Here is a 54,892-nt window from a genome sequence, read left to right as displayed (position 1 = left end):
CCTAGAGTGGGCCGCATGATCCTGCTGCACACCTCGGACTGGCATCTGGGCCGGTCGTTCCACGGCACCGGGCTGCTCGAGGCCCAGGAGGAGGTCCTGGACGCCCTGGTCGCGACCGTGACGGAGCGCGGCGTGGACGCCGTCCTGCTGGCAGGGGACGTGTACGACCGCGCGCTGCCGCCGACGGACGCCGTCCGGCTGCTGGACCGGACGCTCTCCCGGCTGCACGCGGCCGGCGCCCAGGTGGTGCTCACGAGCGGCAACCACGACTCGGCGGTGCGCCTCGGCTTCGGCGGCGGACTCCTGGCGGCCGCGGGCGTGCACGTGCGCGCGGACGCCGCGGACCTGGACCGCCCGGTGCTGCTCACCGAGCCCGGGATCGACGGCGGCGCAGGCCAGACCGTGGCCGTCTACGGCATCCCCTACCTCGAACCGCGTCACCAGGGACCTGCCTGGGGCGTGGCGCCCCACCACACGGCCGTGCTGACGGAGGCGGTCCGCCGTGTCCACGCCGATCTGGCCGCCCGCCGCGCCGAGGCGCCGGAGCCGGTGGCCGGCGTCGTGCTGGCCCACCTGTTCGCGGCCGGGGGCCACGGCTCCGAGTCCGAACGGGACATCGGCGAGGGGGAGCACGTCGAGCCGGACGCCCCGCCCGAGATGCTGGTGGGCACGCTGGGGCAGGTGCCGGTCTCCGTGTTCGACGGGCTCGACTACGCGGCCCTGGGCCACCTGCACGGCCGGCAGCGGCTGGCCGAGCACGTGCGGTACTCCGGCTCTCCGCTGCCGTACTCCTTCGCCGAGGCGGGCCACCGCAAGGGCGGCTGGCTCGTCCACGTCACGGGCGGGACCGTCACCGACGTCGAGGCCGTGGACTGGGGCGCCGGGCGGCGCCTGGCGGTGCTGTCCGGGCCGATCGAGGACCTGCTGGAGTCCCCGGAGTTCGCGTGGGCGGAGCAGTGCTGGGTGCAGGTCACCGTCACCGACGACGAACGCCCCGAGCGGGCCCTGGAGCGCCTGAAGACCCGGTTCCCCTCCGTGCTCGTCTTCCGCCACGAACCGGCCGGCGGGAGGCGGGCCCGGGAGCGGACCTACGCCCAGGTCCTGCGGCAGGCGCCCTCGGACCACGCGCTCGCGGTCGGTTTCGTGGACCACGTCCGGCAGCGGCCGGCCAGCGAGGCCGAGCGGGACCTGCTGCGGGAGGCCCTCGAGGCCGCCCGCGCGGCGGAGGTGCGCGCATGAGGATCCACCGGATGCGCCTGGAGGGGCTTGGGCCCTACGCCCAGGCGCAGGACGTCGACTTCGACCGGCTCAACGCGTCCGGCCTGTTCCTGCTGGACGGGCCCACCGGCGCGGGCAAGTCCACGGTGCTGGCCGCGCTGTGCTTCGCCCTCTACGGGACCGTGCCGGGCGGACGGTCGGCCGAGTCGCTCGTGACCACGCTGCGCGAGCCCGGCGCGGTGATCCCCGAGGTGCAGGTCGAGTTCACCGTGCAGGGCCGGCGCTTCGAGGTGGTCCGCTCGCCCAAGCACGAGCGGCCCCGCCGGAGACGCAGCGCGGCGGGCGGCGCCACCGTCACCACGCCGGCCACGGTCTCCCTGCGGGAACGCGTGGACGGGGAATGGACGGCGCCGCTCACCCGGGCGGACGAGGTCGGCCAGCAGATCGCGGCCGTCCTGCACCTGGACGCCGAGCAGTTCATGCAGGTGGTCCTGCTGCCCCAGGGACAGTTCGCCCAGTTCCTCACCGCGAAGTCGGATGAGCGCCGCGTCCTGCTGCGGCGGCTCTTCGGCACGCAGCGCTTCGACGGCGTCGAGGAGCACCTGCGCGTCGAGACGGCCCGGCTGGACACCGCGGTGGCCGTGGACGCGGACGTGGCCCGGACCGCGCGGGCACAGCTGGCCGAGGCGCTCCACGAGGCGCTCGGCCCGGACTGGCATGCGCCGGAGCCGTCACCGGACACGGACGAGCGGCTGCTCGCCCTCGCCGCTGAGCGCGCGGGTCGCGCGCACGAGGACGCACGGGCCGGCCTCGCCACGGCCCGCGCCGCCGAGCAGCAGGCTCGGGTGACGGCGCGTGAGCTGGAGACCCGCGGGCGGGACCTGGCCGCGGCCGAGGCGTGGGGGCGCCGTCGACGCGACCACGACGCCGAGGCTGAGACCGCCGCCGCGCGGCGCCGCGCCGTCGACGCCCATGAGCGCGCCGGGCGGGTGCTCACCGCCGCGCAGCGGGCCACCGCGGCGGCGGACGCCGCCGGCACCGCGTCGGAGGCGGTGACGCAGGCCCTGGCGCACGTCGAGGACGAGCCGACCGCGGCGGCGTGGCTCGCCGCCGCCCGGGCGGACGGGGCCGCCGACACGCCCGCCTCCCGCCAGGCGCTGGGGGAGGCCGAGCGCGCCGCGGAGGCGGTGGCGCGCGCGGTTCGGGACCGTGACCGGATGCGCGAGCTGGAGCAGGAGGCGGCCGCCGCGGCGGAGCGGCGGGCCGAGATCGACCGCGACCGTGCCGCCCTGGTCGAGTCCCGCCCCGAGCGTGAGGCGGCCGTCGCGGCACACCGCGCGGCCGTCGAACGCGGCACCGAGCGTCTCGGCGCCCGGGAGGCCGTGGACCGCGCCGTGTCCGAGGCCGCCGCGCGCCGCACGGCCGCCGAGGCCGCGGCCGCCCGCGCCGTCGAGGTCGAGACCGCGGCCCGGGCCCACCGGGAGGCACAGGAGCGGCGACGCGAGGCCGCCGAACGGCACGTCGGTCTGCTGCGTGCCCGGTACGAGCAGGCCGCCTCCGAACTGGCGGAGCGGCTCGTGCCCGGCGAGCCGTGCGCCGTGTGCGGCTCGCCCGAGCACCCGGCCCCGGCCGCCACCGCGGACACCGCGGTGACCGAGGCGGACGTGCGGGACGCCGAGCAGGCCCGGACCGCGGCCGACCGGGCCGCGACCGACGCCGAGACCGCCCTGCGCGCCGCCGAGCAGACCCTCCGCACGGCGCGCGAGGCCGCCGCTGGGCTCGCACCCGAGGCCGCGCGAGAGGCGCTCGAGCGCGCCGAGGCCGAACGGGCCGCGCTGGACCAAGCGGCGAAGGACCTCGCCGCGGACCGCCGCCGGCTGACCGCCGCCGAGAAGACGCTCGCCGGGGCCGACGAGACCGCCGCCGCGCTCGCGGCCGAGGACGGTCGGCTCGCCGAGGCCGCCGCCCACCGTGCCGCCCGGCTGACCGAGCTGCGGGACGCCGTCGAGGCCGCCCGCGGTGACGCCGAGACCCTCGACACCCGCCGCGACCAGGTCACCGCCGCACGCCGGGTCCTGGCCGCCCTCGCTGCGGCGCAGGACGAGGACGCGCGCGCCCGGGCGGTCGCCGACGAGACCGGCCAGGCGCTCACCGCCGCGCTGGCCGAACAGCGCTTCGACGACGTCGACGCGGCGCGCGCGGCCCGCCTCGAGGAGACGGAGGCCGCCGCGCGCACGGCCGCCGTGCAGGAGTGGGACGCCGAACGGGCCCGCCTCGCCGAGCTCGAGGCGAGCGAGCCCGTCCGCCGGGGCCGCGCCCTCGCCGAGGCGGGCGTCGAGCCGCCGACCGAGGAGCAGACCCGCGCCGCCGCCGAGGCGCTCGCCGCGGCCGAGGCCGCGAGCTCGTCCCGGGCGACGGCGGTCGGGCGACTCGATTCACTCGTCGCCACGGTGCGCCGCCAGTCGGCCGCCCTGACCGAGGTCCTGGAGCGGTCCGCCGGGCTCATCGCCGAGCACACGCGGGTGCGGGGGCTGCTCGACCTCGTCCGCGGCGGCGGGGAGAACCTGCTCAAGATGCCGCTGACGAGCTACGTCCTCGCCGGGCGGCTCGAGGAGGTCGCCGCCGCGGCCACCGAGCGTCTGCTCGCCATGACGGACCAGCGGTATTCGATCGAGTACTCCGACGCCGTGGGCGGGCGCGGGAACAAGGGCCTCGAACTCGTCATCCGGGACCACTACGTGGACGAGACGCGCCACCCGGCCACGCTCTCGGGCGGCGAGACCTTCATGGCCTCCCTCGCCCTCGCCCTGGGGCTCGCGGACACCGTGCAGGCCGAAGCCGGCGGCATCGAACTGGACACGCTCTTCGTGGACGAGGGCTTCGGCTCGCTCGACGCGGACACCCTCGACGACGTCCTGGACGTCGTGGACACCCTGCGGACCGGTGGCCGGACCGTGGGCCTCGTCTCCCACGTCGAACGGATGAGGCAGGAGATCGGCGTGCGCCTCGAGGTGCGCAAGGACCGGCGCGGCTCGAGCCTCGCGGTGCACGACGGCGCCTGAGCGGCGGGGGTGCGCCCCGCCGCCCCGGCCCGCGCCACGCGTGAGCGGTCAGGCCCGGCGCCACCGCCGGCGGAGGCGCTGCCGGAGTCGGCCGAGGCGTCCGGCGTCGAGCTCGGACGGGGCCGCGCTTCCCTGCTCGGCCCGGCGCTCCTGCTTGGCCGCCCGCTCGGCCGCGACGCGCTGCGCCTCCCATGCGGCCGCGACACGGCGCTCCTCCTGCAGGCGGCGCTCCCCGCGGACCTCGGTGAGCCGGTACAGCACGGGCACGAGCACGAGGGTGAGCAGGGTGGAGGAGACCAGGCCGCCCACCACGGCCACCGCGAGGGGCTGGGAGATGAACCCCGCGTGCCCCGTGACGCCCAGGGCCATCGGGGTCATGGCCAGGACGGTGGCCAGGGCCGTCATCACCACCGGGCGCACGCGGTTGAGCGCGCCCACCTCGATGGCCTCGTCCAAGGGCATTCCGCGGTCGCGTCGGTACTGGTTGATCAGGTCGATCAGCACGATCGCGTTCGTCACCACGATGCCCACCAGCATGAGCAGCCCGATCATCGTGGACAGTCCCAGGGGCGTGCCGGTGGCCAGCAGCGCCAGGAACACGCCCGTGGCGGCGAAGGGGATCGACACGAGCAGCACGAGCGGCTGGCGCAGCGAGTTGAACGTCGCCACCAGCACGACGTACACGGTCGCCACGGCGGCCAGCAACGCCAGCCCGAGGTCCCGGAACGTCTGCGCCTGCTGCTCCGCCGCGCCGCCCACGGCCGCGGTGACGCCCTCGGGCAGGTCCAGCTCCGCCACGGCCTGCGTGACCCGGCGTGAGACGGCCCCGAGGTCCTCGTCGTCCGGGGTCACCGTGACGACGGCGGTCCGCTCGCCGTTCGAGGACGTCACCCGGGCGGGCACGGACACGCGCGAGACCTCGGCGAGGTCGGCCAGCGGCACGGGTCCCTCCGCCGTCTCCACAGGCACCTGGCGCAGGGCGTCGAGGGACTCGACCGGCTCCGGGTCACCCAGCTGCACCGCGAAGCTCTCGAACCCGAAGCGGACCTCGCCCACGGGCACGGCCTGCAGGGCGGCGGCGGCCTGGCCGGCCACCGCCTCCTCGGTCAGGCCGAGCCGGGCGGCGGCGACGGTGTCCACGTCCACCTGGAACGTCGGGCGCAGGTCCGAGGCCGGCGTCGTCACCTCGCGGGCACCCTCGACGGGCTGCAGCGCCTGGGCGACCTGGCTGGCGGCCGCGGTGAGGGTCTGCGGGTCGGGGGCGGAGACGGACACCTCGATGTCCTGGCCGCCGCTCGGCCCCTGCTGCGTGGAGACGGACACGTCGCCCACGCCGTCGAGACCCGTGAGCTCGGCGCGCACCCCGTCCTGAAGGGCCACCTGATCCGCATCCGGGTCGGTCACCACCGTGAACCGCGCCCGTTCCGCCGAGGAGCCGCCGAAGGCCCCCATCGGACCGGCGGCGGTGCCGGCCGTCCACTGGACCGTCTCGACGCCGTCGGTGTCCAGCAGCACCCGCTCGATGCGCTCGGCGGCGGCGGCCGTCGTCTCCAGCGACGCCCCCGGCTCCTGCTCCGCCGTGACGACGAACGAGTTCTGTCCCGAGTCGCCCAGGAGGTTCGTGGGGATCAGCGGGACCAGCGCGGCCGTACCGGCCAGCAGCGCCAGGGCGGCGGCGAGTGTGACCACGGTGTGCCGCTGCGTCCAGCGCAGCACCGGGCGGTAGGCCCGCGTGAGCCATCCGCCGGCCGCCACGGGCCGGTCGCCGGCGACGGCGGGCGCGGCCGCGGTCTCGGCCCCGCGCCGTGGGGCGCGCAGGAACCACCAGCACAGCACCGGCACGATCGTCAGGGCGACGACGAGGGAGGCCAGCAGGGCGACCGTGGCGGTCACGGCGAAGGGCCGGAACAGCTCACCGGCCAGGCCGCCCACGAAGGCGATGGGCAGGAACACGGCCACGGAGACCAGGGTGGAGGCGGTGATCGCGGTGGCGACCTCGCGCGTGCCGTCCAGGATCGCGGTGCGCCGGTCGGCGCCCAGGCTGAGGTGCCGGCGGATGTTCTCCACCACCACGATCGCGTCGTCCACGACCCGGCCGATCGAGATCGTCAGCGCCCCGAGCGTCAGCGTGTTGAGGGAGTAGCCGAAGGCCGCCACCCCGATGAGGGCGGCCAGCAGGGACAGCGGAATGGACACGGCGGTGACGAGGGTGGAGCGCACCGAGAGCAGGAACACGGCGATCACCAGCACGGCGAACGCCAGGCCCAGCAGGCCCTCCTGGAACAGCGTGTCGATGGACTGCTGGATGAACGGGGCCTGGTCGAACACCACGATCAGGTCCGCGCCGCCGCCCACCAGGGACGCCAGCTCCGGCAGGGCGTCGCGCACGGCCTGCGAGACCGCCACGAGGTCGGCGTCCGGGGTCGCGGTCACGGAGACGGACAGCGTCGGCACCCCGTTGGTGCGGGTCAGGGACGTGGGGGCCGCGGCCACGAGGGAGACGTCGGCGACCTCGTCCAGGGTGCGCGGTTCGCCGTCCCCGGAGGGAGCGACGACGATCCCGCGCAGGCCCTCGAGGTCCTCGACGGCGGAGCCCGCCTGGACGGGATAGGTGGTCGCGCCCTCGGTGACCTGGCCGACGGGGAAGAGGCCGGTGTTCTCCTCGAGTGCGTCGGTGATGTCGGAGGTGGTCAGCCCGGCGGCGGCGAGCGCGGCCGGGTCCGGGACCACGGAGACGTTCTCGTCCGTGCCGCCGAGGACGTCGGCGCCGCGGACGCCGTCGATCTTCTGCAGCCGCGGGGCCAGGACGTCCTCGGCGCGGCGGCGCAGGGTGTTGAGGTCCTCGTCCCCGGACAGGGCGAGGAAGACCACGGGGAAGTCGGAGACGGAGCCCGCGAAGGACGAGGTCTCCGCCTCCTCCGGCAGCTGCGGCCCCAGGTTGGCGACCACCCGGTCCACCTGGGACCGGGCCCGGTTCAGGTCGGTGCCGTAGGCGAACTCCAGCTGGACCGCGTTGAAGTCGGACTGCGACGTGGACCGCGAGGATTCGAGGCCCTCCACGGCCTGCAGGGCCGTCTCGAGGGGTTCGCCCACCTGCGCGTCCACGACCTCGGGGGACGCCCCCGGGTAGAGCGTCGAGACGGAGATGACGGGCAGCTCGAGCGGGGGGATCAGCTCCCGCTTGAGCTGCCCGGCGGAGAGGACGCCGAACACCGCGATGAACACGGTGACGAGCGCCACGAGCGCCCGCCGGCCGAGTGAGAACCGTGCGAGCGCTCCCATCGGGGCGTCAGGCCAGCTTCAGTGCGGCGTCCGTGACGGTGCGGACCTCGTCCAGCAGCGCCGGGTCGTCGTTGAGCGTGTGGCCCAGCGACGGGATGAGCTCCTTGAGCGTGCCGTCCCAGCCGGCCATCTTCGCGGGGAAGCAGTGCTCGAGCAGCTTCACCATGATGGGGGCCGCGGTGGAGGCGCCCGGCGAGGCGCCGAGCAGGCCGCCGAGCGAGCCGTCCGCGTGGGTGACGACCTCGGTGCCAAACTGCAGGACGCCGCCGAAGCGGCCCTTGCGCTTCATCACCTGCACGCGCTGGCCCGCGGTGATCAGCTCCCACTCGCCGCCGTCGGCCTCCGGGTAGAACTCGTGCAGCGCGTCGATCTTCTTGTCCCGGGACTTCAGCACCTCGGTCACGAGGTACTTGGTCAGGTCCACGTTGTCCTTGGCCACGTCCAGCATCGTGGTGAGGTTGTGCGGGCGCACGGACAGCGGCAGGTCCAGGTAGGAGCCGGTCTTGAGGAAGTTCGTGGAGAACCCGGCGTAGGGGCCGAACAGCAGGGAGCGCTTGCCGTTGACGAACCGGGTGTCCAGGTGGGGCACGGACATCGGGGGGGCGCCGACGGCGGCCTGGCCGTACACCTTGGCCATGTGCTGGTTGACCACGGACTCGTCCGTGCAGCGCAGGAACTGGCCGGAGACCGGGAAGCCGCCGAAGCCCTTGATCTCGGGGATGCCGGACTTCTGCAGCAGGGGCAGGGCGCCGCCGCCGGCACCGACGAAGACGAAGCGGGCGCGGTCCACGACCTCGGAGCCGGCGGCCTTGTTCTTGACCTTGACCTCCCAGCGGCCGTCCGTGCCGCGGGTGAGTCCGGTGACCTTGTGACCGAAGCGCACCTCGGCGCCGGCGCCGGCCATGGCCGTGACGAGCTGGCGGGTGAGGGAGCCGAAGTCCACATCGGTGCCGCCCGTGTTGCGGGACGCCGCCAGGCGCTGGCCCGACTCACGGCCCTCGATCAGCAGTGGGGCCCAGGCGCGGATCTGCTCCGGGTCCTCGCTGTGCTCCATGCCGGCGAACACCGGCTGGGCGGACATGGCCTCGTAGCGGGCGCGGAGGTAGTCGGCGTGGTCGTCGCCCCACACGAAGGACATGTGCGGCAGCGGGTTGATGAAGGACTTGGGGTCCTTGAGCGTGCCGTCCGCCACCAGGGAGGACCAGAACTGGCGGGTGATCCAGAACTGCTCGTTGATGCCCAGCGCCTTGGTGACGTCCACCCGGCCGTTCTTGTCCATGGGCGAGTAGTTCAGCTCGCAGAGGGCGGCGTGGCCGGTGCCCGCGTTGTTCCACGGGTCAGAGGACTCCAGACCGGCCTGGTCGAGGTTCTCGTACAGGGCGATGGACCAGGTGGGCTCGAGCTTCTGCAGCAGCACGCCCAGGGTGGCGCTCATGATGCCGCCGCCGATCAGGACGACGTCGTGGGTGGCGGTGGACGAGGTGGTGGGCACGGTCAACTCCTGAAGCAGAACGACGGCGGGTGGGCGCAGTGCGACCAGGCCGAGCAGAGGCGGTCGGGCCGGGCGCCGTGATCCCCCACTGTACTACCGGTGCGTTCAGCCTTCGGTCAGCCTGACGCGCGAGAACTGCTCGTCCAGCTGCGGCGACGTCGGGTAGGAGGCCACGCGTGGGCCGGTGGCCAGGGCCGAGATCGGGTAGACCAGCGGCAGCGCCGGCAGGTCGAGGGCCATGGCCCGGACGACGCGGCGGAACAGGGCGCGGCGCGCGTCGTCGTCGTTCTCGGCCGCCGCCGCGTCCACGTCCTCGACGACGCGCGGGTTGCGGTAGCCGGTCTCGGCGCGGCCCGAGCGCGCGAAGGGCTCGAGGAACGCGTGCGGGTCGCGATAGTCGCCGGTGCGGCCCATCAGGTGCAGGGCTCGGGTGGGCCGGGAGACGACGGCGTGCAGGTAGTCCTGGTCCTCCGGCACGGGCACGGGCACGATGTGCATCCCCACCGCGCCGAGGTCGTGGGCGACCATCGCGTAGACCCGCTCCGGCTCGGGCAGGGAGGGGCGGGCCGTGCCGGCCGGGTAGAGGAACTCCAACGGCTCCCCGTCGTATCCCGCCAGGCGGAGGAACTCGCGGGCCCGGCCCGGGTTGACGTCGTAGCGCCGCGCCTCCTCGTCGCCGACGCCGAGGGACGGGGGGACGAGGTCGTGGGCCAGGCGGGTGCCCTCGAGGAAGACGTCGCTGCCGGCGATGCGCGGGCGGTCCACCGCGTACGCGATCGCCTGGCGCAGGTACTGCGCGCGCACGCGCGGGTGGTCCAGGTTCATGCCCACGTAGAGCACGCCCAGGGGGTCCCGGGGCAGCACCTGGGTGCCGGCCTCGACGAGGGGGCGCAGCTGGCCGGGGGCGACGACGTCGATCACGTCCGCCGTGCCGCGCCGCAGCTCCCGCAGGCGCACGGAGGCCCGACCCCACGCCTGCACGGCCACCGGGTACGCCGCCGGATCGGAGCCGCGGTGGCGGGCGCTGGGGACCAGGATCGTCGCGCCCGAGGCGCCCGGGTGGGCGCGCGTGAGCTCGGCGGTCTCCGCGGCGTCGGCCCAGCGGTAGGGGCCGGTGCCGGCGGGGGTGGTGACCTCGGAGCCGTCCACGTCGACCGTGCGGTCCCACGAGGCCGGCGAGGAGATCGCGAAGGCCGGCGAGGCCAGCGCGGCCGCGAGGTGACGGCGCGGGGAGTGCAGGCGCAGCCGCACCTCGAGCTCTCCGTGCGCCTCGACGCCGGCGAAGGCGGAGTCCGCGTCCCCGGCGTATCCGCCGAAGGCCGAGACGAACGAGGAGGGCGGGGAGACGGTCCCGTCCACGGGCGCAGGTGCGGCGGCCCACCGCTCGATGTTCGCGACCACGGCGGCGGCGTCGCACGGCTCGCCGTCGTCGAACACCACCCCGGAGACCAGGTGGAACGTGTGGAGGCGGCCACCGTCGGACTCCTCGTGCCGCTCGGCGAGGCGGGGCGTGGGGGCGCCGGTGTCCGGGTCCACACCGAGCAGCGTCTCGAAGACCTGGCGGATCAGACGGAAGGACTCGACGTCCAGCGCGCGGGCCGGATCCCGCGTCAGCGCCCGCGCCGGGGCACCGACCACGAGCAGCCGGCCCGGTCCCGAGGAGATCGGGGCGGCGGTGGACGGCGCCGCGGGCGACGTCGTGCAGCCGGCCACGCCCAGGCCGAGCAGGCCCAGGCCCCCGCCGAGGAAGGCGCGGCGAGTGGGCTGCATGGCGGCCTCCTCTGGCAGGTGACGTCGGGATCGGGCGGGCCCGGGGAGTGCGGGCGGGGGGACTCGAACCCCCACGTCCAGGACACTGGAACCTAAATCCAGCGCGTCTACCAGTTCCGCCACGCCCGCGCACACCCCGCGCACGGGGCGAGGCCCGATCCTACCGTGCGGTGCCCGGGTGCGGCGGGCGCGGATCAGGCCTCGTCGAGGCCGAGGGTGCGGCGCAGTCGGGCCACGTGGCCGGTCGCCTTCACGTTGTACTGCGCGTGGGTGACCTTCCCGTCCGGGCCGACGACGATCGTGGAGCGGATCAGACCCTCGAAGGTCCGCCCGTAGTTCTTCTTCTCGCCCCAGGCGCCGTAGGCCTCGGCCACCGCGTGGTCCTCATCCGAGAGCAGGGGGAACGTCAGGCCCTCCTGCTCGGCGAATCGGATGATCTTGCCGATCGGGTCGGGGGAGATCCCCAGGACGACGTAGCCGGCCGCGGTGAGGGAGGCGAGGCTGTCCCGGAAGTCGCAGGCCTGCGTGGTGCAGCCGGGCGTGGACGCGGCCGGGTAGAAGTAGACGATCGTGTGCTTGCCCGCGCTGTCGCGCAGCGAGACGGGCCGGCCCTCCTGGTCCTGGAGGGTGAACGCAGGTGCCGTGTCGCCGGGCTGGAGGCGGTGCTGGGTCGTGTCGGTCATGGGCCCCAGCCTACGGTGGGCCCGGGCGGGGAGCGGGGACGACGAAGGCCCCGTCTCCGTGGAGACGGGGCCTTCGCTCCGGTGGGTGCACCCCCCGGGACTCGAACCCGGAACCTGCTGATTAAGAGTCAGATGCTCTACCGGTTGAGCTAGAGGTGCAGGTGCCGCACCGCCTCTCGGATCTCTCCGGTGCGCCGTGCAACGAGGTGAAACCCTACCAGGGGTTTCAGACGCCGTGCAAATCGGGGGGCGTGACGTCCGTCGCGTCCGTCTCCGGGGTCGCGTAGAGGCGGTCCAGCTCGTCCATGAAGGCGGTCATGAAGGCGTGGAAGTCGGTGGCGTCCTCGGCCTGGTCGAGCTCCGCGGTGCCGTCCTCCGTGAGGTCGCCCACCGGCACCCGCGTGTGCTCCGGGACGTCGAACCACGTCCGGAAGCCCGTGACGGTCTCCACCTGATAGCCGCTGCCCGTGTCCGCCACGGTGGCCACGTTGGCCAGCCCCACCTCGACGACGTCGGCGCGGTCCGCGGAGGCCTCGGTCACCGGGCCGTGCGGATCGTCCTCGGCCACGCCCGGCGCGCGGCGGTCGTGGTCGTCCGGGGTGGAGGTGGGGTCGAACGGGCACAGCAGCATCTCGAGCGGCTGGTGGCGGTAGCCGATCACGAGGGGGGAGGAGGAGCCCGAGGGCTGGCCGTAGACGACGTTGTAGTCGCCATGGTTGAACACGCGCGCATCGAAGACGCGGCGCAGCCGTCTGTGCAGGGTGGGCGTGTCCATGGGCCCAACGTACGCGGACCCGTCCGCGCGTGTCATGCTGCGGCACCCGTCACACGGGGACGTCGCGTCGGCCCGGTGGCGCCGTGCTCACTAGACTCCGCGGCATGGACTCCGCCGCGTCGACTCCCAGCACCCCGTCCGCCGCCCCCGACATCAAGCCGCGCTCGCGCGACGTCACCGACGGGATGGAGCGCACCGCCGCCCGCGGCATGCTCCGCGCGGTCGGCATGGGGGACGAGGACTTCGGCAAGCCGCAGATCGGCATCGCCTCGTCCTGGAACGAGATCACCCCCTGCAACCTCTCCCTGGACCGCCTCGCCCAGGCCTCGAAGGACGGCGTCCACGCCGCCGGTGGATATCCGCTGGAGTTCGGCACGGTCTCCGTCTCGGACGGCATCTCCATGGGCCACGAGGGCATGCACTTCTCCCTCGTCTCCCGCGAGGTGATCGCCGACTCGGTGGAGACCGTGATGATGGCCGAGCGCCTGGACGGCTCCGTCCTGCTCGCCGGCTGCGACAAGTCGCTGCCGGGCATGCTCATGGCCGCCGCCCGCCTGGACCTGGCGTCCGTGTTCGTCTACGCAGGCTCGATCATGCCGGGCGTGGCCCGCCTGACCGACGGCACCGAGAGGCAGGTGACCATCATCGACGCCTTCGAGGCGGTCGGCGCCTGCGCCCGCGGTCTCATGTCCGAGGAGGACCTGCTCCGCATCGAGAAGTCCATCGCCCCGGGCGAGGGCGCCTGCGGCGGCATGTACACCGCCAACACCATGGCCTCCATCGGTGAGGCCCTCGGCATGTCCCTGCCCGGTTCCGCCGCCGCCCCCTCCGCGGACCGTCGCCGTGACGCCTTCGCGCGCCGCTCCGGCGAGGCCGTGGTGAACATGCTTCGCCAGGGCATCACGGCCCGGGACATCATGACCAAGCCCGCGTTCGAGAACGCGATCGCCGTGACCATGGCCTTCGGCGGCTCCACCAACGCCGTGCTGCACCTGCTCGCCATCGCCCGGGAGGCGGGCGTGGACCTGCAGCTGTCCGACTTCAACCGCATCGCTGACCGCACCCCGCACATCGCCGACCTCAAGCCGTTCGGCCAGTACGTCATGACGGACGTGGACCGCATCGGCGGCGTCCCGGTGGTCATGAAGGCCCTGCTGGACGAGGGCCTGCTGCACGGGGACACCCTCACCGTCACCGGCAAGACGCTCGCCGAGAACCTGGCCGCGCTCGATCCGGACCCGGTGGACGGCAAGGTCATCCGCACCATGGACGACGCGATGCACCCCAACGGCGGCATCGCGATCCTCCACGGCTCGCTGGCCCCGGAGGGCGCCGTCGTGAAGTCCGCCGGCTTCGATGCGGACGTCTTCGAGGGCACCGCGCGCGTCTTCGACCGTGAGCGCGCCGCCATGGACGCCCTCGAGGACGGGACCATCGCCGCCGGCGACGTCGTGGTCATCCGCTATGAGGGCCCGAAGGGCGGCCCGGGCATGCGCGAGATGCTCGCGATCACCGGCGCCATCAAGGGGGCGGGCCTGGGCAAGGACGTCCTGTTGATCACCGACGGGCGCTTCTCCGGCGGCACCACCGGCCTGTGCATCGGCCACATCGCTCCCGAGGCCGCCGAGGGAGGGCCGATCGGCCTGGTGCAGGACGGCGACCGCATCCGCGTGGACATCGCCGGACGCACCATGGACCTGCTCGTGGACGAGGCCGAGCTCGCCGCCCGCCGCGAGTCCTGGAAGCCGGTGGAGCCGAAGTTCACCACGGGCGTGCTGGGCAAGTACGCCAAGCTGGTGCACTCGGCCGCCGAGGGCGCCTACCTGGGCTGAGGGCCGGTCGGCCCGCACGCCGAGACGAGCAGAGGATGAGCATGCACGAGACCGACGCCCGGGCCGGGGGAACCCCGCCGCGTCCCGGGCGGGAGGCGCGCTGATGGAGGTCGTCATCCTGCCCGACGCCGCCGCCCTGGGCCGGCACGGCGCGGACGCGGTGGCCGCCCACGTGGCGGCCCGTCCCGAGGCCGTCCTGGGGCTGGCCACCGGTTCCTCGCCCCTGCCCGTCTACGACGAGCTCGCCCGCCGGGTCCGGGACGGGGAGCTGTCCCTGCGCTCCTGCCGCGCGTTCCTGCTGGACGAGTACGTCGGCCTGCCCGCGGGACACCCCGAGTCCTACCGCACCGTGATCGAGCGGGAGTTCGTCGCGCGCACGGACATCGCCCCGGAGGCCGTGCACGGTCCGGACGGCGGGGCGGCGGACGTCCCGGGCGCCTGCGCCGCCTACGAGGAGGCGCTGCGTGAGGCCGGCGGCGTGGACGTGCAGCTGCTCGGCGTGGGCACGGACGGGCACATCGCGTTCAACGAGCCCGGCTCCTCCCTCGCCTCCCGCACGCGCATCAAGGTGCTCGCCGAGCAGACCCGGCGGGACAACGCCCGCTTCTTCGACGGCGACCTCGACCAGGTGCCTACCCACTGCCTCACCCAGGGCGTCGGCACGATCCTCGACGCCCGGCACCTGGTCCTGCTGGCCCGGGGCGAGGGCAAGGCCGAGGCGGTGCGGCAGCTCGTGGAGGGCCCCGTGAGCGCGCGCTGGCCGGTCACGGCCCTGCAGCTGCACCCGCATGTGACCGTCCTCGTGGACGAGGCCGCCGCCGGGCGACTCGAGCTCGCGGGGGAGTACCGCCACATGTGGGAGGCCAAGCCGTCCTGGCAGGGCCTCTGAGCGCCCCTCGTCCATCGACCCGCCCACCCCGGAAGGTGCATCCGTGCCCGCCTCGGTCCCTCACCGGCCGCGCGCCGAGCAGGCGTCGCCGGCCGCCGCGTCCCCGTCGGTGCTGTGCGCGGACCGCGTCCATGACGGTGAGCGCCTCGGCGGCCCCGGCTGGATCGCCCTGGCCGAGGGCCGGGTGGTGGCCGTCGGGGGCGGGGACCCGCCGCGCACCCACGGCCCCGTACACGACCTCGGCGACGCCCTCCTCGCTCCCGGCTGCGTGGACGTGCACTGCCACGGCGGCGGCGGACACGCCTTCGAGTCCGGCGCGGCCGCGGCACGCGCGGCGGCCGCGGCCCACGCCCGTGCGGGCACGACCACGGTGGTGGCCTCCATCGTCACGGACGAGGTCGACGCGCTCGCGGCGCAGCTGACGGCCCTGACGCCCCTGTGCGCGGAGGGGGTGCTGGCCGGCGTGCACCTCGAGGGTCCCTGGCTCTCGCCCCTGCACCGCGGCGCACACCGGGCCGCGTCGCTGCGGGCTCCGGAGCCCGAGGACGTCGCTCGCCTCGTCGAGGTCGGCGCGGGCCACCTGGCGATGGTCACGCTGGCCCCCGAGCTGCCCGGGGCCCTCGACGCGGTGGGCCGGCTGGCGGAGGCGGGCGTCGTCGTCGCGATCGGCCACACGGACGCCTCCTACGAGACCACGCGCGCGGCGATCGAGGCGGGCGCGCGGATGGCCACGCACCTGCACAACGCGTGCCGGCCCGCCCACCACCGCGAGCCCGGGCCGGCCGTCGCCCTGCTGGAGGACCCGCGCGTGGGGATCGAGACCATCGTGGACGGCGTCCACCTGCACGCGGCCACGGTGCGGCGGGTCGCCCGGGAGGCCGGGGAGCGGTGGATCCTCGTCTCGGACGCGATGGCCGCCGCCGGCTGCGGCGACGGCGAGTTCCCCCTCGGGCCGCTGCGGGTCCGGGTCCACGACGGCGTCGCGCGGGTGGTCGGCGCAGACGGGGCCGCCGGGGCCATCGCCGGGTCCACGGCCACGGTCGCCGGCTCGGTGCGCTCCGCCGTCGCCGCCGGGGTCGACCTCGACGCCGCGCTGCGGGCGGCGACGGCCGCGCCCGCGGACGCCCTGGGGCTCCCCGACGTCGGCCGGCTCCGAGTCGGGAGCCGAGCGGACGCCGTCGTCCTCGGCCCGGAGCTCGAGGTGCGCGGGGTGCTCCGTCACGGAACGTGGGTGAAGGCGGCCGCCACCGCGGCGGCTGACTAGGGTGGGCTCAGGCCCGGGATTCGACCCCGACCGCCCGGTCGTCTCACGATGTGACGCTTTATCTCACATTGCGAGACAGGCGGGTGGTCGATGGCGGACGGGGCGCACGGCTGTCGATACTGATACCACCCCGAAGGACCCGGCGGCCCGTGTCCCCACCTCAGACTCCGCCACGCCGGCCCGATCCGTCATCGACGCGGCCACGGTCCCCGACGCCCGACGGATCCGAACGACGACCGTCCGACGCCCCCGCGACGGACACGCAGCGACGAACGCAGTGAGGTGACCCCATGAGCACGACCCCCCGCGACGCCCGCGCGGCGGTCCCGCAGGTCCCGACGCCGGCCTCCCACCCGACGGAGACCGCCCGGGTCCAGGAGCGCCGTCCGGCCCCCCGGCCCGAGATCGTCGAGCCGCGGGTGCCCGGCGAGGGCTCCCGCGTCGAGCCGACCCGGATGACCGGCTCCGAGGGCATCATCCGCTCCCTGGAGGAGCTGGGGGTCACGGACGTGTTCGGGCTGCCCGGCGGCGCCATCCTGCCGACCTACGACCCGCTCATGGACTCCGATCGGATCCGCCACATCCTGGTGCGCCACGAGCAGGGTGCCGGTCACGCGGCGCAGGGCTACCACCTGGCCACCGGCAAGGTCGGCGTGGCCATCGCCACCTCCGGTCCCGGCGCCACCAACCTGGTGACCGCCATCGCGGACGCCCACATGGACTCCCAGGCGGTCGTGTTCATCACCGGCCAGGTCTCCTCCGCCGCGATCGGCACGGATGCCTTCCAGGAGGCGGACATCGTGGGCATCACGATGCCCATCACCAAGCACTCCCGGCTCGTGACCCGGCCCGAGGACGTCCCCCAGGCCCTCGCCGAGGCGTTCCACATCGCCGCCACGGGCCGGCCCGGGCCCGTGCTCGTGGACGTCACCAAGGACGCCCAGCAGGGCGAGTTCGAGTTCGCGTGGCCGCCCCGGATCGACCTGCCCGGCTACCGCCCCGTCCTGCGCGGCCACCCCCGGCAGATCCGCGAGGCCGCCCGGCTGATCCGCGAGGCCCGGCGCCCCGTGCTGTACGTGGGCGGCGGCGTGGCCCGCGGCGAGGCCCACGAGGAGCTGCGCGCCCTCGCCGAGCTCACGGGCGCCCCGGTGGTCACCACCCTCACCGCCCGCGGCGTCTTCCCCGACTCGCACCCCCAGCACCTGGGCATGCCGGGCATGCACGGCGGCGTCCCCGCCGTGGCCGCGCTCCAGCAGGCCGACCTGCTGATCACGCTCGGCGCCCGCTTCGACGACCGCGTGACCGGTCACCTGCCCTCGTTCGCCCCCGGCGCCCGCGTGATCCACGCGGACATCGACCCGGCCGAGATCTCCAAGAACCGCACCGCGGACGTGCCGATCGTCGGCCACGTCAAGGAGATCATCCCGGACCTGGTGGCCGAGCTCGCGACGGACACCGAGGCGCTGCCCGACCTCGCCGACTGGTGGGCGGTGCTGCGGCGCCTGCAGGAGACCTACCCGATGGGCTGGACCGAGACCGAGGACGGCCTCCTCGCGCCCCAGGAGGTGATCTCGCGTCTGTCGGCCCTGTCCGGCCCCGAGGCCACCTACGTGGCCGGCGTCGGCCAGCACCAGATGTGGGCCAGCCAGTTCGTCGCCTACGAGCGCCCGCGCCAGTGGCTCAACTCGGCCGGCCTCGGGACGATGGGCTTCGCCGTCCCCGCCGCGATGGGGGCGCAGGTGGGCGAGCCCGACCGCGTGGTCTGGGCCATCGACGGCGACGGCTGCTTCCAGATGACCAACCAGGAGCTCGCCACGTGCGTGATCAACCGCATCCCCATCAAGATCGCGGTGATCAACAACTCCTCGCTGGGCATGGTGCGCCAGTGGCAGACCCTCTTCTACGACGGGCGCTACTCGAACACGGACCTGAACACGGGCCACGACACCGCCCGGGTGCCGGACTTCGTCAAGCTCGCCGACGCCTACGGCGCCGCGGGCCTGCGCTGCGACCGCCGGGAGGACCTGGACGACACCATCCGCCAGGCCCTCGCCATCGACGACCGCCCCGTGATCGTGGACTTCGTGGTCTCCCGTGACGCCATGGTCTGGCCGATGGTCCCCGCGGGGGTCAGCAACGACGCGATCCAGGTGGCCCGGGACATGACGCCCGACTGGGACCAGGAAGACTGAGGAGGGCAACCGATGGAACGCCACACCCTGTCCGTGCTCGTCGAGGACGTGCCCGGCACCCTGACCCGCGTGGCCGGCCTCTTCGCCCGGCGCGCGTTCAACATCCACTCGCTGGCCGTGGGCGTCACGGAGGTCGAGGGCCTGTCCCGGATCACCGTGGTCGTCGACGCCGACACGGACCTGCTCGAGCAGGTCACCAAGCAGCTGAACAAGCTGATCAACGTGATCAAGGTCGTCGAGCTCACGCCCGACTCCTCCGTTCAGCGCGACCACCTGCTCGTGAAGGTGCGCGCCGATGCGGCCACCCGCGGCCAGGTCGTCCAGGCGGCCGACCTGTTCCGCGCCCACGTCGTCGACGTGGCCCCGGAGTCCCTGACCCTCGAGGCCACCGGCACCCGTGACAAGCTCGAGGCCTTCCTCGAGATGATGGAGCCCTACGGTGTGCGCGAGCTCGTCCGCTCGGGCACCCTCGCCCTCGCCCGGGGGCCGCGGTCCATGACCGACCGCGCCCTGGCCCGCTGACCGTCCCGATCCACCCATCCCGTGAGGAGAACAGCATGACCGTGAAGAAGTTCTACGACGACGACGCCGACCTGTCGATCATCCAGGGCCGCACCGTGGCCGTCATCGGCTACGGCTCCCAGGGCCACGCCCACGCCCTGTCGCTGCGCGACTCCGGCGTGGACGTGCGCATCGGCCTCGCCGAGGGCTCCAAGTCCCGCGCCAAGGCCGAGGCCGAGGGCCTGCGCGTCGTCGACGTCGCCACCGCCGCCGCCGAGGCCGACCTGATCATGATCCTCACCCCGGACCAGGTCCAGGCCGACGTGTACGACCAGCACATCGCCGGCAACCTGCAGGAGGGTGACGCCCTCTTCTTCGCGCACGGCTTCAACGTGCGCTTCGGCTACATCCAGGCCCCCGAGGGCGTCGACGTCGCCCTGGTCGCCCCCAAGGGCCCGGGCCACGTGGTGCGCCGCGAGTTCGAGGCCGGCCGCGGCGTGCCCGCGCTGATCGCCGTCGAGAAGGACGCCTCCGGCCAGGCCCACGCCCTCGCCCTGTCCTACGCCAAGGCCGTGGGCGGCACCCGCGCCGGCGTCATCGAGACGACCTTCACCGAGGAGACCGAGACCGACCTGTTCGGCGAGCAGGCCGTGCTCTGCGGCGGCGCCTCCCAGCTCGTGCAGTACGGCTTCGAGACCCTCACCGAGGCCGGCTACCAGCCCGAGATCGCCTACTTCGAGGTGCTGCACGAGCTGAAGCTCATCGTCGACCTCATGGTCGAGGGCGGCATCGCCAAGCAGCGCTGGTCCATCTCCGACACCGCGGAGTACGGCGACTACGTCTCCGGCCCCCGCGTCATCACCCCCGACGTGAAGGAGAACATGAAGGCGGTCCTCGCCGACATCCAGTCCGGCGCCTTCGCGCAGCGCTTCATGGACGACCAGAAGGCCGGTGCGCCCGAGTTCAAGGAGCTCCGCGCCCGGGGCGAGGCCCACCCGATCGAGAAGACCGGCCGCGAGCTGCGCCAGATGTTCTCCTGGCTCAAGGACGCGGACGACGACTACACCGAGGGCACGGCGGCCCGCTGAGCCGCCCGAGCCCCCGACGCCGGCCCCGGGCATCGCGCTCCGGGGCCGGCGTCGCATTCCGGCCACGGTCCGGTCACGCGTCTAGGCTCGAACCGGAGCGCGGGCCGGCCCGCCTCCCATCCCACCGCACCACACCTCCAGGAGCACCCGTGAGCGCAGCCCAGCCCGTCGTCCTGATCGCCGAGGAACTCTCGCCCGCCACCGTCGAGGCCCTCGGCCCCGACTTCGAGATCCGCCGCACGGACGGCGCCGACCGCGCCCGACTCCTCGAGGACCTGCGCGACGTCGACGCGGTGCTGATCCGCTCGGCCACCCAGATGGACGCCGAGGCGATCGCCGCCGCGCCGCAGCTGAAGGTCATCGCGCGCGCCGGCGTCGGGCTGGACAACGTGGACGTGCCCGCCGCCACCGAGGCCGGCGTCATGGTCGTCAACGCGCCGACGTCGAACATCATCTCCGCCGCCGAGCTCACCTGCGGCCACATCCTGGCCGCCGCCCGCAACATCGCGGCCGCCCACGGCTCGCTGAAGGCGGGGGAGTGGAAGCGTTCGAAGTACACGGGCGTCGAGCTCTACGGCAAGCGGCTGGGCGTGATCGGCCTGGGCCGCATCGGCGCGCTCGTGGCCGAGCGCATGAAGGCGTTCGGCATGGAGATCCTCGCCTACGACCCCTACGTGACCACCGCCCGCGCGCAGCAGCTCGGCGCGAGCCTCGTCGAGCTGGACGAGCTGCTCGAGCGCGCCGACGTGGTGACGATCCACATGCCCAAGACCCCCGAGACGGTCGGCATGATCGGCGATGAGCAGTTCGCCCGCATGAAGGACACCGCGATCATCGTGAACGTGGCCCGCGGCGGCCTCGTGGACGAGGACGCCCTCGCCCGCGCGCTCGAGGCCGGGACCATCGGGGGCGCCGGCATCGACGTCTTCAGCTCCGAGCCGGCCACGGACCTGGCGTTCTTCGCGCACGACTCCGCCGTCGTCACCCCCCACCTGGGCGCCTCGACCGCCGAGGCCCAGGAGAAGGCGGGCGTCGCCGTCGCCGGCTCCGTGCGCCTGGCCCTCTCCGGCGAGCTCGTGCCGGACGCCGTGAACGTGGCCGGCGGCGCGATCCACGAGGACGTGCGCCCCGGTCTGCCGCTGGCCGAGAAGCTGGGCCGCGTGCTCACCGCGCTGGTGGGCGAGCAGTCCATCACGGCCGTCGAGGTGGAGATCGCCGGTGAGATCGCCGAGCACGACGTCTCCGCGATGCGCCTGGCCGCCCTGAAGGGCGTGTTCACGGACATCGTCTCGGACCAGGTCTCCTACGTGAACGCCCCCGTGCTGGCCGAGCAGCGCGGCGTCGAGTGCCGCCTCACCACCACCGCGGTGTCCGAGTCCTACCGCAACACCGTCACGGTGCGCGCCGCGACCGCGCAGGGCACCCAGACCGCCGTCACCGGAACGCTCACCGGCCCGCGCCAGGTGCAGAAGCTCGTCGGTGTGGACCGGCACGAGCTCGAGGTGCCGCTGGCCGACCACCTGCTCGTGTTCGCCTACCAGGACCGCCCGGGCGTGATCGGCGTCCTGGGCCAGGCCCTCGGGGTGCAGGGCGTGAACATCGCCGGCATGGACGTCTCGCGCGACGACGAGGGCGCCGCCCTGGCCGTGCTGACCCTGGACGGGGCGCTGTCCGGAGACACCGCGGCCACGCTGGCCGCGGCCATCGGCGCCGCCCGTGCGGCCGAGGTGGACCTCTCCGCCTGACCCGTCGACGCCCGGGCGGGCATCGCGGGGCCGGCGCGCGTCGCCCTGTGTTGAGATGGTGTCCATGTCGCGTCCACCCGAGCCCCGCCCCGCACCCGCCCCGACCGCGCGCGCTGCAGCGGCCCGCCCCGCCACGCCTCCGGGTGTGCAGGGCCGCTGGGCCCGGCGCGCGGCGGGCGGGCTGATCGGCGTCAGCGTCCTGCTCGCCGCCTGGTCGTTCGCCCTCCCCTTCGTGTTCGGGCTGGGCCCGCGGCAGGTGCCGTGGTGGCGCGAGGTCTTCGACGTGAACCACGAGGCCAACCTCACGGCGTGGTGGAGCTCGGGCCTGCTCCTGCTGGGGGCCGCGGGCTTCACCACGGTGGGTCTCGTGCGTCGCGCGCTGGGGGCGGACCGGCGGCGGAGCCTGCTCGCGTGGTTGACCCCCGCGGCCCTGCTGGCGGCCATGAGCCTGGACGAATCGACGCAGATCCACGAGCAGGCCGGCCAGCTGTGGGAGGTCCTGCCGTTCGCGGGGGAGAACCCGCTGCCCGCGTTCCAGTGGCTGATCCTCGGCGCGCCGGCCGCGATCGTCGTCCTCGGGCTGCTCGCGCTGTGCACCGTCGCCCTGCCCCGCCGGACCCGAGCGCTGACGGTGGCGGGCGGCGCGGTGTTCTTCGTCGGCGCGATCGTCCTCGAGGCGGTGCCGCTCGTCTTCGGGATCGGGCGCAGCACCCTGGCCTACCACGTGGCGACGCACGCGGAGGAGCTGACCGAGATGATCGGGGCGTCCGTGCTCGTGGTGGCCCCGTGGGCCCACCTCCACCTGCGGCCTGCGCCGGGCCATCTGCAGGTCACCGCCGACGGCGTCCCGGACGCCGGCGCGGACGACGTCGTCCTCGGCGCGGGCCCCGGCCCCGCCGCTAGACTCGACGACTGTGACTGACGCCCGCGCCCCGTACTACCTGACCACGGCCATCTCCTACCCGAACGGCGAGCCGCACATCGGCCACGCCTACGAGTACATCGCCTCGGACGCGATGGCCCGCTTCCAGCGGCTCGACGGGCGGGACGTGCGCTTCCTGACCGGCACGGACGAGCACGGCCAGAAGATGGAGCAGACGGCGCAGCAGCAGGGCCTGAGCGCCCTCGAGCTGGCCACGCGCAACGCCGCCGTCTTCAAGGAGATGGACGACGACGTCCTGGACATCTCCTACGACCGCTTCATCCGCACCACGGACACGGACCACGCCGAGGCCGTCCGCGAGATCTGGCGGCGGATGGAGGCCAACGGGGACATCTACCTCGGCTCCTACGCCGGCTGGTACTCCGTGCGGGACGAACGCTACTTCGGCGAGGACGAGACCGAGGTGGATCAGGACGGGGTGCGCCGCGCCGTCGAGACCGGCACCGAGGTGACGTGGACGGAGGAGGAGTCCTATTTCTTCCGCCTGTCCAAGTACCAGCAGCCGCTGCTGGACCACTACCGCGAGCACCCGGACTTCGCCGCCCCCCGGTACCGCTTCAACGAGGTCATCCGCTTCGTGGAGGCCGGGCTCGAGGACCTGTCCATCTCCCGGACCTCCTTCCAGTGGGGCATCGACCTGCCGGCGCCCGCGGACCCCGAGGCCGCCGACGCCGACCGGCGCGCCGACCACGTCACCTACGTCTGGGTCGACGCGTTGACGAACTACCTCACCGGCGCGGGCTGGCCGGCGGAGGACCCGGAGGCGTTCGCGCGCTACTGGCCCGCGGACCTGCACGTGATCGGCAAGGACATCTCCCGGTTCCACTGCATCTTCTGGCCCGCGTTCCTCATGTCGGCCGGCCTCGAGCTGCCGCGCCGCGTCATGATCCACGGCTTCCTGAACAACAACGGGGCCAAGATGTCCAAGTCCCTGGGCAACGTGGTGCACCCGCGGGAATGGGTGGCCCGGTACGGCCTGGACGCCATCCGCTTCTTCCTGCTGCGCGAGTTCCCGTTCGGCGCGGACGGCTCCTACAGCCACGAGGCCGTGGTGAGCCGCAAGAACGCGGACCTGGCCAACAACCTCGGCAACCTCGCCCAGCGCTCGCTGTCCATGGTGGCCAAGAACTGCGGCGCCGCCGTGCCCGAGCCGGGCGAGTTCACCGAGGCGGACCGCGCCGTCCTGGCCCAGGTCGACGCCCTGCTGGAGCGCTCCCGGTCCGCGTACGCGGTGCAGGACTTCCACGACGCGCTCGAGGAGACCTGGCGCGTGCTCGGCGAGGTCAACGCCTACTTCGCGGACCAGGCCCCGTGGGTGCTGCGCAAGACGGACGAGCCGCGCATGCGCACGGTGCTGTACGTGACGTTGCAGGCCGTGCGCCGGGTGGCCCTGCTCGCGCAGCCGGTGATGCCCGGCTCGGCCTCGCGGCTGCTGGACCTGCTCGGCGTCCCCGCCGAGGGCGACGCAGGCCGCACCGGCGCGTCCGGCACCGGCCCGCGGTCCTTCGCCGCGTTCCACGAGGACCTGGTCCCCGGCACGCCGCTGCCCGCCCCGCAGCCGGTCTTCCCGCGCCACGAGGAGCCCGCCGAGGACTGAGTCGGTCCGGAGGGTGAGACCGGGTGTCACACGATGTGGTCCTCACGCGTGCCCCGCGTAGCCTGAGGGCCATGACCGAGACCACACGCAGCTCCGCAGACCCCTTGGACATCGCCGTCATCGGCGGCGACGGCATCGGTCCCGAGGTCACCGACCAGGCCGCCGCCGTCCTGCAGGCGGCGCTGCGTGCCGAGGGACGCCCGGAGGCCCGGCTCACCCCCTATCCGCTGGGTGCAGAGCACTGGCTCGAGACCGGCGAGGCGCTCACGGACGAGGTCCTTCAGTCCCTGCGCCGCCACGACGCGATCCTGTTCGGGGCCGTGGGCGCCGCGCCCGGGGACGAGCGCATCCCGTCCGGGCTGATCGAGCGCGGCATGCTGCTCACGCTGCGCTTCGCGCTGGACCACGGCGTGAACCTGCGCCCGGCCACCCTGCTGCCCGGCGCCGTCAGCCCCCTGGCCGCGCCCGGCGAGATCGACTTCACCGTGGTGCGCGAGGGCACGGAGGGGCCGTACGTGGGCAACGGCGGTGCGATCCGCGTGGACACCCCGCACGAGATCGCCACAGAGGTCTCCGTGAACACGGCGTTCGGCGTGCGCCGCGTCGTCGAGGACGCCTTCCGTCGCGCCGACGCGGGCGAGCGCAAGCGCCTCACGCTCGTGCACAAGCACAACGTGCTGGTCCACGCCGGCCACCTGTGGCGCCGCACCGTGGAGTCCGTGGCGGCCGACTTCCCCGCGGTCACCTGGGACTACATGCATGTCGACGCCGCCACGATCTTCCTGGCGACGGACCCGGCCCGCTTCGACGTGATCGTGACGGACAACCTGTTCGGGGACATCATCACGGACCTCGCCGCCGCCGTGACCGGCGGCATCGGGCTCGCCGCCTCCGGCAACATCAACGTCGAGGGCACGGCGCCGTCGATGTTCGAGCCGGTCCACGGCTCCGCCCCGGACATCGCGGGCCAGGGGGTCGCCGACCCCGTGGCCGCCATCCTCTCCGCCGCCCTGCTGCTCGAGCACGTGGGCGAGGCCGGCGCGGCGTCGCGCGTGCGCACCGCCGTGTGGGCGCACCTGAAGGACCGGGTGGACGGCGCGCGGGGCACCACCGCCGAGGTGGGCGCCGACGTCGTCGCGCGGGTCTGACGCGCGGGCCCGGCGCGTCGACGCCGGGTCTAGGATGGGGCGACGGCCTGTGGCGTGTGCCACGCCCGGCGCCGTGGCCCCCGCGCGTCGTGCCCGGCACCGGAGCCGTCCCATCCGCCACCCGTCACGAGGAGTGATCCCACCGTGTCCGAGACCGTGTTCACGCGGCAACCGCATCTGTCCCCGATGTCCGATCAACAGCGCGTCGAGATCCTCCAGGACCCCGGTTTCGGCAACGTCTTCACGGACCACATGGTCTCGATCGACTGGACCTGGGACGAGGACGGGGGCGCGTGGCACGACGCCCGCGTGGAGCCCTACGGACCGCTGTCCCTGGACCCCTCGGCCGCGGTGCTGCACTACGGCCAGGAGATCTTCGAGGGCCTGAAGGCCTACCGGCACGAGGACGGGTCGGTGTGGACGTTCCGCCCCGAGGCCAACGCGGCCCGCCTGAACCGCTCCGCCCGCCGCCTGGCCCTGCCGGAGCTGCCCGAGGAGCTGTTCCTCGGCTCGCTGCGGGCCCAGCTCGAGGCGGACCGGGCCTGGGTGCCCACCGGCCCGGGCCAGTCCCTCTACCTGCGCCCCTTCATGTTCGCCTCCGAGGCGTTCCTCGGCGTCCGCCCGGCCCGGCAGGTGCGGTACATGGTGATCGCCTCCCCGGCCGGCAACTACTTCGGCGGCGAGCTCAAGCCGGTGACCATCTGGGTCTCGCGCGACTACGCCCGCGCCGGCAAGGGCGGCACGGGCGCGGCCAAGACCGGCGGCAACTACGCCGCCTCGCTGCTGCCCCAGCTGCAGGCCGCGGCCAAGGGCGCCGACCAGGTCGTGTTCCTCGACCAGTACCACGACGACGCGATCGAGGAGCTCGGCGGCATGAACGTGTTCTTCGTGCACGCCGACGGCCGGCTCGTCACCCCGGCGCTCACCGGCACGATCCTCGAGGGCGTCACCCGCTCCTCGATCCTTCAGCTCGGCCGGGACATGGGCCTGGCCGTCGAGGAGCGTCGCGTCACCCTCGCCGAGTGGGCCGAGGGCGTCCGCTCGGGCGCGATCACCGAGGTCTTCGCGTGCGGCACCGCCGCCGTCGTGACCCCGATCGGCCGCCTGCTCGACGGCGACGACGTGATCGAGTCGGCCGGCGGGACCGACGTGACCCTCAAGATCCGCGCCGAGCTCGAGGGCATCCAGACCGGGCGCGTCGAGGACCGCCACGGCTGGCTGCACCGCCTCGTCTGACCCCACCCCACGAACGGAGACTCCCGTGAGCTCGCACCGCTCCTCCGCGCCCGCCGAGGGCGCCCCACGCCCGGCCACGACGCCGGAAGACCTCCCGCCCACCGAGGCCGCCGGCCGGCCCCGCTGGACGCCCGTGAAGATCGCCGTCTGGGTGGCCGTCGCGCTGCTCGGCGGCGTCGCCTGGGCCATGCTCGCCCTGCACCGCGGCGAGACGATCAACGCGATCTGGTTCGTGTTCGCCGCCGTGGCGACGTTCGCGATCGGCTACCGCTTCTACTCGAAGTACGTCGAGCGCATGATCGTCCACCCGGACGACACCCGTGCCACCCCGGCCGAGTACCGGGCCGACGGCCGGGACTACGTGGCCACCGACCGCCGCGTGCTCTACGGCCACCACTTCGCGGCCATCGCCGGCGCCGGTCCGCTCGTGGGCCCCGTGCTCGCCGCGCAGATGGGCTACCTGCCCGGCACCATCTGGATCATCGTCGGCGTGATCCTGGCCGGCGCGGTCCAGGACTACCTCGTCCTGTTCTTCTCGATGCGCCGCGGCGGCCGCTCGCTCGGCCAGATGGCCCGGGACGAGCTGGGCCGCGTCGGGGGCACCGCCGCGATCGTGGCCACCCTGCTGATCATGGTGATCATCACCGCGATCCTCGCGCTCGTGGTGGTCAACGCCCTCGGCGAGTCCCCGTGGGGCGTGTTCTCCGTGGCCCTGACCATCCCGATCGCGATCTTCATGGGCCTGTACCTGCGCTACCTGCGCCCGGGCCGGATCACCGAGGTCTCGATCATCGGCTTCGTGCTGCTCATGGCCGCCATCATCGGCGGCGGCTGGGTCGCCGAGACCGACTGGGGCGTGGCCCTGTTCACCCTGGACCGCGTGACCATCGCGTGGGGCATCATCATCTACGGCTTCGTGGCCGCCGTGCTGCCCGTGTGGCTGCTGCTCGCGCCCCGCGACTACCTCTCCACCTTCATGAAGATCGGCGTGATCGCCGGCCTCGCCGTGGCCATCGTGATCGTGCAGCCGCAGATCACCGCCCCGGCGATCTCCGAGTTCGCCTCGGGCCAGACCGGTCCGGTGTGGCCGGGCTCCCTGTTCCCGTTCCTGTTCGTGACCATCGCGTGCGGCGCCCTGTCCGGCTTCCACGCGCTGATCGCCTCGGGCACCACCCCGAAGATGGTGGAGAAGGAGCGCCAGACCCGCTTCATCGGCTACGGCGGCATGCTCATGGAGGCCTTCGTGGCCATCATGGCGCTCGTGGCCGCGGTCTCGCTCGACCGCGGCATCTACTTCGCCATGAACTCCCCGGCCGCCCTCACCGGCGGCACCCCGGAGACCGCCGTCGACTTCGTCATGGGCCTCGGCCTGGCCGGGGTGAACCTCGTCCCTGAGGACCTGACCCACCTGGCCGACCTCGTGGGTGAGGAGACCGTGGTCTCCCGCACCGGCGGCGCCCCCACCCTCGCGGTCGGCCTGGCGCACATCATGGGCCAGCTCGTGGGCGGCGACGCGCTCATGGGCTTCTGGTACCACTTCGCGATCATGTTCGAGGCGCTGTTCATCCTCACCGCCGTCGACGCCGGCACCCGCGTGGCCCGGTTCATGCTGCAGGACTCCCTGGGCAACGTGGTCCCGCGCTTCAAGGACACCGGCTGGCGCGTGGGCGCCTGGGTGTGCACCGGCATCATGGTGGCCGCGTGGGGCGCCGTGCTGATCATGGGCGTGACCGACCCGCTGGGCGGCATCAACACGCTGTTCCCGCTGTTCGGCATCGCCAACCAGCTGCTGGCGGCCATCGCGCTCGCGGTGGTCCTGGCGATCGTGGCCGGCCGCCGGCACTTCCGGGGCCTGTGGATCGTGGCGCTGCCGCTGGCGTTCATCACCGTGGTCACCACCGTGGCGTCGTTCCAGAAGATCTTCTCCTCCATCCCGGCGGTGGGCTACTGGGCTCAGCATCGCGCGTTCCAGGACGCGCTGGCGGCGGGGAAGACGAGCTTCGGCGCCGCGAAGTCCGTGCCGGCCATGGAGGCCGTGGTCCGCAACACCTTCATCCAGGGCACGCTCTCCGTCGTCTTCCTGGTGTTGGCGCTGATCGTCATCACGACGTCGGTGCTCGCCACGGTGCGCGCCTTCCGCGGCACCGAGGTCATCGACCACCAGGACCCGTACGTGCCCTCGCAGCGCTTCGCCCCGGCCGGGCTGTTCGCCACGGCCGAGGAGAAGGAGCTGCAGCGGCAGTGGGACGCCCTGCCGGCGGACCGGCAGCCGGTGCGGGGTCACTGACGTGGCCGATCCGCGCGCGAAGCCGGCCGGGCCCTCCACCGCGGAGGGCTCGGCCGGCCCGTCACGGCCCGGGGTGTGGGCCCGGGCGCGCTGGTGGGTCCGCCAGCTCTCCGGTGAGGGGAAGTACGACGCCTACGTGGCCCATCACCGGGCCCACCACCCGGGGCGGGCACCGATGACCGAGCGGGAATTCTGGCGGGCCGAATACGCCCGCCAGCAGGCGAACCCCGGCAGCCGCTGCTGCTGAGCGGTCTCGACCCGCTCCGCCCGGCACCCCGCGCCGCACCCCGCTGAGCCAGACGAATCCGCCCGCGAGCCAGACGAATCGGTCGCCCCGGGCCGTCCGCCGCGGCCGAATCGTCTGGCTCGCGGCGTCAGCGGGGTCGGCATCGGGTGGGGTGTCCAGCGACTGCGCCCGCTGCTCACCCACTAGGCTGGCGGCCATGCGCATCGCCCGTTTCGTGGACCAGGCCGAACCGACCTACGGCATCGTGGAGGGCCCGGCGGACGCCGACCTCTCCGAGCTGAGCATCACCGCCCTGCAGGGGGACCCGTTCTTCCATGGGATCCAGCCGACCGGCACGACCCACCGCCTCGAGGACGTGCGGCTGGTCGCGCCGATCATCCCGCGCTCCAAGATCGTGGGCGTGGGCCGCAACTGGGCGGACCACGCCAAGGAGCTCGGCAACGAGGTGCCCACGTCCCCGCAGTTCTTCCTCAAGCCGAACACCTCCGTGGTGGGTCCGAACGAGCCGGTCACCCTGCCCAGCTGGTCGGAGGAGGTCTCCTACGAGGCCGAGCTCGCCGTCGTGATCGGCACCATCTGCAAGGACGTGCCGGTGAGCCGCGTGGACGACGTCGTGTTCGGCTACACCGTGGGCAACGACCTCACCGCCCGCGACGCCCAGCGCACCGACCTGCAGTGGGCCCGCGCCAAGGGCTTCGACGGCGCCTGCCCGCTGGGCCCGTGGATCGAGACCGAGCTGGACGTGGAGCCGACCGGCGGCCTGCGCATCACGTCCCGCCTCGACGGTGAGACCCGCCAGGACGGCACGACCGCGGATATGGTCTTCGGCGTCCGCGAGCTCGTGGCCGCGGCCTCGGAGATGTTCACCCTCCTGCCCGGCGACGTGATCCTGACCGGCACCCCGGGCGGGGTCGGGACGGTCCAGGAGGGCCAGCGCGTCGAGGCCGAGGTCGAGGGCATCGGCGTCCTCGCCACCGTCTTCCGCCGCTGACGCAGGCGCCCGACGACGGCGTCCGGGCCCCCGCGTAGACTCGGGGCATCATGACTGACGCCACCGCTCCCGTGTCCGAGAACGCCCCCGCCCCCTTCGCCGACGTCCCCCAGGTGGACGCCGAGACCCCCGTGCGCGTGCGCTTCGCCCCCTCGCCCACCGGCACCCCCCACGTGGGGCTGATCCGCACCGTCCTGTTCAACTGGGGCTGGGCGCGGCACACCGGCGGCACCCTCGTGTTCCGCATCGAGGACACGGATGCCAAGCGCGACTCGGAGGAGTCCTACCAGCAACTGGTCGAGGCGATGCGCTGGCTCGGGATCGACTGGGACGAGGGCGTCGAGGTCGGCGGCCCGCACGAGCCGTACCGTCAGTCCCAGCGCGGGCAGATCTACGCGGACGTGATCGAGAAGCTCAAGGCCGGCGGACACATCTACCCGTCCTACTCGAGCCCCGAGGAGACCGAGGCCCGTCACCGGGCCGCCGGCCGCGACCCCAAGCTCGGCTACGACGGCCACGACCGCGACCTCACGGACGAGCAGATCGCCGCCTTCGAGGCCGAGGGCCGCGCGCCGGTCTGGCGGCTGCGCATGCCGGACGAGGACATCACCTTCACCGACCTGGTGCGCGGGGAGATCACCTTCAAGGCCGGCTCCGTGCCGGACTTCGTGGTGGTGCGCGCGGACGGCTCGCCGCTGTACACCCTCGTGAACCCGGTGGACGACGCGCTCATGGGCATCACCCACGTGCTGCGCGGTGAGGACCTGCTCTCCTCGACTCCGCGCCAGATCGCGCTCTACCGCGCCCTGCACGCGATCGGCGTCGCCCGGTACATGCCGGTGTTCGGCCACCTGCCCTACGTGATGGGCGAGGGCAACAAGAAGCTCTCCAAGCGCGACCCGCAGGCCAACCTGTTCCTGCACCGGGACAACGGCTTCATCCCGGAGGGCCTGCTGAACTACCTCGGCCTGCTGGGCTGGTCCCTCTCCGCGGACGAGGACATCTTCACCCCGCAGCAGTTCGTGGAGCACTTCGACGTGCACAAGGTGCTGGCCAACCCCGCCCGCTTCGACGAGAAGAAGGCGATCGCGATCAACGGCACGCACGTGCGCATGCTCGACGTGGCCGACTTCCGTGACCGTCTCGTGCCCTACCTGCACGCGGCCGGCCTCGTGGGCGAGCACCTGACGGAGCGGGAGATGCAGATCCTCACCGCCGCGGCCCCGCTCGTGCAGGAGCGTGTGCAGCTGCTCGGCGAGGCCGTCGAGATGCTCGCCTTCCTCTTCACGGCGGACCGGGACGTCCGGACGGCCGAGGGCGCCCTCAAGGGGATGCCGGCGGACCTGGGGGCCGCCGTCGCCGCGGCCCGGGAGGCGCTGGCCGCCCTGCCCGAGGACGAGTTCACCACCGAGCGCATCGAGGCGGCGCTGCGGTCCGCCCTCATCGACGGCCTGGGCCTCAAGCCGCGCCAGGCGTTCGGCCCCGTGCGCGTCGCGGTGACCGGCCGCAAGGTGTCCCCGCCGCTCTTCGAGTCGCTTGAGATCCTGGGCCGCGACTCCGCGCTCGCCCGCCTGGACCGCTTCGCCGCGGAGCAGGGCCTGGACCAGGGCCGGCCCACCGACGCATGAGCCGGGGCGCCAGCACGACGCCGGCCGGCGGGTCCGCGGGCGCGCCCGCGCCGCCGGCCTGGGACGCCGTCCTCTTCGACCTGGACGACACGCTGCTGGATCTGCGCTCCGCCCAGCACGCCGCGTTCGACGCGACGGTGCGCCGGCAGTGGGCCGGGGCCGCCGACGTCGACCCGGCGGTGCTGGCCGAGGCCACCGACGCCTTCGCGTCCGACGCCGGCGGCCACTACGGGCGCTACGTGGCCGGGGAGCTGACGTTCGAGGAGCAGCGGCTGGCCCGCGTGGCCGACGCCCTGTGCGCGCTCGGCGTGCCCGAGGACGCGGCGATCCCGCTCGACGGCCTGTGGACCACCGACTACGAAGAGGTCGTGCGCGGGCACTGGGCGCTGTTCCCCGCGACCGCCGACGTGCTCGCCGAGGTGCGGGGAACAGGCCGTGGCGTGGGGATCGTCACGAATAACGTGGAGGCCTACCAGCGCGGCAAGGCCGACGCCCTCGGTCTGGAGTGGGTCGAGGTGCTGATCGGCTCGGACACGACCGGGGCCCCGAAGCCGGACCCGGCCCCCTTCCTCGCCGGCTGCTCCCGCCTGGGCACGGACCCGGGACGCACCCTCATGGTGGGGGACAGCCTGCACCACGACGTCGAGGGGGCCCGGTCGGCGGGGCTCGTCCCGGTGTGGATGAGCCCCGACGCCCCCGCCCACGGCGGGGCGGAGGAGCCGCTCTGGGACGAGGAGCACGCATGCTGGCGGATGCGGGCGATCGGCGGGCTGCGGACCTGGCTGGCGGCCTGACCCGCCGATTTTGCACGCGCCGCCCGGAGGGTGTAGAGTTCTTACTCGTTGCCGGAGAGATCCGGGAACACCGAGCTCATGAATATGATGCACATCGGTCAGGCATGCTTGACCGACAGTGGGGTATGGTGTAATTGGCAACACAACGGTTTCTGGTACCGTCATTCTAGGTTCGAGTCCTGGTACCCCAGCGAGTCTTCGGACTCAGTGAACGCGCACGGGCGGAGACGCTCGGACGTGGCGCACGGCCCCATCGTATAGCGGCCTAGTACGCCGCCCTCTCACGGCGGTAACGCGGGTTCAAATCCCGCTGGGGTCACGCAGTCGTCGCCCGGTCCTCAGACCGGAACGGCACGGGCGGATGAACGCATCCGCCGCCTGAACAGGAGACGCAGGCGCAGAAGAAGGTCTCCACGGCATCGCTTCCGCACACGCGGACAGCGCGCTCGGCCCCATCGTATAGCGGCCTAGTACGCCGCCCTCTCACGGCGGTAACGCGGGTTCAAATCCCGCTGGGGTCACCCGAGTGACAGGAAGCCCGGTCCCTGCGGACCGGGCTTCCGTCGTTTCCGGGCCTCCTCCGCCGGGCCGGCGGGATGGGCGGCCGGCGCGCGCCCGTGAGACGATGGCCCACGTGCCACACACGGATCAGAACGTCCCAGACCTCGGTGTCGACACGGCCGTCCGCCGCGTGCGCGAGCACCTCGCCGCGCTCGAGCTGCCCTTCGAGACCGTCACCGCGGGGCAGGACCGCGCCGAGCGCGAGCGCACCCTGCACCAGATCGACGACTACGTGCTGCCCCGCCTCGACTCGCTCGACGCGCCGCTGCTGGCCGTCGTGGGCGGCTCCACCGGTGCGGGCAAGTCCACGCTGGTGAACGCGCTCGTCGGCCACGAGGTCTCCCGCTCCTCCGCCCTGCGGCCCACCACGCGCCAGCCGCTGCTGCTGCACAACCCCGCCGACGCCCACTGGTTCACGGGCCCGCGGGTGCTGCCCGACCTCGCCCGCGTCAGCGTGCATCGCGACGCGGCCGCCGGCCCTGTCGAACCCGACCAGTCCGCGATGGACACGGTCGGGCTCGTGGCCGAGCCCGCGCTGCCCTCGGGCATCGCCCTCGTGGACGCCCCGGACATCGACTCCGTGGCGGACCAGAACCGCGCGCTGGCCCGGCAGCTCCTCGAAGCCGCCGACCTGTGGATCTTCACGACGACGGCGCACCGCTACGCCGACGCCGTGCCCTGGCAGCTGCTGGACGAGGCCGCCGCCCGCGACATCACCGTGGCCGTCGTGCTCGGCCGCGTGCCCGAGGGCGCGGCGGAGGACATCACCCCGGACCTGCGGCGCATGCTCACCGAGCGCGGCCTCGCCGACGCCCGGATCCACGTGATCCCCGAGACCCGCTTCGACGAGCGCGGCCTGCTCCCGCAGGAGCACGTCGCGGGTCTGCGCGCCTGGCTCGAGACCCTCGCCGCCGACGCCCAGGCGCGCGGCGCCGTCGCCCGCCGGACCGTGGACGGCGTGCTGGGCCAGCTGGCCGCCCGCGTCGCCGACCTGGCCCGCGCCGAGGAGGAGCAGCGGCACGCTGCGGACCTGCTCGCCCGGATCGTGGCGGATTCCACGGACCAGGCCGTCGGCCGGGTCCGCGAGGCCACCTCGGACGGGACGCTGCTGCGCGGCGAGGTGCTCTCCCGCTGGCAGGACTTCGTCGGCACGGGGGAGTTCTTCCGCGGCGTCGAGACCACGATCGGCCGGCTGCGGGACCGCCTCGGCGCCCTCGTGCGCGGGCGCCCGGCACCGCCCGAGGAGGTCGAGACCGCCCTGGAGACGGGCCTGCACGCCGTGATGGTCGAGGCGGCCGCCGCGGCCGCCGAGCAGATCGAGCGGCGCTGGGCGTCCGAGCCGGCGGGCCGGGCCCTCGTGGCCGGGCGTGACCTGGGCGCCCTGACGCCGGACGCATCGGCGCGGGCGGCCGACGTCGTGCGGGACTGGCAGTCGGACGTGCTGGCGCTGATCCAGGAGGAGGGCGCGGGCAAGCGCACGCGCGCCCGCCTGGCGGCCACCGGCGTGAACGGCGCGGCCGTGGCCCTCATGATCATCTCGTTCGCCTCCACCGGCGGACTCGCGGGCATCGAGGTCGGCATCGCCGGCGGCGCCGCCGTCGTCGGGCAGAAGCTGCTCGAGTCGATCTTCGGCGAGGACGCCGTGCGCCGCATGGCCCGGCGTGCCGATGAGCTGCTCGAGCGCCGCGTGCGGGCCTTCCTCGAGACCGTGCTCGCGGACCGCTTCCTGCCGCTGCTCCACCTCGAGCGCGAGCCGCAGGCCACCGAGGAGCTGCGCGCCCTCGTGCCGGTGCTGCGCCGCGGGGTGGCCGCCGGCGTCGACGGCCCGACCGGGCCCGAGCACGCCCCGTCCGCCGCCGAGGCGGGGGAGGAGCCCCGATGAGCCGCCGCGACACCCCCGCCCTGGCCCCCCGCCTGGACGCCCTCGGCGAGGCCGCCGAGCTGGCCGCGGGCCGCCTGCCCGAGGACGTCGTGGCCGGGGCCGACGCCGCCGTGCGCGCGGCCGGGGAGCGCCAGGCACTCTCCGCGGAGCACACCGTGGTCGGGTTCTTCGGGGCGACGGGCTCCGGCAAGTCCTCCCTGTTCAACGCGCTCACCGGCCGCGACCTGGCCCGCGTGGCCGCCACCCGGCCCACCACGTCCGAGCCGCTCGCCGCGGTCTGGGGCGTGGGCCGGGGACAGGGGCTGGACCCGGAGGCGGAGCACGGCGACGGCACCGGCGAGGGCGGCGGTGCGGCCGCCCTGCTCGACTGGCTCGGCGTGCGCCGCCGCCACCTGCTGGACGAGGCGCCTGTGCTCGACGACGGCCGCCCCGGCTTCCTCGGCTTCGGCCGCCGTGACGGCGCCGACGCCACCGGCCTGATCCTGCTGGACCTGCCGGACATCGACTCGGTCGAGCGGGGCAACCGCGAGATCACCTCCCGGCTGGCCGGCCACGTGGACGTGCTGGTGTGGGTCGTGGACCCGGAGAAGTACGCGGACGCCGTGCTGCACCGCGAGTTCCTGGCGACCATGGGCTCGCACGCGGCCGTGACCCTCGTGCTGCTCAACCAGGTGGACCGGCTCTCGGTGCGGGACCGGGACGTCGTGCTGGCCTCGCTGCGCCGGATGCTCTCGGGGCACGGCCTCGGCGATGTCAGGGTGCTGCCCGTGTCCGCGCGCACGGGGGAGGGCCTCGAGGAGGTCGGCCGGCAGGTCGCGGCGATCGTCGCCCAGCGCGGCGCGGCCGCCGAACGCCTGGGCGCGGACGTCGCGGCCCGTGCCGCGGACCTCGCCGCCGCCTCGGGCGAGGGCGAGCCGGCCGGCGTCGGGCCCGGGGACGAGCAGCGGCTCGGGCGCGAGCTGGCCGTGGCCGGCGGCGTGCCGGCCGTCGTCCGGGCGGTCGAGGGCTCGTACCGGCTGCGCTCGGCCAAGCGCACCAGCTGGCCCGTGCTGCGCTGGATGCACTCCTTCCGCGCGGACCCCCTGCGGCGCCTGCACCTGATGCCCGAGAGCGCCGCCCCCCGCCGCGACCGGGACGAGGTCGCCCGCGACCCCGCGCTGCACCGCACCTCCCTGCCCGAGCGCTCGGGCACCCAGCGGGCCGTCGTCGACGGCGCGGTCCGCACGCTGGCCGCCGCGGCCGGCGCGGGGGCCTCCGAGCCGTGGGCCGCCGCCATCCGCCGCGCGGGCCGGGAGCACGCCGAGGAGCTCCCCGGCGCCGTGGACCAGGCGATCGCCGCCACCGACCTCGGGGCCGGCCGGGGCAGCTGGTGGCACCCCGTGCTCGACGTGCTGCAGTGGCTCGCCCTCCTCACCGCCGTCGTCGGCGCCGGCTGGCTGGGCGTCCTCGCCCTGGCCGGGTACCTGCAGTTCCCCCTGCCGCCCGCGCCCACGGTCGAGGGCTTCCCCCTCCCGACGCTGCTGCTTGTCGGCGGCCTCGCGCTCGGCGTGTTGCTGGCCCTGCTGGCGATCCCCCTGACCCGGTGGACCGCCGCGGCGCGGGGACGCCGCGCGCGCCGCCGCCTCGAGGAGGCGACCACCGACGTCGGCCGACGGCTCGTCGTCGACCCGGTGCGCGCCGAGGTGGAGCGCTTCCATGCCTTCCGCGACGCCCTCGCCCGGGCCTCCGGCGTCCCGGTCCGGCGGGGCCGCCGGTGACGGTGCGCGACCCCGCGGCTGCGGCGGGGGCGACCGTCGGTGACCTCACGGAGGCCGAGCTGCTGGAGGTCGTCCTGACCGGGCTCGCCCCCGCCGTCCGGGACGGCCACTGGCCCGCCGGCGCCGTCGCCCCGGGCGACGACGCCGCCCTCGTGCCCGCGCCCCGCGGCGGAACGCTCATCTCCACGGACGCGATGGGGGAGGGCACGGACTTCCTGCACCGCTGGCCCGCCGGTCCCCGCACCCGCGGCCACGACGCCGGCTGGAAGGCCGTCGCCCAGAACCTCTCGGACGTCAACGCGATGGGCGGGACCGCCTCCGCGCTCGTCACCGCCCTCACCCTGCCGCCGACGACGCCGGTCGCCTGGGTGCGGTCGTTCGCCGCGGGCATCGTGGGCGCGGTGCGTCACCTCGGCGCGCCGGACTGCCGGGTGGCCGGGGGCGACCTGGGCACCGGCGGACGGGTCCACGCCGCGGTGACGGTGCTCGGGGACCCGCACCCCGGCGGAGTGCTGTGCCGCACGCCGGCCGCGGCGGACCGGGACCGCGTGCTCGCCGAGGGCGCCGACCTCGTCCATGCCCAGGCGGTGCCGGCAGGTCCCCGGGCCGCCGCGCCCCCGGGGCCGGGGTGGGCCGCCGCCGGGCTCACCCTGCTGCTCACCGACCGCGCGGAGCTGGAGCGACGGGCGGACGCCCTCCCCGCCGCCGACCGGCCGTCACCGCGGGAGCTCGCCCGCGCCGTCCGCGCCCAGCTGCGACCCCGCCCGCCGCTGGCCCTCGGGCCCGCCGCGGTGACGGCCGGCCTGCTCACCCTCATGGACGTCTCCGACGGCCTGGGCAAGGACGCGCACCGCATGGCGGCCGCCACCGGCGGGGCCGGCCCCGCGCCGGCACCGTGGCTGGACGAGGCCTGGCTGGCGGAGGCCGCCGCACCCCTGCGCCGCGTGGCCGCCCTGGCCGGGACCAGCCCGGAGGCGCTCGTGACCGGCGGGGGCGAGGACTACGGCCTCCTGGGGCTGGCGTGGCCCGAGACCGAGCTGCCCCGGGGGTTCACGCGGATCGGCCGGCTCGTGCCGGCCGGGGCCCGGCCGCCGGCCGGGCACCGGCCCCTGTCCGAGTCCGGCTGGGACCCGTTCGCCGGCTGAACGCCCGGGCCGGGGTCCGCGGGCGGGTCAGGCCGCGCGGAGGAGTCGCTCCGGGTCGAAGCGGTGGCCGAGGCCGATGACGTCCCACCCGTGCTCGCGCCACGCGGCGACGTCCAGGACGTTGCGCCCGTCGATCAGCAGGCGGGAGGCCACGCGTGCGCCCACGGCGTCCGGATCCATCTCGCGGAACTGGCGCCACTCGGTCAGCAGCAGGGTCAGCTCGGCGCCGTCCACGGCCGCCTCGAGAGAGTCCACGTAGTCGAGCCGCGGGAAGCGGGCGGCCGCGTTGGCGTTGCCCTCGGGGTCGTACACCCGGACGTCGGCGCCGGCCGTGTAGAGACGGTTGGCGACGTCGAGGGCGGGGGAGTCCCGGACGTCGTCGGAGTCCGGCTTGAACGTGACGCCCAGCACGGCGATCCGCGTGCCGTTGAGCACCTGCACGCTCGCGGGGGTGGGGGCGGTCCCGGAGGCCTCGGCCCGGCGGACGCGGCCGTCGCGAGCCGCGGAGAGCACCTGCACCGCCAGGTCCACCACGCGGTCACGGCGGCGCAGGTTGATGTCGTCCACCTCCGCCAGGAACCGCATGGTCCGGTCCAGGCCCAGCTCGGAGACGCGGGCCTGGAGCGCGCGGATGTCCTTGGGCAGGCAGCCGCCCCCGAAGCCCACGCCCGCGTTGAGGAACCGGCGTCCGATCCGCGCGTCGTGGCCGATCGCGTCCGCGAGGGTGCCGATGTCCCCGCCCACGTTCTCGGTGATCTCCGAGAACGCGTTGATGAACGAGATCTTCGTGGCCAGGAAAGCGTTGGCGGCCACCTTCACCAACTCGGCCGTCTCGAGGTCCGTGCTGATCCACGGGGTGTCGGCCGCGAGCTGCCGCGCGTAGACGCGGCGCAGGATGCCCTCGGCGCGGGGCCCGTGCGTGCCGATGACGAGGCGGTCCGGGGTGAGCGTGTCCCTCACGGCGAAGCCCTCCCGGAGGAACTCGGGGTTCCAGGCGAGCTCGACCTCGCCCGGCAGTCCGGCCTCCGCGCGCACGGTGCGCACGAGCTCGGCCAGGCGGCGCGCCGTGCCCACGGGCACGGTCGACTTGCCGACGATCAGCGCGTCGCGGTCGATCGCCGCGGCAAGGGAGGCGACGGCGGCGTCCACGTAGCTCAGGTCCGCCGCGGTCTCACCCACCTTCTGCGGGGTGCCGACGCCGATGAAGTGGACGTCCGCCCAGCGGGCCGCCTCCGCGACGTCGGTGGTGAAGCGCAGCCGCCCGGAGGCGACGTGGGTGCGCAGCAGCTCGGGCAGGCCGGGTTCGTGGAAGGGCACCTCGCCGCGGGCCAGGCGCTCGATCTTGGCCGGGTCCACGTCGACGCCGAGGACCTCGAAGCCCAGCTCGGCCATGCAGGCGGCGTGTGTGGCGCCCAGATAGCCCGTGCCGATCACGGACAGCCGCGGCGCGGCCTCCTGCTCGGCGGGGGCGGCGGGCGCGGTCGTCTCGGTCACGGCGGACTCCTCGGTGGTGCGGGGGCGGCGGTCGGGGACCTGGCTGACGCTAGGCCCCGCGGGTGAACGCGGGAAGAACGGGGTGTCTCCGCGGCGCATCCCGTCGGTGGCGCGGGCGGGCCTCAGGCCTCGCCGGCGCGGATGAGCTCGGTGAGTCGCGTCGCGGCGGAGACGACGGCGTCCGCGTGCAGTCGGCCCGGCTGGCGGGAGAGCCGCTCGAGGGGGCCGGAGATCGAGACCGCCGCGATGACGCGTCCGCTGGGGCCGCGCACGGGTGCGGACACCGAGGCGACCCCGGGCTCGCGCTCGGCCAGGGACTGGGCCCAGCCGCGGCGCCGCACCGCCGCGAGGACGGTGGGTGTGAACACGGCGCCGGCCAGCCCCTCGACGAGCCGCTCGTGGTCTTCCCAGGCCAGGAGCACCTGCGCGGCGGAGCCGGCCTTCATGGACATGCGGGCGCCCACGGGGATGGTGTCGCGCAGGCCCCAGGGCCGCTCCGCGCTGGCCACGCACACGCGGGAGTCCGCCTGCCGACGGAACACCTGGGCGCTCTCTCCCGTGGCGTCGCGCAGCCACAGCAGCACCGGGCCGGAGGCCGTGGTGAGCCGGTCCTCGCCGGCGGCGGAGGCGAGCTCGGCCAGGCGGGTGCCCAGCACGTAGCGGCCCTGCAGGTCCTTGCCCACCATGCGGTGGTGCGTGAGGGCGGCCGCGAGCCGGTGCAGCGTGGGCCGCGCGATCCCGGTGGCGGTGACGAGCTGGGCGAGCGTGGCCGGGCCGGACTCGAGCGCGTCGAGGATCGCCACCGACTTGTCCACCACGCCGACGCCGCTGGGATGCCGGTGGAGCGAGGGGCCGATGAGGTCGTCCTCGGTGGGCGGGCGCACGGGCTCGGTGGTCATGGGGTGATCGTAGTCGTCTCACTGCTCGGACGGACCGGGGGTGTCGGTGTGCGTCGCATGTGACCGGGCCGGCCGGCGCCAGGTCCGGCATGTGAGACGAAATCTCACGATATGGAATATCGCGCCGCGTGGTCGAGAACGGCCTCGCCGCGCCGCACAGTGGTCCGTGAGCACCGGCGCCCCGCGCCGGGCGACGACCGACAGGTGCGTGAGCAGGAAGGTGCGGCACATGACGACGGCGACGACGCGGCCCAGGACGCTGGCCGAGAAGGTCTGGGACGAACACGTGGTGGTGCGTGGCGAGGGCGAGGGCGCCTCCCGCACCCCCGACCTGCTCTACATCGACCTGCACCTCGTGCACGAGGTGACGAGCCCGCAGGCCTTCGAGGGGCTGCGTCTGGCCGGGCGTCCGGTGCGCCGGCCCGACCTGACCATCGCCACGGAGGACCACAACACCCCGACGCTGGACATCGACCAGCCGATCGCGGATGCCACCTCGCGCACGCAGATCGAGACCCTGCGGGCCAACTGCGCCGAGTTCGGCGTCCGCCTGCACCCGTTGGGCGACGCCGAGCAGGGCATCGTCCACGTCGTCGGCCCCCAGCTGGGTCTGACCCAGCCCGGCCTCACCGTGGTCTGCGGCGATTCCCACACCTCCACCCACGGCGCGTTCGGCGCCCTGGCGTTCGGCATCGGCACCTCCGAGGTCGAGCACGTCCTGGCCACCCAGACCCTGCCGCTGAAGCCCTTCAAGACCATGGCGGTCACCGTGGACGGCACGCTGCGCCCGGGTGTGACCGCCAAGGACATCATCCTCGCGGTCATCGCGAAGATCGGCACGGGCGGGGGCCAGGGCTTCGTGCTCGAGTACCGCGGTGAGGCCATCCGGAACCTCTCCATGGAGGGCCGGATGACCATCTGCAACATGTCCATCGAGGCCGGCGCCCGCGCCGGCATGGTCGCCCCGGACGAGACCACCTTCGCCTACCTGAAGGGCCGTCCCCATGCCCCCGAGGGCGACGACTGGGATGCCGCCGTCGAGCACTGGCGCACCCTCGCCACGGACGAGGGTGCCGAGTTCGACGCCGAGGTGGTCATCGACGCGGACACGCTGGAGCCGTTCGTCACGTGGGGCACCAACCCGGGGCAGGGCGTGAGCCTGAACGACACCGTCCCCGCGCCCGAGGACTTCGCCGACCCGGTGGCCCAGGAGGCGGCCCGCAAGGCACTGTCCTACATGGACCTGGCCCCCGGCACCCCGATGAAGCAGGTCGAGGTCGACACCGTGTTCATGGGCTCGTGCACCAACTCCCGCATCGAGGACCTGCGGGCGTTCGCCGAGGTCGTCCGGGGCCGACGCAAGGCCGAGGGGCTGCGCGTCATGGTCGTGCCGGGCTCGGCGCGCGTGCGTCTGCAGGCCATGGACGAGGGCCTGGACAGGGTGTTCGAGGACTTCGGGGCCGAGTGGCGGTTCGCCGGCTGCTCCATGTGCCTGGGCATGAACCCGGACCAGCTCTCCCCGGGGGAGCGCTGCGCGTCCACCTCCAACCGCAACTTCGAGGGCCGGCAGGGCAAGGGCGGGCGCACCCACCTGGTGTCCCCGGTGGTCGCCGCGGCCACCGCCGTGCTGGGCCGCCTCGCCAGCCCGTCCGACCTGCCCGCCCTCACCCCCCAGGAGGCCTGAGCCATGGAGAAGTTCACCACCCACACCGGCGTCGGCGTGCCGCTGCGCGCCTCGAACGTGGACACGGACCAGATCATCCCGGCCGTGTACCTCAAGCGGATCTCCCGCACGGGCTTCGAGGACGCCCTGTTCGCAGGCTGGCGCCAGGACCCCGACTTCATCCTGAACACCGAGCCGTTCAGCGGAGGCACCGTGCTCGTGGCGGGCTCGGACTTCGGCACCGGCTCCTCGCGCGAACACGCCGTGTGGGCGCTCAAGGACTACGGCTTCCGCGCCGTGATCTCCCCGCGCTTCGCGGACATCTTCCGCGGCAACTCCGCCAAACAGGGGCTCGTCGCGGCCCAGGTGGAGCAGGAGGACGTCGAGCGCATCTGGAAGGAGCTGGAGAACCGTCCCGGGACCCCGGTCACCGTGGACCTCGTCACACGCACCGTCGAGTGCGGGGATGTGACCGCCCCCTTCCAGATCGACGACGACACCCGTCACCGGCTGCTCGAGGGCCTGGACGACATCGCCGTCACCCTGGGGCACCAGGCCGAGATCGACGCCTACGAGGCGGACCGCCCCGCGTACAAGCCCACCACCCTGCCGGCCCGCACGGCCGGCTGACCGGCCGCCGCCGGGAGCGCACCATTGCCGCGCGTGCCCGGCGACGCCCTATGCTGGGAGGCGATTCCGGGACCGCCCGCCGCACACGGCGGGCGGTCCCGTTCAGAGACCTCCCCGCTCCGGCGGAGTGGCCGAGACCGTGGCCCTGCGGCCGCGCTGAGGAAGGACGCGCATGGCGAAGCTCTTGACCATCCATGGCGGAAAGCCGCTGACCGGTGAGGTGACCGTGCGCGGCGCCAAGAACCTGGTGCCCAAGGCCATGGTGGCCGCCCTGCTCGGCAACTCGCCGTCCGTGCTCCGGAACATCCCCGAGATCAAGGACGTGGACGTCGTCAGCTCCCTCCTCGAGATCCACGGCGTGTCCGTGGAGTGGGACAAGGAGACCGGGCGGATCACGATGGACCCGGCCGGGGTGAAGTCGGCCCTGACCGCCGAGATCGACGCCCACGCCGGCGACTCGCGCATCCCGATCCTCTTCTGCGGCCCGCTCATGCACGCGATCGGGGAGGCCTTCATCCCCGACCTCGGCGGCTGCAAGATCGGCGACCGCCCGATCGACTACCACCTGGCCGTGCTGCGCAACTTCGGCGCCGTCGTGGACAAGCGCCCGGGCGGCATCTCCATCTCCGCCCCCAAGGGCCTGCACGGCGCCAAGCTCGAGCTGCCGTACCCCTCCGTCGGAGCCACCGAGCAGGTGCTGCTGACCGCTGTGAAGGCCGAGGGCATCACCGAGCTCAAGGGCGCCGCCGTCGAGCCGGAGATCCACGACCTCATCGCCGTCCTGCAGAAGATGGGCGCGATCATCACCGTGCAGACGGACCGCACCATCCGCATCGAGGGCGTGAGCGAGATGCGCGGCTACAACCACATCGCGCTGCCCGACCGCAACGAGTCCGCCTCGTGGGCCTCCGCCGCCCTGGCCACCCGGGGGGACATCTACGTCCGCGGCGCCGAGCAGCGCGACCTGACGGCGTTCCTGAACACCTACCGCAAGATCGGCGGCGAGTTCGACGTCGTCGACGACGGCATCCGGTTCTGGCACGCCGGCGGCGATCTCAACCCGCTCGTGCTCGAGACGGACGTGCACCCCGGCTTCATGACCGACTGGCAGCAGCCCCTCGTGGTGGCGCTGACCCAGGCCAAGGGGGTCTCCATCGTGCACGAGACCGTGTACGAGAACCGCTTCGGCTTCACCGACGCCCTCGTGCGGATGGGCGCCTCCATCCAGCTGCACCGCGAGTGCCTCGGCTCCGTGCCGTGCCGCTTCGGTCAGCGCAACTTCCTGCACTCGGCCGTGATCTCCGGCCCGACGCCGCTGCATGGCGTCGAGTTCGACATCCCGGACCTGCGCGGCGGCTTCTCCCACCTGATCGCCGCCCTCACCGCCGAGGGCACCTCCACGGCGACGGGCCTGGAGATCATCAACCGCGGCTACGAGCACTTCATGGCGAAGCTCGAGGGCCTCGGCGCCGACGTCGAGCTGACCGAACGCGACCGGTGAGCGGCGTGGACGCGCAGAGCCCTGCCGCCGCGGGGGGTCGTCCGACGCGTACCGCGCGGGCCCCCTACGTGATCCCGGGGGTGATCGTGCGACCGGCGATGCGGGCCCTCGTCCGCCAGGTGTGGGAGGGGACCGAGCACCTGCCCGAGACCGGCGCGATCCTCGCCGTCAACCACATCTCGGAGGTGGACCCGCTCTCCGTGGCCCACATGGTCTACAACCAGGGCCTGCTGCCGACCTTCCTCGCCAAGGCCGAGCTCTGGAAGGTGCCCGTGCTCAAGCAGGTCCTCGAGGCCACCCGCATGATCCCGGTCGAGCGCACCCGCGATGGCGGCCGCTCGCTCGCCGCCGCCCGCGAGGCCGTCGCCACGGGCCGGGCGATCATCGTCTACCCGGAGGGCACCGTCACCCGCGATCCCGACGGCTGGCCCATGGCCGGGCGCAACGGGGCCGTGCGCCTCGCCCTGCAGACCGGCGCCCCGCTCATCCCCGTCGGTCAGTGGGGCATCCAGGAGCTGCTGCCGTACGGCGGCCGCTCCCTCCGCGTCCTCCCGCGCAAGACCGCCCGGATCCGGGTCGGCGCGCCCGTCGACCTCGCGGACCTGCGGGACCGCCCCGTGACGGCGGGGACCCTGCGCGAGGGCACCGGCCGCATGATGGGCGCGATCACCGACCTGGTCGCCGAGCTGCGCGGAGAACCGGCCCCGGAGGGCCGCTGGGATCCCACGGCCGGAGCGCGGGTGGCCGGGGCATGAGCGATCCGCGCACCGTCGCCGTCCTCGGGGCCGGCAGCTGGGGGTCGGCCTTCGCCCGCGTCCTGGGCCTGAGCACCAGCCCCGAGCCCGCCCGCGCGTCCGAGATCGTGATGTGGTCCCGGCGGGCCGAGGTCGCCGAGGCCATCACCGAGCGACACGAGAACCCCGAGTACCTGCCCGGCATCACGCTGCCCACCTGCGTGCGCGCCGTCACCGACGCCGCCGAGGCGGTCCGGGGCGCCGGCGTCGTGGTGGTGGCCGTGCCCGCGCAGCACGTGCGCGAGACCCTGCACGCCGTGCGCGCCGACCTGGCCCCGGACGCCGTCGTGGTCTCCCTCGTCAAGGGCCTCGAGCGCGGCACCGACGCGCGGATGTCGCAGGTCTGCGCGGAGGAGCTGGGCCTCAGCCCGGACCGGTTCGCGGTGGTCTCCGGACCCAACCTCGCCCTCGAGATCGCGCGCGGCGAGCCCACCGCCACGGTGGTCGCCTCGGCCTCGCGCGCGACGGCGGAGCGCATCGCCGCCCTCACGGCCGGCCGGACCTTCCGGCCCTACACGAACACCGACGTCGTGGGCGTGGAGATCGGCGGTGTGGTGAAGAACGTCATCGCGCTCGCCGTGGGCATCTGCGACGGGCAGGGGCTGGGGGACAACTCCAAGGCCTCCGTCATCACCCGGGGCCTGGCCGAGACCACCCGGCTGGCCGTCGCGCTCGGCGGCGACCCGGCCACCATGGCCGGGCTCGCCGGCCTGGGCGACCTCGTGGCCACGTGCGCCTCGCCCCTCTCCCGCAACCGCACGGCCGGCCGCCACATCGGCACCGGCCTCAGCGCGGAGGAGGCGGTGGCCGCCATGAGCCAGACGGCCGAGGGCATCAAGTCCGTCTCCGCCATCGTGCACGCCGCCCGCGCCCACGGTGTGGAGATGCCCATCAGCGAGCTGATGGACCGGGTGGTCGCCGGGGACGTGGCCGTGGACCGCCTCGCCGAGCTGCTGCTCGCCCGTGACCTGAAGTCGGAAGGACGCACCGCATGACCGCCACCCCCGCCCCGGAGGCCGCCGCCGGCGCGCGTCCCCGCGTGCTCCTGCTCTTCGGCGGGCGCTCGAGCGAGCACCCCATCAGCTGCGTGACCGCGGCGGGCGTGCTGCACGCGGCCGACCGTCAGCGCTGGGACGTCGTGCCGGTGGGTGTGGCCCGCTCCGGCCTGTGGTCGCACGACGAGCTGGACGTGGCCTCGTTCCGCCTGGGCGGCGACGCCCTGCCGGAGGTGCCGGAGCCCGAGGCCCCGGTGAGCCTGCGCGCCCTGCCGGACGGCACCGTCGAGCTGACCGCGGCCGACGGCTCCTCGCTGGGCCCGGTGGACGTCGTGTTCCCGCTGCTGCACGGCCCCTGGGGCGAGGACGGCACTCTCCAGGGCATGTTCGAGTCGCTGGGTCTGCCCTACGTGGGCTGCGGCGTGCTCGCCTCCGCAGTCGGCATGGACAAGCACTTCATGAAGGTCGCCTTCCAGGCCGCCGGCCTCGAGGTCGGCCCGTGGGAGACCATCACCGCCCGCGACTGGGCGCGCGATCCGGAGGCGGCCCTCGCCCGCGCCGGGGCGCTCGCCTACCCGCTGTTCGTCAAGCCCGCCCGCGCCGGCTCGTCCTTCGGCATCACCCGCGTCACCGAGCCCGCGGGTCTGCGCGCCGCCGTCGAGGAGGCCCGTCGCTTCGACCCCAAGGTCGTGGTGGAGGCGGGCATCGTCGGCCGCGAGATCGAGTGCGCCGTCCTCGACGGGCACGGCGCCGCCGCCCCGCGCGCCTCGCTGCCGGGGGAGATCGTCGTGGCCCACGACGAGGGTGAGACGCAGTTCTACGACTTCGAGTCGAAGTACCAGGACACCGGCAGCACCCAGCTGTCCTGCCCGGCCGAGCTGCCGGAGGAGGAGATCGAGCGACTGCGCGCCCTGGCGATCCGCGCCTTCGAGGCCGTGGACGGGTCCGGCCTCGGCCGCTGCGACTTCTTCTTCACCCCGGACGGGCGCTGGGTGGTCAACGAGATCAACACCATGCCGGGCTTCACGCCCATCAGCATGTACCCGGCCATGTGGGAGCGGACGGGCCTGTCCTACGACGATCTGATCTCGGAGCTGCTGGACCTCGCCCTCGAGCGGGGCGTCGGCCTGCACTGACGCGGCCCGCGCCGGTCTCAGCCGACGGGTGTGGCGTCCTGCACGCTGACGCAGCCGCCGCTGGACTCGATCTGCGCGACCGCCGAGGACAGGCCCACCATCACGGTGTCCGAGCTGGCCTGGTCCTTGCCGAACAGCACCTCCACGGCCGGGTCGCGGCCGTAGGTGGTGATCCGCCAGTTCTCGTCCTCGTCCCGGATGACCCAGTCGATCCCGTCCACGGAGATGCAGCGGTCCGTGGTGGGGCCGGGGACCTCGGCGCCGCAGCGCAGGACGACGGCGGCCGGGTCACCCCACACGGCCGTCGCCTGGCTGTCGGTGGGGCGCAGGTCGAGGTCGCCCAGGGCGTCGGGCATGGCCACCATGGCCGGGGCACACGCCGGGTCAGCGGCGTGGGGCGCGGCCTCCACCGTGGCCACCCGTCCGGTGCAGGCCGTGGCGCCGAGGGCGATCGCGGTCAGGAGGGGCACGAGACGACGCAGACGGCGGGATTCCATCCGCCCAGGATACGTGCGGCGCCGGGACCCGCGGGGGCCCGTGCCCTAGCATGGGCGGGACCGTTCCCGTCCCCGCCTCAGGAGCCCACGTGAGCAGCACCGCGGACCCCCGCCCCCGCCCCCCGCAGGAGGACGTCGCCGTCGGGCGGCGCCGTCGTCGTCGCCGCCCGTGGCTGATCGCCCTGGCGGTGGTGCTCGTGGCGCTGCTGGCCGTGGGCATCGCGGCGGCGGTGTACGTCGGCGGGATCGCCCGGATCATCGACCAGGACACCCAGCGCTTCGACGGCGGCGCGTTCCCCGCCGAGTCGGGCCGCCCGGGCGCCGCGGGGGCGTCCGCCCAGCAGCCCACCGCGCCGCCGCCCGGCATGGACGCGGACCAGGCCGCCGAAGGCGCCCAGGGCCCCGTCGCCCCGGACGCGGACGAGAAGGCGGACGAGCAGGCCCTCGACGTGCTGCTCGTCGGCGAGGACGCGGGCGCGGAGGGCCGTGACTCCGCCGGCCGGTCGGACACCCTCATGTGGGTCCACGTGCCCGGGGACCGCAGCGAGATCCAGGTCATGTCCATCATGCGCGACATGTGGGTGCCGATCCCGGGACACGGGGACCACAAGGTCAACGCCGCCTACCAGTACGGCGGCATCCCGCTGACGGTGGCCACCGCGGAGAACATGTTCCAGGCACGCGTGGACCACGTGATCGCCGTGGACCTCGCCGGCTTCAAGGGCCTCGTGGACGCCCTGGGCGGCGTCAGCGTGGACAACCCCAGCGCCTTCGTCTCGACCGGCGGCATCGACTTCCCCGCGGGCACCGTGCAGATGGACGGGGACAAGGCCCTGGCCTACGCGCGGGAGCGGTACAACCTGCCGCGCAGCGACTTCGACCGTGTGGAGAACCAGCAGCGCCTGGTCAAGGCCATCGTGGCCGCGTTCCTCTCCCGCGACACCCTCTCGGACCCGAGCCGCGTGCAGGCCGCCGTCGAGGAGTTCGCCCCCTTCCTGACCCTCGACGACGAGCTCGACTCGAGCACCCTCGCGAACCTGGCGTGGTCCCTGCGCGATGCGCGCGACGCCCCGATCGTGACCAGCACGGTGCCGTCCGTGGGCGTGGGCTACACGGACACCGGCGAGGACGTCGTGTGGCCGGACTGGGCGGCGATCGCCCGCCTCGGCGAGGGCATCCGCACCGGCACCCTGGGGGAGGCCGTCGCGCAGTGAGCACGCCGTCCCGGCCGTCACTGGTACGGCACTGGCTCGCGCTCGCGGAGGAGCTCGTGGGCCGGGCCGCGCCGCGACTCGACGCCCTGAACCTCTTCCCGGTCCCGGACGCGGACACGGGCACGAACATGCTCGCCACGCTGACGGCGGCCCGCACCGCGGCCGACGCCTGCCCCGCACAGGACGACGTCGGCGCCGTGCTCGCGCACGCAGGCGCGGCCGCGCTGGACTCGGCCCGGGGCAACTCGGGCATGCTGCTCGCGGTCAGTCTGGCGGGGATGGCCGAGCCCCTGCGCGGCCGGGAGCGTGTCGACGCGTTCGCCCTGGCGGCGGCGTTCGGAGCCGCCGACCGGGCCGCCCGGCAGGCCCTGTCGGATCCGCGCGAGGGGACGATCCTCACGGTGCTCTCCGCGGCCGCCCGCAGCCTCGCGCGCTCGTCCACCCAGGCTCCCGACACGCCCGCGGTGGCCGGGGACGCGGACCCGGCCGTGCGCCTCGGCCCGGCCGTGACCGTCATGCTGGCCGACTGCGTGCAGGCCGTGGAGGAGACCGAGTCGTTGCTCGCCCCGCTGACCCGGGCGCACGTCGTGGACGCCGGCGCCGTCGGGCTGCTCTGGGTGTTCGAGGCGCTGCGCTCCGTCGTCACGGGCACGCCCGTGGACGAGGAGCTGGCCACCGCCCTCCCCGGCTACGGCGAGGGCGCCCACGCCGCGGAGGGCGAGCCCGCCGCCGCGGCGGAGGCGCCGGCCGAGGGGGCCGTCGAGGTGATGGGCACCCTGGCCCTCACCCCGCTCGCCGCGGCCGAGCTGCGCCGTCGGCTGACGGAGGTGGGGGACGCCGTGATCCTGGCCCCCGTCGGGACCGCCCGTGACGCGCACGGCCGGGTGCCGTGGCGGGTCCACGTGCACGTGCCCCGCGCCGAGGACGCGATCGGCCCCCTGCGGGCCGCCGGCGACGTCGAGGGCCTGGCCGTCACCGACCTGGCCGGGCCGTCGCAGGCAGACGCCGCACCGGACGGGTGCCATGGCCGCTGAGGCCCCCGTCACCGAGCTGCCCCTGTCCGAGGTGCTGGGCGGGAAGCTGCCCGCCCGCCTCGAGAAGGAGCTCGGGCTGACCACGGTCGGGGACCTGCTGGACCACGTGCCGCGCCGCTGGATCGAGCGCGGCGAGCTCACCCCCATCGCCGCGCTGCCGCACGACGCCGAGGTGACCGTCGTCGCCGTCGTGGAGTCGGTGACCACGCGGCGCATGCACAGCCGGCCCGGGTTCATCGTGGACGTCACCGTCGCGGACCCGTCCGTGGCCGGCGTGCCGGGGGCGAGCCTGTCCATGGCCTTCTTCAACGGCCACGACGCCCGCCGCCGCCTCGCCCCCGGGATGACCGCCATGTTCCAGGGCCGCACGACCGAGTACCGCGGCCGGATCACGCTGAACAACCCGGACTTCGCCCTCCTGGACGACGACGTCGCCCCGGGGGAGGTGGACGTGCGACCGGTTCCGCTCTACCGGGCCACGGGGAAGCTGCCGTCGTGGACGGTCCGCTCCGCCGTCGCCCGGGTGCTCGAGACCGTCGACCTGGGACGGATCCCCGAGCTGCTCACCGAGCGGATCCGCGCGGAGGCCGCCGCGGCGCTCGACCTGGACGCGCCGCTGCCGGGCACCGCGCAGGCGTACCGGGACCTGCACGCCCCGCACGACGTCGCCGCCACCGGCCCGGCGCGGACCGCGCTCGCCCTGCGTGAGGCGCTGCTCGTCCAGGCTGCGCTCGCCTGGCGCCGGGACCGGGAGCGGGCGGTGCCCGCCGTGCCCCGCCCGCCGCGGGCCGGGGGCCTGCTCGAGGCCCTGGACGCCCGCCTGCCGTTCGCGCTGACGCCCGGCCAGGTGGCGGTGGGGGAGCAGCTGTCCGCCGAGCTGGCCCGGGACGCCCCGATGAGCCGGCTGCTGCAGGGGGACGTGGGCGCGGGCAAGACGCTCGTGGCCCTGCGGGCGATGCTGCAGGTCGTGGACGCCGGCGGCCAGGCCGCCCTGGTGGCACCCACCGAGGTGCTCGCCGCGCAGCACCACCGTGCCCTGCTGCGCCTGATGGGCCCCCTCGCCGAGGCCGGCACCCTCGGGGCCGGCGACGGCCCGGCCACAAGGGTCGCGCTGGTCACCGGCTCGCTCAAGACCGCCGCGCGCCGCGAGGCGCTGCTGGCCCTGGCCTCCGGCGAGGCCGGGATCGCCGTCGGGACGCACGCGCTGCTCTCCGAGAAGGTGGGCTTCGCCGAGCTGGCCCTGGCCGTCGTCGACGAGCAGCACCGCTTCGGCGTAGACCAGCGCGAGGCCCTGCGGCGGGCCAACCCCGGCACGCACCTGCTCGTCATGTCCGCCACGCCCATCCCGCGCTCCGTGGCGATGACGGTGTTCGGGGACCTGGACCTGTCGGTGCTCGAGGGGCTGCCGTCCGGGCGTCAGCCGGTCACCACGCACGTGGCGCGGATGGCCCATGGCCCGCGCGTGATCGGCCGGGTGTGGGAGCTGATCGCCGAGCACGTGGCGGCCGGCCACCAGGCGTTCGTGGTGTGCCCGCGCATCGACCCCGACGACGCCGACCCGGGTCACGCCAACGTGGAGGAGATGACACCCCGGCTGCGGAGTCTGCCGGCGCTGGCGGGGCTGCGGATCGACGCCGTGCACGGGCGCATGGACCAGGCCGAGCAGGACGCGGCGATGCAGGCCTTCGCTCGCGGGGAGACGGACGTGCTCGTGGCGACCACCGTCGTCGAGGTGGGCGTGGACGTGCCCAACGCGACGGTCATGGCGGTCCTCGACGCCGACGACTTCGGCCTGTCCACCCTGCACCAGCTGCGCGGCCGCGTGGGCCGCGGGCCCGGGGCGGCGGTCTGCCTGCTGGCCACGCGCCTGCCGGACGGGCACCCGTCGCTGCGCCGGCTCGAGGTCCTGGCCCAGGAGCAGGACGGCATGCGCATTGCGCAGGAGGACCTCGCCCAGCGCGGCGTCGGCGACGTGCTCGGCGCCGCCCAGTCCGGGCTGGCCTCGGGGCTGCACCACGTGGACGTCATCGCCGACGCCCCGCTGATCGCCGTGGCCGCCGACGCCGTCGCGCAGGTCATGGCGGCCGGCCCGGGGCTCTCCGCCCACCCGGCGCTCGCCGCCGAGGTGGCCCGCTGGGAGGCCGAGCACCTCACCGCCGCCGACTACCTCGAGAAGGGCTGAGCCATGTCCCGCATCATCGCCGGCGCGGCCGCCGGGCGGCCCCTGACCGCCGTCCCCGGCACCGGCACGCGCCCCACCACGGATCGCACCAAGGAGGCCCTGTTCTCCTGGCTCGAGGCCCGCGACTGGCTGGACGGGACGGCCGTGCTCGACCTCTACGCCGGCTCCGGCGCCCTGGGGTGCGAGGCCGCCAGCCGCGGAGCGGCATCGGTGCTGCTGGTCGAGCGGGACCGGAAGGCCGTGGCCGCGTGCCGCGCGAACGCCGCGCTGGTCAACCGGGCGCGCGGGGCCGACGTCGTGCGCGTGGGCGCCGGAAGCGTGGAGCAGGCGCTCGCGGCGGAGGCCGTGTCCGTGGACCTGATCCTGGCCGACCCGCCGTACCCGGTGGCCGGCCCGCCGCTCGAGGCCGTGGTGGAGGCGGCGGCCGGGCGGCTCGCCCCGGGCGGGCTGCTCGTGCTGGAGCGGGCGGCCCGGGACGTGGCGCCGCGCCGGCCGCGCGGCCTCGAGGAGGTCGAGGTGCGCGTCTACGGCGAGACCGCCCTGTACCTCTGGCAGGACGAGCGCTGACCCCGCCCACCCGCTTTCGTTCGGGAAACGGCGGCGTGTCGGCCTGCTTTCGTTCGGGAAACGGCGGCGTCTCGGCCCGTTCTCACCGGGGAGACGGGAGGGCGGAACGGACTGGGCTCAGCACGGAACCGCGAGCACGGCGGCCGCCGTTTCCCGAACGAAAATGCTCCGGGGGCCGCCGTTTCCCGAACGAAAGTGCTCCGGGGGCCGCCGTTTCGTCAACGAAAGCGTCGGGGGTCAGGCCGCGCGCAGCCGCGGGGCCGCCTCGGCCAGGCGGCGCATCGCCTCGTCGATCGCATCCGGGGACTTGCAGAACGCCAGCCGCAGCCACGACCGCAGGTGGCCTCCGTCCGGGCGGCAGAGCGCGCCCACGGGGATGCCCGTGACGCCGGCCTCACGCGTCCACCGCACCGCGGCCTCGGCCGCGTCCGTCGCACCCCACGGGGCGAGGTCCACGACGACGAAGTAGCCCGCCGCCGGGACGACCGGGTCCAGGCCCGCCTCCCGCAGGCCCGCCACGAGCCGATCCCGGGCGTCGCGGTACCGCTCGCGCTGGCCGGCGAGGTGCCGCTCGGCGTCGTCGGTGGGCAGGTAGGCACCCAGCGCGCGCTGGAAGGCGGGGCCGGAGGAGTAGGTGAGGAACTGCTTGACGGCGCGCGCGGCCCCGACGAGCTCGGCCGGGCCGGTCAGCCAGCCGACCTTCCACCCGGTGACCGCGAACGCCTTGCCCGCGCTGGAGACCGTCAGGGCGATGTCCTCGGCGCCCGCGACCGAGCGCAGGCTGACGTGCTCGCCCTCGTAGACGAGGTGGTCGTAGACCTCGTCCGCGAGGATCAGCACGCCCCGGGACCGGCACAGGGCCACGAGCTCCTCGAGCAGCTCCCGCGGATAGACCGCGCCCGTGGGGTTGTGCGGCGTGTTCACGATGAGCAGGCGCGTGCGGTCGGTCATCGCCGCGGCCACCCGTGCCGGGTCCGGCAGGAAGTCCGGCGCCTCCACCGGCACGCTCACGTGCCGGCCGCCGGCCAGGGCGATCGTGGCGGCGTGCGAGTCGTAGAACGGCTCGACCGTGACGACCTCGTCGCCCGGGCGCACGAACGCCAGGACCGTCGCGGCGATGCCCTCGGTGGCACCCGTGGTGATCATGACCTGCGTGGCGGGGTCCTCCGTCACGCCCCAGTGGCGCCGGCGGTGCTCTGCAACGGCCCGCCGCAGCGCGGGGTCGCCCGTGCCGGGGGCGTACTGGTTGGGGCCCGCCAGCACGGCGTCGGCCGCCAGCCGCAGCAGCGCGTCGGGGCCGTCGGCGTCGGGGAAGCCCTGGCCGAGGTTCACGGCCCCGTGCTCGACGGCGAGGCCCGTCATCGTCTCGAACACGGTGGGCACGGGGCCGACGTCACCGAGCAGGCCCGCGGCCGCCGCCGTGCGACGCCACGGCGCGTCCACGTCGACGTCGTGCCGTGCCGATCCGGGGGTGGGCTGGGTTCCGTCCATGGCCGCACTGTACCCATCGCCGCGGACCGCACACGGCGGCGCATGCCGCGTCCGTCACGACCGCGACGCGCCGGAGCCGGACCGGACGGGCGTCCGTCGCCGCTCGGCGCGGCCCCCGCTAGGCTGGCACCCATGCGTCGTGCCGTCTGCCCTGGTTCGTTCGATCCCCTCCACAAGGGGCACGTCGAGGTGATCGCGCGAGCCGCGAACCTCTTCGAGGAGGTGGTGGTCGCCGTGTCCGCCAACCCGGCCAAGACGTACCGCTTCAGCGTGGACGAGCGCATCGCCATGATCGAGGCGACGGTGTCCTCCCTCGCCGGTGTCGTGGTCCGGCCCATGGGCCCGGGCCTGCTGGCCGAGTTCTGCCGGCAGATCGGCGCGGACGCGATCGTCAAGGGGCTGCGCGGCGGCGCCGACCTCGAGTTCGAGGCACCGATGGCCGCGATGAACCGCCACCTGACCGGGGTCGAGACGGTCTACCTCCCGGCCGACGCCCGGTACACCCACGTGTCCTCCTCGCTCATCAAGGAGGTCCATGGACTCGGCGGCGACGTCGCCGAGTTCGTCCCGGCCGCGGTCCTGCGCGGCCTCGACGGCGGGGCCTGACCCCGCCCGGCCCACCCGCGGGCCACCCCTCCGCTCGTCCCACCGCATCAACCGCAGGAGAACCGCCGATGACCGTCCCGCCCCCCTCCCGCCCTCGCACCCGCAAGGCCGTCATCCCGGCCGCCGGCCTGGGCACCCGCTTCCTGCCGGCCACCAAGGCCATGCCGAAGGAGATGCTGC

At 74.4% G+C, this 54,892-nt stretch carries 42 protein-coding genes and 5 tRNA genes (1 of these 47 running past the window's edge); 36 read left to right on the top strand and 11 right to left on the bottom strand.

The features are described from left to right. Positions 1 to 15 precede the first annotated feature (15 nt). Both ACFI33_RS01915 and ACFI33_RS01910 read left to right on the top strand, forming a co-directional pair. On the top strand, positions 16 to 1,239 hold the full coding sequence (locus tag ACFI33_RS01915; protein WP_462623697.1) for an exonuclease SbcCD subunit D: 1,224 nt from the start codon (positions 16 to 18) through the stop codon (positions 1,237 to 1,239). After that, positions 1,236 to 4,280 carry an AAA family ATPase gene (locus tag ACFI33_RS01910; protein ID WP_396830627.1) on the top strand — a complete coding sequence of 1,015 codons (3,045 nt, stop codon included), beginning with the start codon at positions 1,236 to 1,238 and terminating at the stop codon, positions 4,278 to 4,280. Before ACFI33_RS01915 ends, ACFI33_RS01910 begins: the two co-directional genes overlap by 4 nt. 48 nt (positions 4,281 to 4,328) lie before the next feature. Here the strand turns inward: ACFI33_RS01910 and ACFI33_RS01905 are convergent, their stop codons facing one another. The 7 genes from ACFI33_RS01905 to ACFI33_RS01875 form a co-directional block, all read right to left on the bottom strand. Beyond that, positions 4,329 to 7,562: an efflux RND transporter permease subunit gene (locus tag ACFI33_RS01905; RefSeq protein ID WP_462623696.1), complete on the bottom strand. Its 3,234-nt coding sequence runs from the start codon at positions 7,560 to 7,562 to the stop codon at positions 4,329 to 4,331. Between the two features lie 7 nt (positions 7,563 to 7,569). Next, positions 7,570 to 9,060: a malate:quinone oxidoreductase gene (locus ACFI33_RS01900; RefSeq protein ID WP_462623695.1), complete on the bottom strand. Its 1,491-nt coding sequence runs from the start codon at positions 9,058 to 9,060 to the stop codon at positions 7,570 to 7,572. A gap of 99 nt (positions 9,061 to 9,159) precedes the next feature. Next, complete coding sequence (locus ACFI33_RS01895) at positions 9,160 to 10,824, bottom strand: ABC transporter substrate-binding protein (RefSeq protein WP_462623694.1); 1,665 nt, start codon at positions 10,822 to 10,824, stop codon at positions 9,160 to 9,162. A gap of 48 nt (positions 10,825 to 10,872) precedes the next feature. Further along, positions 10,873 to 10,953, bottom strand: a tRNA-Leu gene (locus ACFI33_RS01890). 65 nt (positions 10,954 to 11,018) lie between these two features. Continuing rightward, positions 11,019 to 11,507, bottom strand: a complete 489-nt coding sequence (bcp, locus tag ACFI33_RS01885) for a thioredoxin-dependent thiol peroxidase (RefSeq protein WP_010078986.1) — start codon at positions 11,505 to 11,507, stop codon at positions 11,019 to 11,021. Positions 11,508 to 11,593: 86 nt separating this feature from the next. After that, a tRNA-Lys gene (locus ACFI33_RS01880) sits at positions 11,594 to 11,666 on the bottom strand. A 67-nt stretch (positions 11,667 to 11,733) separates the two neighbouring features. Further along, positions 11,734 to 12,282 carry a hypothetical protein gene (locus ACFI33_RS01875; protein WP_036312973.1) on the bottom strand — a complete coding sequence of 183 codons (549 nt, stop codon included), beginning with the start codon at positions 12,280 to 12,282 and terminating at the stop codon, positions 11,734 to 11,736. Between the two features lie 104 nt (positions 12,283 to 12,386). Between ACFI33_RS01875 and ilvD the strand changes: the two genes are divergently transcribed. The 22 genes from ilvD to ACFI33_RS01765 all read left to right on the top strand — a co-directional run bounded on the left by ilvD (position 12,387) and on the right by ACFI33_RS01765 (position 38,009). After that, positions 12,387 to 14,114 (top strand): dihydroxy-acid dehydratase, encoded by a 1,728-nt coding sequence (ilvD, locus tag ACFI33_RS01870; RefSeq protein WP_069941567.1) that lies wholly within the window; start codon positions 12,387 to 12,389, stop codon positions 14,112 to 14,114. Between the two features lie 103 nt (positions 14,115 to 14,217). After that, positions 14,218 to 15,003 (top strand): glucosamine-6-phosphate deaminase, encoded by a 786-nt coding sequence (nagB, locus tag ACFI33_RS01865; protein WP_063190340.1) that lies wholly within the window; start codon positions 14,218 to 14,220, stop codon positions 15,001 to 15,003. Between the two features lie 43 nt (positions 15,004 to 15,046). Continuing rightward, positions 15,047 to 16,267 carry an N-acetylglucosamine-6-phosphate deacetylase gene (locus ACFI33_RS01860; protein ID WP_340309473.1) on the top strand — a complete coding sequence of 407 codons (1,221 nt, stop codon included), beginning with the start codon at positions 15,047 to 15,049 and terminating at the stop codon, positions 16,265 to 16,267. Positions 16,268 to 16,557: 290 nt separating this feature from the next. Then, entirely contained in the window at positions 16,558 to 18,459 is a 1,902-nt protein-coding gene (locus ACFI33_RS01855) for an acetolactate synthase large subunit (RefSeq protein WP_036312965.1), read from the top strand. A 12-nt stretch (positions 18,460 to 18,471) separates the two neighbouring features. Then, positions 18,472 to 18,981, top strand: a complete 510-nt coding sequence (ilvN, locus tag ACFI33_RS01850) for an acetolactate synthase small subunit (protein WP_002854209.1) — start codon at positions 18,472 to 18,474, stop codon at positions 18,979 to 18,981. A 35-nt stretch (positions 18,982 to 19,016) separates the two neighbouring features. After that, positions 19,017 to 20,048 (top strand): ketol-acid reductoisomerase, encoded by a 1,032-nt coding sequence (gene ilvC / locus ACFI33_RS01845; RefSeq protein WP_010078979.1) that lies wholly within the window; start codon positions 19,017 to 19,019, stop codon positions 20,046 to 20,048. A gap of 149 nt (positions 20,049 to 20,197) precedes the next feature. Then, on the top strand, positions 20,198 to 21,793 hold the full coding sequence (gene serA, locus ACFI33_RS01840) for a phosphoglycerate dehydrogenase (protein WP_134416617.1): 1,596 nt from the start codon (positions 20,198 to 20,200) through the stop codon (positions 21,791 to 21,793). A 64-nt stretch (positions 21,794 to 21,857) separates the two neighbouring features. After that, positions 21,858 to 22,715, top strand: coding sequence for a hypothetical protein (locus ACFI33_RS01835; RefSeq protein ID WP_227448583.1), 858 nt, complete (start codon positions 21,858 to 21,860; stop codon positions 22,713 to 22,715). Next, the gene (metG, locus tag ACFI33_RS01830) at positions 22,708 to 24,333 is read left to right on the top strand and encodes a methionine--tRNA ligase (RefSeq protein ID WP_036312954.1); all 1,626 of its coding nucleotides are present in this window, start codon (positions 22,708 to 22,710) and stop codon (positions 24,331 to 24,333) included. The genes ACFI33_RS01835 and metG overlap by 8 nt, the downstream gene beginning before the upstream one ends. 71 nt (positions 24,334 to 24,404) lie before the next feature. Next, positions 24,405 to 25,481, top strand: a complete 1,077-nt coding sequence (locus ACFI33_RS01825) for a 3-isopropylmalate dehydrogenase (RefSeq protein ID WP_462623693.1) — start codon at positions 24,405 to 24,407, stop codon at positions 25,479 to 25,481. 144 nt (positions 25,482 to 25,625) lie between these two features. Then, the gene (locus ACFI33_RS01820) at positions 25,626 to 26,717 is read left to right on the top strand and encodes a branched-chain amino acid aminotransferase (protein WP_462623692.1); all 1,092 of its coding nucleotides are present in this window, start codon (positions 25,626 to 25,628) and stop codon (positions 26,715 to 26,717) included. 25 nt (positions 26,718 to 26,742) lie between these two features. Beyond that, positions 26,743 to 29,004 carry a carbon starvation CstA family protein gene (locus tag ACFI33_RS01815; RefSeq protein ID WP_462623691.1) on the top strand — a complete coding sequence of 754 codons (2,262 nt, stop codon included), beginning with the start codon at positions 26,743 to 26,745 and terminating at the stop codon, positions 29,002 to 29,004. A gap of 1 nt (position 29,005) precedes the next feature. Further along, positions 29,006 to 29,251: a YbdD/YjiX family protein gene (locus ACFI33_RS01810; protein WP_462623690.1), complete on the top strand. Its 246-nt coding sequence runs from the start codon at positions 29,006 to 29,008 to the stop codon at positions 29,249 to 29,251. 196 nt (positions 29,252 to 29,447) lie between these two features. Next, positions 29,448 to 30,242, top strand: coding sequence for a fumarylacetoacetate hydrolase family protein (locus ACFI33_RS01805; RefSeq protein WP_100058773.1), 795 nt, complete (start codon positions 29,448 to 29,450; stop codon positions 30,240 to 30,242). Positions 30,243 to 30,292: 50 nt separating this feature from the next. Then, a complete protein-coding gene (gltX, locus tag ACFI33_RS01800) occupies positions 30,293 to 31,870 on the top strand; it encodes a glutamate--tRNA ligase (protein ID WP_363931650.1) in 1,578 nt (525 codons plus the stop codon). Further along, positions 31,867 to 32,664 (top strand): HAD family hydrolase, encoded by a 798-nt coding sequence (locus ACFI33_RS01795; RefSeq protein WP_462623689.1) that lies wholly within the window; start codon positions 31,867 to 31,869, stop codon positions 32,662 to 32,664. Before gltX ends, ACFI33_RS01795 begins: the two co-directional genes overlap by 4 nt. A 119-nt stretch (positions 32,665 to 32,783) precedes the next feature. Continuing rightward, positions 32,784 to 32,855, top strand: a tRNA-Gln gene (locus ACFI33_RS01790). 55 nt (positions 32,856 to 32,910) lie between these two features. Then, positions 32,911 to 32,983, top strand: a tRNA-Glu gene (locus ACFI33_RS01785). 129 nt (positions 32,984 to 33,112) lie between these two features. Continuing rightward, positions 33,113 to 33,185 (top strand) — tRNA-Glu (locus ACFI33_RS01780). A 113-nt stretch (positions 33,186 to 33,298) separates the two neighbouring features. Continuing rightward, the gene (locus ACFI33_RS01775; RefSeq protein ID WP_363931645.1) at positions 33,299 to 35,107 is read left to right on the top strand and encodes a dynamin family protein; all 1,809 of its coding nucleotides are present in this window, start codon (positions 33,299 to 33,301) and stop codon (positions 35,105 to 35,107) included. Then, a complete protein-coding gene (locus ACFI33_RS01770) occupies positions 35,104 to 36,864 on the top strand; it encodes a GTPase (RefSeq protein ID WP_363931641.1) in 1,761 nt (586 codons plus the stop codon). The genes ACFI33_RS01775 and ACFI33_RS01770 overlap by 4 nt, the downstream gene beginning before the upstream one ends. After that, on the top strand, positions 36,861 to 38,009 hold the full coding sequence (locus ACFI33_RS01765; RefSeq protein WP_363931638.1) for a thiamine-phosphate kinase: 1,149 nt from the start codon (positions 36,861 to 36,863) through the stop codon (positions 38,007 to 38,009). Before ACFI33_RS01770 ends, ACFI33_RS01765 begins: the two co-directional genes overlap by 4 nt. A gap of 27 nt (positions 38,010 to 38,036) precedes the next feature. Here ACFI33_RS01765 and ACFI33_RS01760 read toward each other — a convergent pair whose 3' ends face one another. Together ACFI33_RS01760 and ACFI33_RS01755 are read right to left on the bottom strand one after the other, a co-directional pair. Further along, the gene (locus ACFI33_RS01760) at positions 38,037 to 39,503 is read right to left on the bottom strand and encodes a UDP-glucose dehydrogenase family protein (RefSeq protein ID WP_363931636.1); all 1,467 of its coding nucleotides are present in this window, start codon (positions 39,501 to 39,503) and stop codon (positions 38,037 to 38,039) included. Between the two features lie 122 nt (positions 39,504 to 39,625). After that, complete coding sequence (locus ACFI33_RS01755; protein WP_002856418.1) at positions 39,626 to 40,402, bottom strand: IclR family transcriptional regulator; 777 nt, start codon at positions 40,400 to 40,402, stop codon at positions 39,626 to 39,628. 229 nt (positions 40,403 to 40,631) lie between these two features. Here ACFI33_RS01755 and leuC point away from each other — a divergent pair, with 229 nt between their 5' ends. From leuC to ACFI33_RS01725, 6 genes are all read left to right on the top strand, one after another. Then, on the top strand, positions 40,632 to 42,086 hold the full coding sequence (leuC, locus tag ACFI33_RS01750; RefSeq protein ID WP_036338082.1) for a 3-isopropylmalate dehydratase large subunit: 1,455 nt from the start codon (positions 40,632 to 40,634) through the stop codon (positions 42,084 to 42,086). 3 nt (positions 42,087 to 42,089) lie between these two features. Next, positions 42,090 to 42,695 carry a 3-isopropylmalate dehydratase small subunit gene (gene leuD, locus ACFI33_RS01745; RefSeq protein WP_036338085.1) on the top strand — a complete coding sequence of 202 codons (606 nt, stop codon included), beginning with the start codon at positions 42,090 to 42,092 and terminating at the stop codon, positions 42,693 to 42,695. A gap of 172 nt (positions 42,696 to 42,867) precedes the next feature. Next, entirely contained in the window at positions 42,868 to 44,196 is a 1,329-nt protein-coding gene (gene murA / locus ACFI33_RS01740; protein WP_002856412.1) for a UDP-N-acetylglucosamine 1-carboxyvinyltransferase, read from the top strand. An 80-nt stretch (positions 44,197 to 44,276) separates the two neighbouring features. Continuing rightward, positions 44,277 to 44,951 carry a lysophospholipid acyltransferase family protein gene (locus tag ACFI33_RS01735; protein ID WP_036313115.1) on the top strand — a complete coding sequence of 225 codons (675 nt, stop codon included), beginning with the start codon at positions 44,277 to 44,279 and terminating at the stop codon, positions 44,949 to 44,951. Then, positions 44,948 to 45,985: an NAD(P)H-dependent glycerol-3-phosphate dehydrogenase gene (locus ACFI33_RS01730; protein ID WP_036312916.1), complete on the top strand. Its 1,038-nt coding sequence runs from the start codon at positions 44,948 to 44,950 to the stop codon at positions 45,983 to 45,985. Before ACFI33_RS01735 ends, ACFI33_RS01730 begins: the two co-directional genes overlap by 4 nt. After that, a complete protein-coding gene (locus ACFI33_RS01725; RefSeq protein ID WP_036312913.1) occupies positions 45,982 to 47,121 on the top strand; it encodes a D-alanine--D-alanine ligase family protein in 1,140 nt (379 codons plus the stop codon). The genes ACFI33_RS01730 and ACFI33_RS01725 overlap by 4 nt, the downstream gene beginning before the upstream one ends. Before the next feature lie 17 nt (positions 47,122 to 47,138). Here the strand turns inward: ACFI33_RS01725 and ACFI33_RS01720 are convergent, their stop codons facing one another. After that, positions 47,139 to 47,618, bottom strand: coding sequence for a DUF3515 family protein (locus ACFI33_RS01720; protein WP_036312910.1), 480 nt, complete (start codon positions 47,616 to 47,618; stop codon positions 47,139 to 47,141). 89 nt (positions 47,619 to 47,707) lie between these two features. Between ACFI33_RS01720 and ACFI33_RS01715 the strand changes: the two genes are divergently transcribed. Genes ACFI33_RS01715 through rsmD form a run of 4 tightly spaced genes read left to right on the top strand, consistent with a single transcriptional unit; the run spans position 47,708 to position 52,615 of the window. Beyond that, a complete protein-coding gene (locus ACFI33_RS01715; RefSeq protein WP_095347298.1) occupies positions 47,708 to 48,832 on the top strand; it encodes an LCP family protein in 1,125 nt (374 codons plus the stop codon). Then, positions 48,829 to 49,866: a DAK2 domain-containing protein gene (locus tag ACFI33_RS01710; RefSeq protein ID WP_144824287.1), complete on the top strand. Its 1,038-nt coding sequence runs from the start codon at positions 48,829 to 48,831 to the stop codon at positions 49,864 to 49,866. Before ACFI33_RS01715 ends, ACFI33_RS01710 begins: the two co-directional genes overlap by 4 nt. Further along, positions 49,856 to 52,048 (top strand): ATP-dependent DNA helicase RecG, encoded by a 2,193-nt coding sequence (locus ACFI33_RS01705; RefSeq protein ID WP_206450478.1) that lies wholly within the window; start codon positions 49,856 to 49,858, stop codon positions 52,046 to 52,048. The genes ACFI33_RS01710 and ACFI33_RS01705 overlap by 11 nt, the downstream gene beginning before the upstream one ends. Before the next feature lie 3 nt (positions 52,049 to 52,051). After that, positions 52,052 to 52,615 (top strand): 16S rRNA (guanine(966)-N(2))-methyltransferase RsmD, encoded by a 564-nt coding sequence (gene rsmD / locus ACFI33_RS01700; protein WP_206450477.1) that lies wholly within the window; start codon positions 52,052 to 52,054, stop codon positions 52,613 to 52,615. A 237-nt stretch (positions 52,616 to 52,852) separates the two neighbouring features. On the opposite strand, the gene ACFI33_RS01695 is transcribed toward rsmD, so the two are convergent. Continuing rightward, on the bottom strand, positions 52,853 to 54,106 hold the full coding sequence (locus ACFI33_RS01695) for an aminotransferase class I/II-fold pyridoxal phosphate-dependent enzyme (protein ID WP_462623687.1): 1,254 nt from the start codon (positions 54,104 to 54,106) through the stop codon (positions 52,853 to 52,855). A 132-nt stretch (positions 54,107 to 54,238) separates the two neighbouring features. Here ACFI33_RS01695 and coaD point away from each other — a divergent pair, with 132 nt between their 5' ends. Together coaD and galU are read left to right on the top strand one after the other, a co-directional pair. Then, the gene (gene coaD / locus ACFI33_RS01690) at positions 54,239 to 54,712 is read left to right on the top strand and encodes a pantetheine-phosphate adenylyltransferase (protein ID WP_077365999.1); all 474 of its coding nucleotides are present in this window, start codon (positions 54,239 to 54,241) and stop codon (positions 54,710 to 54,712) included. Between the two features lie 68 nt (positions 54,713 to 54,780). Then, on the top strand, positions 54,781 to 54,892 hold the beginning of the coding sequence (gene galU / locus ACFI33_RS01685; protein WP_159228093.1) for a UTP--glucose-1-phosphate uridylyltransferase GalU. The gene runs 803 nt beyond the window's last position; only the first 112 of its 915 coding nucleotides appear in the window; the start codon lies at positions 54,781 to 54,783; its stop codon lies off the right edge, out of view.

This window comes from Micrococcus sp. PSi08, from assembly GCF_054960655.1.
Note: the sequence above shows the minus strand (reverse complement) of the source record. Positions and strands in the feature narration are given on the sequence as shown.

Excerpts from the sequence above, each read along its gene's own strand:
- ACFI33_RS01795 (WP_462623689.1), top strand. The coding sequence starts at position 31,867 with ATGAGCCGGGGCGCCAGCACGACGCCGGCCGGCGGGTCCGCGGGCGCG.
- ACFI33_RS01805 (WP_100058773.1), top strand. The coding sequence starts at position 29,448 with ATGCGCATCGCCCGTTTCGTGGACCAGGCCGAACCGACCTACGGCATC.
- ACFI33_RS01835 (WP_227448583.1), top strand. The coding sequence starts at position 21,858 with ATGTCGCGTCCACCCGAGCCCCGCCCCGCACCCGCCCCGACCGCGCGC.
- coaD (WP_077365999.1), top strand. The coding sequence starts at position 54,239 with ATGCGTCGTGCCGTCTGCCCTGGTTCGTTCGATCCCCTCCACAAGGGG.
- ACFI33_RS01910 (WP_396830627.1), top strand. The coding sequence starts at position 1,236 with ATGAGGATCCACCGGATGCGCCTGGAGGGGCTTGGGCCCTACGCCCAG.
- ACFI33_RS01895 (WP_462623694.1), bottom strand. The coding sequence starts at position 10,824 with ATGCAGCCCACTCGCCGCGCCTTCCTCGGCGGGGGCCTGGGCCTGCTC.
- ACFI33_RS01825 (WP_462623693.1), top strand. The coding sequence starts at position 24,405 with ATGACCGAGACCACACGCAGCTCCGCAGACCCCTTGGACATCGCCGTC.
- ACFI33_RS01725 (WP_036312913.1), top strand. The coding sequence starts at position 45,982 with ATGACCGCCACCCCCGCCCCGGAGGCCGCCGCCGGCGCGCGTCCCCGC.
- ACFI33_RS01730 (WP_036312916.1), top strand. The coding sequence starts at position 44,948 with ATGAGCGATCCGCGCACCGTCGCCGTCCTCGGGGCCGGCAGCTGGGGG.
- bcp (WP_010078986.1), bottom strand. The coding sequence starts at position 11,507 with ATGACCGACACGACCCAGCACCGCCTCCAGCCCGGCGACACGGCACCT.
- ilvD (WP_069941567.1), top strand. The coding sequence starts at position 12,387 with ATGGACTCCGCCGCGTCGACTCCCAGCACCCCGTCCGCCGCCCCCGAC.
- murA (WP_002856412.1), top strand. The coding sequence starts at position 42,868 with ATGGCGAAGCTCTTGACCATCCATGGCGGAAAGCCGCTGACCGGTGAG.
- rsmD (WP_206450477.1), top strand. The coding sequence starts at position 52,052 with ATGTCCCGCATCATCGCCGGCGCGGCCGCCGGGCGGCCCCTGACCGCC.
- ilvC (WP_010078979.1), top strand. The coding sequence starts at position 19,017 with ATGACCGTGAAGAAGTTCTACGACGACGACGCCGACCTGTCGATCATC.
- nagB (WP_063190340.1), top strand. The coding sequence starts at position 14,218 with ATGGAGGTCGTCATCCTGCCCGACGCCGCCGCCCTGGGCCGGCACGGC.
- ilvN (WP_002854209.1), top strand. The coding sequence starts at position 18,472 with ATGGAACGCCACACCCTGTCCGTGCTCGTCGAGGACGTGCCCGGCACC.
- ACFI33_RS01905 (WP_462623696.1), bottom strand. The coding sequence starts at position 7,562 with ATGGGAGCGCTCGCACGGTTCTCACTCGGCCGGCGGGCGCTCGTGGCG.
- ACFI33_RS01720 (WP_036312910.1), bottom strand. The coding sequence starts at position 47,618 with ATGGAATCCCGCCGTCTGCGTCGTCTCGTGCCCCTCCTGACCGCGATC.
- leuC (WP_036338082.1), top strand. The coding sequence starts at position 40,632 with ATGACGACGGCGACGACGCGGCCCAGGACGCTGGCCGAGAAGGTCTGG.
- ACFI33_RS01695 (WP_462623687.1), bottom strand. The coding sequence starts at position 54,106 with ATGGACGGAACCCAGCCCACCCCCGGATCGGCACGGCACGACGTCGAC.
- ACFI33_RS01875 (WP_036312973.1), bottom strand. The coding sequence starts at position 12,282 with ATGGACACGCCCACCCTGCACAGACGGCTGCGCCGCGTCTTCGATGCG.
- ACFI33_RS01770 (WP_363931641.1), top strand. The coding sequence starts at position 35,104 with ATGAGCCGCCGCGACACCCCCGCCCTGGCCCCCCGCCTGGACGCCCTC.
- ACFI33_RS01705 (WP_206450478.1), top strand. The coding sequence starts at position 49,856 with ATGGCCGCTGAGGCCCCCGTCACCGAGCTGCCCCTGTCCGAGGTGCTG.
- leuD (WP_036338085.1), top strand. The coding sequence starts at position 42,090 with ATGGAGAAGTTCACCACCCACACCGGCGTCGGCGTGCCGCTGCGCGCC.
- ACFI33_RS01755 (WP_002856418.1), bottom strand. The coding sequence starts at position 40,402 with ATGACCACCGAGCCCGTGCGCCCGCCCACCGAGGACGACCTCATCGGC.
- ACFI33_RS01855 (WP_036312965.1), top strand. The coding sequence starts at position 16,558 with ATGAGCACGACCCCCCGCGACGCCCGCGCGGCGGTCCCGCAGGTCCCG.
- gltX (WP_363931650.1), top strand. The coding sequence starts at position 30,293 with ATGACTGACGCCACCGCTCCCGTGTCCGAGAACGCCCCCGCCCCCTTC.
- ACFI33_RS01915 (WP_462623697.1), top strand. The coding sequence starts at position 16 with ATGATCCTGCTGCACACCTCGGACTGGCATCTGGGCCGGTCGTTCCAC.